The following is a 57,671-nucleotide window of genomic DNA, read 5'->3' as shown; positions in this document are numbered from 1 at the left end:
CGGCAAGGGCTCGGTGCGCATGCGCGCGGTGTACCACGTCGAAGATGGCGACATCATCGTCACCGCCTTGCCGCACCAGGTCTCCGGCGCCAAGGTGCTGGAACAGATTGCCGCGCTGATGCAGGCCAAGCCGTCGAAGCTGCCGCAAGTCGCGGACTTGCGTGACGAGTCCGACCACGAGAACCCTTGCCGCATCGTGATCATCCCGACCAATAGCCGGGTCGATCACGAAGTGTTGATGCAGCATCTGTTTGCCAGTACCGAGCTGGAGTCCAGCTACCGGGTCAACGTCAACATCATCGGCCTGGACGGCAAGCCGCAGCTGAAAAACCTGCGCAACCTGCTGGTGGAGTGGCTGGAGTTCCGGGTCAATACCGTGCGCCGCCGCCTGCAGTTCCGCCTGGACAAGGTCGAGCGCCGCCTGCATCTGTTGGACGGCTTGCTGATTGCCTACCTCAACCTGGATGAAGTGATCCACATCATCCGCACCGCCGAGCACCCGAAGGCCGAGTTGATCGCGCGTTTCGAACTGAGCGAGATCCAGGCCGACTACATCCTCGATACCCGTCTGCGTCAGTTGGCGCGCCTGGAAGAGATGAAGCTGCGCGACGAGCAGGACGCGTTGCTCAAGGAACAAGCCAAGCTGCAAGCGCTGCTGGGTAGCGAAGCCAAGCTCAAGAAGCTGGTGCGCAGCGAACTGATCAAAGATGCCGAAACCTATGGCGACGACCGCCGCTCGCCGATTGTCGAGCGCGCCGAAGCCAAGGCCCTGACTGAAACCGAGCTGTTGCCCAACGAGAAAATTACCGTCGTTCTGTCGGAAAAGGGTTGGGTTCGTTCTGCCAAGGGGCATGATATTGATGCCACTGGCTTGTCGTACAAGGCGGGCGATGGGTTCAAGACCGCCGCAGCCGGGCGTTCCAACCAGTTCGCCGTGTTTATCGACTCCACCGGGCGCAGTTATTCGGTGCCGGCCCATACTTTGCCGTCTGCACGGGGCCAGGGCGAACCGCTGACCGGTCGCCTGACGCCGCCGCCAGGGGCAAGTTTTGAATGTGTATTGCTGCCCGATGATGACTCGCTGTACGTGATCGCCTCCGACGCCGGCTACGGTTTTGTGGTCAAGGGTGAGGACTTGCAGGCCAAGAACAAGGCGGGCAAGGCCCTGCTGAGCCTGCCGAACAACGCCAAGGTGATCCTGCCGCGCCCGGTCGAGGACCGCGAGGGCAATTGGCTGGCATCGGTGACCACCGAAGGGCGCTTGCTGGTGTTCAAGATCAGCGACCTGCCGCAACTGGGCAAGGGCAAGGGCAACAAGATCATTGGTATCCCAGGGGAGCGGGTGGCCAGTCGCGAAGAGTACGTGACCGACATCGCGGTGATCCCGGAAGGCTCGACCCTGGTGCTGCAGGCCGGTAAACGCACGTTGTCCCTGCGTCCTGACGACCTTGAGCACTACAAGGGCGAACGTGGACGCCGCGGGAACAAATTGCCCCGTGGCTTCCAGCGGGTAGATGCATTGCTGGTAGAAACACCCGCTTAAAGCGATATAGAGCGCCCGATCTACGATTTAACGCGTAGATCGGCGCTTTCGCGCTGGAGTCATGGCGCATATTCACGGATGATATGGCCTTTCCAGCGCCGGCGTGGCTGAGCGCGTATAGGTTATTTTTAGTATTACATTGTGGTTTGCCTTGTGGCAGCCACCTGGATGGGATGATGACTGCTCCACGCCTTCCTTTATTTTTGATGCTCGCCGGCCTTTTGGGGTTGGCGGGTTGCACTACGCACCAACCGGTGTCGCTGTACCAGCTGGATAGCGGAAATCCGGCGCAGCCAGCGCAAAGTGCTGGCATGGCGGTCTTGCTCGGGCCGGTAGTGGTTGCCGATTACCTGCAACGTGAAACCCTGCTGCAACGCCAGGACGATGGCAGCCTGCAAGGCTCCATCGACGGCCGTTGGGCCGGTAGCCTGTCGTCGGATATCAACCAGTTGATGTTGCGTCAGGTGGCTGGCCACTTGGACAGCCAGCGTGTGGTGCTGTCGCCGTCGCCTACAAGCTTCTCCCCCGATGTGCAGGTATTGCTGACCATCACGCGCCTGGACTCCGGGGCTTCCCAGCCGGCGATCCTTGACGCGCAATGGCGCCTGATCGACCGCCGTGGCCAGGTACGGGACAACCGCATCGTGCATCTGCAGGAGCAACATGCCGGCAGCACCGCTTCACAGGTCCAGGCCCAGGGCGTGTTGTTGCAGCGTTTGGCTGAGCAGTTGTCGGTAGCCCTCAAGCCGCTGGCCAACCAGCCACCGATTGCCGAAGCCCCACGCAAACAGGCCCCGGCCCCGGCCAAGCCGGCAGCTCCGGAAAAGCCAAAGATCCCGATGGCTTCGCCGATTCGTACGGATATGGAAGTGTTCAGGTTCTGACCTGGATCGCAGCCAAATAAAAGGCCCGCTGAGTAAGCGGGCCTTTTTGTTTGGTGCAGATCAAATGTGGGAGCGGGCTTGCCCGTGATAGCGCAGTGTCAGTTGACACTTGATTGACTGATCCAGCGCCATCGCGGGCAAGCCCGCTCCTACACAAGCCCGCAGTGTTGTTTAGGGCTTGTTCCGAGTCTCATGCATCCGCGCCAGCTGGCGCTCCAGCATCGACGGGTAAGGCTCCATCAAGCGCTCTACACAGCACGCGCCTTCCGGGCTGGCAATCGGGCGGATACGCGCGCGTTGGCGGATCAAGGCGTCGTCGCTGATCTTGCGCTCCACCAGCAGCAGGTTGCGGCTGTGTTGCGACAAGGCCAGGGCATCCTGGGCGTTTTCGGTCAGCAACAGGTCGATCTGGCTCATGCCATATAGATCGTCGCCCAAGGTCAGGCCCAGTTGCAGTTGCAGGGTGATGCCGCTGTCAGCGACTTCGATCTGCAAGGCATGGCCCAGGGCGCGCAGCAGCTCACCGCAGCAGATGGCGTTGGTCAAATAATCTTCGCCGCTGTCTTCGCTGTGGAACAGCATCAGCGTGCTGCCATCGTTGAGGGTGTGCAGCTCGCTCTGGTACAGCGACGCCGCCTGGTCAAGGCAGTCGCGGTAGCGTTCCAGCAACTCGGTCAGGCGTGCCCGTGGCAGGCGGCGCAATTGCTCCTGGGCGCCCAGTTGCACGGCCAATACCGCGCTGTGCTGGGGCTGGCTGTTCGCAGGTTTGGGCGCGACCACCGGGCTTGGTGCCGACTCGTCACGCAGGTCGGCAAACGGGTCGTCTTCGTCCAGGCTGTCTTCGTCGGCCTTGATGAGGGTGCGCGGTAGCGGCTTGAGGCCTGCCACCGGCGCCGACTCGTCGAAGCTCGGGTCGCGCAGGTTGCGCACCTCGAACTCGGGCTCGTCGTCATAGTCGGCGTCGTCGAACTCTGGCTCAGACTCAGGCTTGGCTTCGGGCACGGCCGGCTCCGGGGCAAAGCTTGTGTGCAACTGGCGGGCAAGGTCGCCGATCTCATCCTGGCGGTCGGTGGCCGGGGTGTGTTCGTCGATGTCGCGCAACCAGATGCGCAGTTGCATCAGGGGCGTGGAGATATGCCGGCCCAGACGCAGGCTCAAGGCCAGGGCCAGGGCCAGCAGGATCGCGCTGAGGATGCCCATGCTTTGCAGGCTGATGGTCATCGGCTGCTGGAACTGTTGCATGTCCAGGCTGATGCGCAATTGGCCGGCTTTCACATCCTGAAACGTGATATTGCTCTGGTACAAGCCTTCGGCTTCACCCAACAGGCCGTTTTTCGGGCGTTGCCCGGCTTCGGCCATGATCCGGTTGTCCACGCTGTAGATGGCGGCGTGGGCCACCAGCGGGTTCTTGGTCAGGTTGTTGAGCAGCACGTTGAGGCTGAGGATGTCATTGGACACCAACAGCTCGGTCGCCGAGGTGGCGGTCTGGGTCGTCAAGCTCTCGCCCAGGGCGTCGGCTTGCTCGTGCATGGCCTGTTTGAACTGCAAACCCATCACGCACGCGTAGATCACCAGGGCCAGGGCGACCAGGATCACGTTATGGCTGGCAATGCGTAATGCGATCGGTACACGGCGGTGGCGCAGTGCCCGGAAGATCAGCAGGAAGAAGTTATCGGTTTTTACTGGCGTGGGCCGGTTCACTTGCGCTCGGCTCTTGGTCCGTGAAGTTGACGCGCAGTATAGCGACAGGCCCAAGACCGGCAAAGCGCTGGCTGTGCCCGATGGTCACTGAAAGTGGGTAGAATGCGGTTTTTTTCCAGCTCGGGGGTGCGCTTTGCGCGAAATTGTCCTGATTAACATCACAGGTGAGGACCGTCCGGGTCTTACCGCAGCCATCACCGGTGTCCTGGCCCAGGGTGGCGTGACCATTCTGGACATCGGCCAGGCCGTGATCCACGACACCCTGTCGTTCGGCATTCTGGTGGAGATTCCAGATACCGAGCAGGCTTCGTCCGTGCTCAAGGACATCCTGTTTACGGCCTATAAGCTGGATCAGCAGGTGCGGTTCACTCCGGTATCCGAAGAGGATTACCAGCACTGGGTGGCCGGCCAAGGCAAGAAACGCCACATCGTCACGCTGCTGACGCGCAAGGTCACCGCCGAACAGTTGCAGCGGGTCAGCTCGATCACCGCGCAATACGGCTTGAACATCGACCATATCGACCGTCTGTCGGGTCGTATGCCGCTGGACATGCCGGCGGACCAGGGCAAGGGTTGTATCGAGTTCTCTGTGCGCGGTGAGCCGGCCGATCCACAGGCCTTGCGCGCCGAGTTCCTTAGCGTCGCCCAGGAACTGAACGTGGATATCGCCTTCCAGGAAGACTCGCTGTTCCGTCGCAATCGCCGCCTGGCGGTGTTCGACATGGACTCGACCCTGATCGAAGCCGAAGTCATCGACGAGTTGGCCAAGGCTGCGGGCGTTGGCGAGCAAGTTTCCCAGATCACTGAACGCGCGATGGCGGGTGAGCTGGACTTTCGCGCCAGCTTCAAGGAGCGCCTGGCGCTGCTCAAGGGCCTGGACGTCAGCGTCCTCGACTCTATCGGCGCCTCCCTGCGCTTGACCGAAGGTGCCGAAACCCTGTTCGCCGAACTCAAGCGCCTGGGTTACAAGACAGCGATCCTTTCGGGCGGCTTTACCTACTTCGCCAAGCAATTGCAGGCCAAGCTGGGCATCGACTATGTGTTCGCCAACGAGCTGGAAGTGGTGGATGGCAAGGTGACGGGCGTGGCGGTCGAGCCGATTGTCGACGCGCAGCGCAAAGCTGATCTGCTACGGGAGCTGGCACACAAGGAAGGTTTACGTCTGGAGCAGACCATTGCGGTCGGCGACGGCGCCAATGACCTGCCGATGCTGGCTATCGCCGGGTTGGGCGTGGCGTTCCGTGCCAAGCCGTTGGTCAAGCAGTCGGCCAAGCAGGCGATTTCGACGTTGGGGTTGGACGGTGTGCTGTATCTGTTGGGCCTGCGCGACCGCGACGGGCAGCTGTAAGCCGAGATCAAAATGTAGGAGCTGGCTTGCCAGCGATAGCGGTGTTGGATTCACCACCGTCATCGCCGGCAAGCCGGCTCCTACAATGAAGGCTGCATCAGGCTTTTGGCAGCGCGATACCCTGGCCCATCTGCACCGGCGTTCCCGCCACCAGTTCTTCAGCCCACTGCACCTGATCCGGCCCAAACAGCACGATAGCGGTCGAACCCAGCTTGAAGCGCCCCAGTTCCGCACCTTTTTCCAGGTGGATCGGTGCACGGGCGGCTTCGTCGTAGCGCACGGTTTTCAGCTCGCGCTTGGGCGGCGTCACCAGCCCGGCCCATACGGTTTCAATCGACGCCACAATCATCGCGCCCACCAATACCACGGCCATCGGGCCGCGTTCGGTATCGAACAGGCAGACAACACGCTCGTTACGCGCAAACAGTTCCGGCACGTTTTCGGCGGTGGTCTGGTTGACCGAGAAAATCCGCCCAGGCACGTAGACCATTTCCCGCAGGGTGCCGGCCAGTGGCATGTGCACGCGGTGGTAGTCCTTCGGCGACAGGTAGATGGTGGCAAAGTCGCCGCCCATGAACGGTGCGGCAACGGCGGCGTCGCCACCGAGCAACTCCAGCACGCTGAAACTGTGGCCCTTGGCCTGGAACACACGACCGTGCTCGATCGGGCCGAGCTGGCTGACGGCGCCATCTGCCGGGCTCAACACCGCGCCCGGGGTTGGGTCCAGTGGGCGCGCGCCGTCCTTCAGGGCACGGGTGAAGAAGGCGTTGAAGTGCTCGTAGGCGGTCACGTCTTCCACCAGCGCCTGGGACATATCCACCTGGTAGCGCTTGGCGAACCAGGTGGTGAAGGCATTCTTGAACCAGCGCACACGGCATTCGGCGATGCAGCCGGCCAGGCGCGATAGCAGGTGGTGGGGCAGCAGGTACTGGCTGAGGATAAACAAACGCTTTTTCATGAACTGTCCTTAAACCTTAAATCTCGACGGGGGTGTCGGGGTGGTTGCCCCATTCGCCCCAGGAACCGGCATAACCTTTGACTCGCGGATAACCGAGCGCCTTGGCCACCAGGTAGGTGAAGCCAGAACGGTGGTGAGTCTGGCAGTGGGTAATGATTTCTTTGTCTTTGCTCAGGCCCAGGCCTTCGAGGATCTGCGGCATGTCGCGGCGGATTCGCAGGTTGCGCGCCTTGTCCATGCCCGCCGTCCATTCGAAGTTGACCGCGCCGGGAATATGTCCGCCCTTGGCGGCGAGGACTTTCTCTCCCGAGTATTCCAGCGGCCCGCGTGCATCCCAGATGCCCAGGTCGGCAGCGCCGAGGCGGCTTTGCAGGTATTCGCGGGTGGCGGTGGGCTCGTCGTGCAGGGTCAGGCTGACCGGCCCACCCACGGCGGTGGTTGCCTCGGTGGACACCGGGTGCTGCTCATCCAGCCACGCCAGCAGGCCGCCATCGAGGTAGTGATACTTTTTGTGGCCGATCACGTCGAGCAGCCAGATAAAGCGCCCGGCCCAGCCGCCGCCTTCGTCGTCGTACACCACGTAGGTGGCGTCCGGAGTGTGGCCCAGTTCGCCGAACAGCTTCTCCAGGTCGGCCTTGGCCGGCAGCAGCCCCGGTGCCGGAGGCTGGCCCAGTTGGGTGCGTTTGGGATCAACAAAGTGCGCGCCGGGGATATGCCCCTGGGCATAACGGGCGGCGCTGGTGAGGTCCACCAGAATCAACGGCTCGGCGGCGAGGCGGCCAAGCAGGTCGCTGGGCTCGATCACCAGCGGCAAGCCAGAAAAGTCAGGCATGTGAGGTCTCCCGGGCACTAGGTTGGGCGATAAAAGAGGGCGATTGTAACGCAAGCATCAGGTGGTGCGGTTGGTAAAGCAGTGCAGGGCTTTCTCGATGCATTGGGCGGTTTTACCGAAGGCCTGTACGGTGGTTTCGGAGAACGGCCCGCCACCCTGGTCGGCCACCATCAGCATCACCACCCGGCCGTTACAGCTCAGGGAGCGCAACAGCAGGTGCTCGCCGACAAACAGGCGACGCAATGAGGCCGGCAGCAGTGCCGCGAATTGCGCGTGATTGTCTGGGTTAAGGCGCACCTGCGCAGACTTCTCCAGCAGGCGTTGCAGCAGCGTGCTTTGTGCGGTTTCAAGGCTCAGGTTGGCGGCGTCCTTGGGCAGGCCATCGACCTGATGCACGCGCAGCGTGGTCAAGGCCTTGTCGGCCATCAGCAACATGACGCGCTGCATGCCACTGGCCACCAGGGCCTCCTTGGCGCAGGTGGTCAGGTGCATGGCGTTGGCGAAGCGGCTGGGCTCCACCAACAGTTCGCTGCAGCGCTTGCGCCAGACCGCCAGGGATTCGGCGGTGGGCGGCGGTGCTGGCAGCAGGCCGCGATGCACCCGCTGCACATGCCACGGCCAGATCAGTGCCAACGCTGGGTGCCAGAGACCGGCGGTCAAGGTATGGCGGGCGCTGATGGCTGCCTGCTGGTGCACCTGTTGCTGCACATCGGCCAGCGGTTGTTGCAGGTACAGTGCGGTGAGGTACTGCCAGCGCTGGGTGTGCGGGCAGGTCCAGGACTCCTGCGCTGCCAGCGCCATGCCATTGGCCAGCAGCACGGTGTTGGCCGGCTGGTTCAGCCAGCGCCGCAGCGCTGGGTCGTCATCGAGTTTTTGCTGCTGGCTCAAGGGCGCTTCATCGCGGGCGATGTGCAGGGCCTTGACCAGCAAGCGTTGTTCCTTGAGCAGCAGTTGGTAGCCCTGGGATACCCAGATCGGCAAGCGCCAGGCCTCGGTCAGCCCCAGGCACAGTTCCAGCAGGCGCACGCCGAACAGTTCCTGCTCGACCTTGCGTGCCGATTGGCCCTTGTGGATCACCCGCAGTTCCCATTCTTCCAAAAGCTTTGGGTAGGCCACGGCCATCGGCCACAGCGGCGAGAGAAACAGCAGGCTGCCCCAATGAATGTCCTGCCACAGGCGCGCCAGGCGGCTGGCGAACAGGCCATTGGCTTGTTGCGAGGCGTGCTGGCTGATCAGTTGCAGTTGACGCAGGGCCACGGGGATTTCATTGAGCGGCACCGACGGCAGGCGCACGAGCAGTTCTTCGGTGCGCTTGAGGCCGAGGCGGTTGATTGCCACTTCAAGGTTTTCTGCCGGCTCTGCCAGGCTGCCGTGGGCCTGGTTGTTGGCTTCGCGCATGACGCTCAGGACCAGCGCCGGGCTGTCTTGCATCAGCTCCGCAATATCTCGCAACGAACGGCGGCTGTCGCCGATGGCTTTGCACACCGCAACGTGGCTCGCTTGCGGGACGGGCAGGTGCACCTCGTCCAGACGCTTGATCCAGCCAGCCAGGGAGTTGGGTTTTGCAGTTGGGACTGTCGTTTCGTTTGCCATGATTGGGGCGCGATCATCACTTGCGGTCAACACGCCCGGAGTGGGCCGAACTGGCTTTTCGCCTTAACGGGCTATAGTCTGGCGCAGTTTTGCCGATAAGTAGAAGAAGAGTTTTTAGATCTTCCGAATATGTCCATGAACCCGACGGCGCAAGTACTCATCCCCTATGGCTAAAATTATCGGCATCATCGTCGTCATCGCAAGCGTGCTCGGCGGATACGTTCTGTCCCACGGTAAAATTGCTGCGCTGATCCAGCCCTTCGAAGTGCTGATCATCGGCGGTGCGGCGTTTGGCGCTTTCCTGCAGGCTAACCCAGGCTACATGACCATGCACGTGGTCAAAAAGTCGCTGGGCATGTTCAGCTCGCGCTTTTCCCACACGTTCTATCTGGAAGTGCTGGGCCTGGTCTACGAGATCCTCAACAAGAGCCGCCGCGAAGGCATGATGGCCATTGAGGCGGATATCGAGGACGCTGCAGCGAGCCCGATCTTCGCCAAGTACCCGGCCGTGCTCAAGGACGAGCGCATGACCGCCTACATCTGCGACTACCTGCGCATCATGTCCTCCGGCAACATGGCCCCGCACGAGCTGGAAGGCCTGTTCGACATGGAGCTGTTCAGCTTGAAAGAAGAGCTGGAGCACCCGTCCCATGCCGTGACCGGCATCGCCGACGGCATGCCCGGTTTCGGTATTGTCGCGGCGGTACTGGGTATCGTGGTGACCATGGCGTCCCTGGGCGAGGGCGACCAGGCGGCCATCGGTATGCACGTAGGCGCGGCGCTGGTGGGGACCTTCTTCGGTATTCTCGCGGCTTATGGTTTCTTTGGCCCGCTGGCCACCTCCCTGGCCCACGATGCCAAGGAAGAGCTGAATATCTACGAAGCGATCAAGGCGTCGCTGGTGGCTTCGGCTTCCGGTATGCCGCCGTCCCTGGCCGTGGAATTCGGGCGCAAGGTGCTGTATCCGAAGCACCGCCCGAGCTTTGCCGAGCTGGAACAAGCAGTTCGCGGTCGCTAAGCCATGGAAAACAACCAGCCAATCATCATCAAACGCGTCAAGCGCTTCGCTGCCGGGCACCACGGCGGCGCCTGGAAAATTGCCTTCGCCGACTTTGCGACGGCGATGATGGCGTTCTTCCTGGTGCTGTGGCTGATGTCCACTGCGACGCCGGAACAGAAGATCGCCATCGCCGGTTATTTCAAGGATCCCATCGGCTTCTCCGAGAGTGGCACGCCGTTTGTGATCGACCTGGGTGGTTCGCCAGAATTGGCTCCCGAGCGCACCATCAACCCGGAAGTCCAGACCGAAGCGCCCCAGAAAAACATCCCGATCGAACGCCAGACCGTCGAGAGCATGGCCGAACAGGTCGAGCAGGAACGCCTGGAGTTGTTGCTGCAAGAGCTGCAGAACAAGGTCGACGAGAACCCGCAACTGCAAAAGTTCAAGGATCAGATCCACTTCGAGATCACCCCGGACGGCCTGCGTATCCAGATCATGGATGACGCCAATCGACCGATGTTCGACTCTGGCAGTGCGCGCCTCAAGCCCTACTTCGAAGACATCCTGCTGGCCATGGCCGACACCATCAAGGCGGTGCCGAACAAGATCAGCGTCAGCGGCCATACCGATGCCAAGCCGTATTCGGGCCTGGGTGATTTCGGTAACTGGGAGCTGTCCGCCAACCGCGCCAATGCCGCCCGCCGCGCCCTGGTGGCTGGCAGTTACCCAGACACCCAGGTGGCGCGGGTGGTGGGCTTTGCTTCATCGCAGTTGTTTGATACCCAGGACCCATTCAACCCGATCAACCGGCGCATCGACATCGTGGTGCTGACCAAAAAAGCCCAGCGCGCCATCGAAGGCGAGCAGGGCACTCCACCGCCAGTGCCGACCCAGGGCGAGGGCGCTCCGGGTGAAGTCCCGGTGGACCCGAACGCCCTGCCACCCGAGCAGCAGCCGTTGCCGGCCCACGAGCTGCGCCAGAAGCTGAATTTGTTTGACGAGGGTGGGGTGAAGGCTCCCGGAGAAGCCCCGGCCGGTAGCTGATGCGGCTTAGGTGGGAGTGGGCTTGCTCGCGATAGCATCACCTCGGTGCATCAGTTGCACCGAGTTATCTGCATCGCGGGCAAGCCCGGTCCCACACAAGCGTGCATCTACAACTTAATAGCTGCTTTCGGGCAAGCTGGCGATGATCGAGCGATAGCTGTTCATCCGTTGTTGCTGCACGCGCCCATCTTCCAGGGCCTTGAGCAAGGCGCAGCCTGGCTCGCGGTCGTGCTTGCAGTCGCGAAAGCGACAAGTGCCGATCAGGTCGTTGAACTCGATGAAACCCGCTTCGACATCAGCACGGCTGACGTGGCCCAGGCCGAACTCACGGATGCCGGGGGAGTCGATCAACTCGCCACCGCCCGGGAAGTGGAACAGGCGCGCGGTGGTGGTGGTGTGCGTGCCCTGGCCGGACAGTTCCGACAGCGGGCCGACGCGGGTCTCGACTTCCGGCAGCAGGCTGTTGACCAAAGACGACTTGCCCACGCCCGACTGGCCGACGAACACGCTGATGCGCCCGTCCAACTGCTGTTGCAGCTGTTCCATGCCGTTGCCATGGTGCGCCGAGACTTCCAGCACCGGGTAGCCCAACTGCCGATACACCGCGAGCAATGCATTGAGCGCCGGGGCGTTCTGTTCGTCGATCAGGTCGAATTTGTTCAGCAGCAACAGCGGGCGGATGCCGGCGTGTTCGGCCGCCACCAGGTAGCGGTCGATCAGGTTGGCGTGGGGCTCGGGCAGCGGGGCGAAGACGATGACAATCATGTCGACGTTGGCCGCCACCGGCTTGAGTTGGCCACGGCTGTCGGGGCGACGCAGTTCGGTGGTGCGCGGCAGTTGCGCGACGATCACCCCGATACCCTGGTTGCCGGCACGCCATACCACTTTGTCGCCAGTGACCAGCGCCGGCAGGTTGGCGCGCAGGTGGCAGCGGAACACTGCGCCGGCCAGTTCGCCTTCCAGGGCCTCGACTTCGACCTGCACCCCAAAGTGCGCGATTACCAGGCCCGTTTGCTCGGGGCCGAGGTCGCCACCCTCCAGCGCTTCTACGGCAGAGGATTCACGTTTGGCGGCGCGGGCAGCGCGTTCACCCTGGATCTTTTCGATGCGCCAGTTTTGGCGGCGGTTGAGCTGGCGTTTGGCCATTGGTGTTCCGTGTCGATAATGCAAAGGTTGGATAAAACGGTCGCGAGTCTAGCACGCCCCGCCTGCTAAACTGCGCAGCTACGCCAAGGTGCCAAGGAACCACGACATGCAAAACCCACAGAACCTGATTTGGATCGATCTGGAAATGACCGGTCTGAACCCTGACACCGACGTCATCATCGAGATGGCGACCATTGTCACCGACAGCAACCTCAACACCTTGGCCGAAGGTCCGGTGATCGCCATCCACCACAGCGACGCGGTGCTGGCCACCATGGACGAGTGGAACACCCGCACCCATGGCAACTCGGGCCTGACCCAGCGCGTGCGCGACAGCCGCGTGAGCATGGCTGAGGCTGAGGCCGAGACGATTGCGTTCCTGGAAAAGTGGGTGCCCAAAGGCAAGTCGCCGATCTGTGGCAACAGCATCTGCCAGGACCGTCGCTTCCTTTATACCCACATGAAGGGGCTGGAAAGCTACTTCCACTACCGCAACCTTGATGTGTCGACCTTGAAAGAACTGGCCGCGCGCTGGGCGCCAGAGGTCAAGGACAGCTTCCACAAGGGCAGCACCCACCTGGCCCTGGATGATATCCGCGAGTCGATTGCCGAATTGCAGCACTATCGCAAGCATTTCATCAAGGCCTGACTTGCAGCAGGGCTGTGCCCTCTGTAGGAGTCCGGCTTGCCGGCGATGGCGTCCTCAAGGGCCCCATCGCCGGCAAGCGGGGCTCCTACACGGATGTTCGCGTGGGTTTTCTGGCCGCCCCCTTTTGGTGCCCCTGCCAAATGATTAGACTGCGCGCCTCTTTGCAAGGATCGCCATCATGCTGCTGATGCTCTACCTCATCGCCATCACCGCCGAAGCCATGACTGGTGCCTTGTCGGCTGGCCGTCGTGGCATGGATTGGTTCGGCGTGGTGCTGATTGCGTGCGTCACAGCCCTTGGCGGCGGTTCGGTACGCGATGTGTTGCTTGGCCACTACCCGCTCACCTGGGTCAAACACCCGGAATACCTGGTGCTGACCTCGGTAGCGGCATTGGTGACGATCTTTATCGCCCCATTGATGCGTCATTTGCGTTCACTGTTTTTGGCGCTGGACGCCGTGGGCCTGGTGGCGTTCACCCTGATCGGCTGCATGACGGCCCTGGAAATGGGCCACGGCATGCTGGTGGCCTCGGTCAGCGGGGTGATCACCGGGGTCTTCGGCGGGATCCTGCGGGATATCTTCTGTAACGATATCCCATTGATCTTCCGCCGCGAGCTGTACGCCAGCGTGTCGTTCCTCGCCGCCTGGTGCTACATGCTGTGCATCTACCTCGAACTGCCCAGCGAGCAGGCGATCCTGCTGACCTTGTTCAGCGGTTTTCTATTGCGTCTGCTGGCGATCCGCTTTCACTGGGAAATGCCCAAGTTCGTCTACAACGACGAACATTGACGGAGCGCGTGCTGGTTCAGCGCCCATTCCACATGTTCGCGAACCAGTTCGCTGGGGTAGTCCAGGCGTGCCTTCAAGGCTTCCAGCACCGGAATGCTCGAGGGCGCATTGCCCAGGCCCACGGCCAGGTTGCGCAGCCAGCGCTCATAGCCGGCGCGGCGCAGCGGCGAGCCTTCGGTGCTGCTGAGGAATTTATCCTCATCCCACATAAATAACTCAGCCAGTTCGGCGTTATCCAGATTGTGGCGCGGCTTGAAATCGCTTTCTCCTGAGGGGCGGGCGAAACGATTCCATGGGCAAACGATCTGACAGTCATCGCAGCCGAAAACCCGGTTGCCAATCAACGGCCGCAGCTCTTCGGGGATCGCGCTCTTGAGTTCGATGGTCAGGTACGAAATGCAGCGCCGGGCGTCCAGCACATAGGGGCCGACGAAGGCATTGGTCGGGCAGATATCCAGGCAGGCGGTGCAGCGACCGCAGTGTTCGGTGCTGTGGGGCGGATCGATGGGCAGCGGCAGGTCGACAAACAGCTCACTGAGGAAGAAGTAGCTACCGGCCTTGCGGTTGAGGACCAGGGTGTTTTTGCCAATCCAGCCTAAACCTGCCTGTTCGGCGATGGCTTTTTCCAGCACCGGGGCGCTGTCGACAAAGGCGCGAAAGCCAAACGGGCCGATCTGTGCCTGGATCCGGTCGGCCAGTTGCTGCACGCGCTTGCGGATCAGCTTGTGGTAGTCGCGGCCCAGGGCGTAGCGGGAGATGTAGGCTTTTTCGGGTTGGGCCAGCAGTTGCGCCATCTGCGTGTCGCCGGGCAGGTAATCCATGCGCAGGGACACCACGCGCAAGGTGCCGGGTACCAGCTCGTCAGGGTGCGAGCGCTTGCTGCCATGGGCGCCCATGTAGTCCATCTCGCCGTGATAGCCCGCGTCGAGCCAGCGCTGCAGGTGCTGTTCATGCTCGGCCAGGTCCAGGCCGCTGATGCCGACTTGTTGAAAGCCCAACTCGCGGCCCCAGTCTTTGATCGATTGGGCGAGGGCGGGCAGATCGGTGGTAATAGCAGGCATGAGACGAGAGAAACCGCAGGTTAGATGCGTATAATTCTGCCAGACATCGGAGCTTGAAGACGCATGCCGCAGACAAAACACGAAATAACTGACGTTCAGCCCCTGTTGCCCGGCCATTTGCCGCAACTGGCTGCGCGTTCCCCAGAGGCCCACAAGGGCCAGTTTGGCCATGTCCTGGTGATTGGCGGCGACCATGGCTTTGGCGGGGCGGGGTTGCTGAGTGCCGAAAGCGCGCTGCGCAGCGGTGCTGGCCTGGTGTCCCTGGCGACCCGCAGCGAACACGTCCCGGCGGCCTTGACCCGCTTGCCGGAAATCATGGCGCGGGGCGTGCATTCGGCCAACCAATTGATGGGCCTGCTGGAAAAAGTCTCGGTGATTGTTATCGGCCCTGGCCTGGGCGACATGGCGTGGGGCAAGAGCCTGCTGTCGGTGGCGGCCAATGCCCGGCAACCCCAGGTCTGGGATGCTGACGCGCTGAACCTGCTGGCCGCAGGCCATGTAACCTTGCCGGCCGATTGTGTGATCACCCCGCACCCGGGGGAAGCGGCGCGGCTGATGGGTATTTCGACAGCCGAGGTTCAGGCCGACCGACTTAAGGTGGCGCGCGCGCTGAGCCAGAAATTCAATGCCGTCACGGTACTCAAGGGCGCTGGCAGCCTGATCGCCAGCCCGGATGGGCGGGTATCGCGTTGTGACCAGGGGCATCCGGCCATGGCGTCGGCGGGCCTGGGGGATGTGCTCGCCGGCCTGACCGGCGCGCTGCTGGCCCAGGGCATGCCGGCGTTCGAGGCCGCCAGCCTGGCGGTGTGGTTGCACGCCACGGCGGGCGATCGCCAGGGCACCTTTGGTCGCGGCCTGGTAGCCAGCGACCTGATTCCTGCCATTCGTCAGTTGCTGGAGGAGCAGTCACCGTGTCTGAAGTAACCCTGTTTATTGCCGATGAAGAGGCCATGGTGGCGTTTGGTAAACGCATTGCCGAGATCACCCAGGGCGTGGGCCTGATTTTTCTGCAGGGTGACCTGGGTGCCGGCAAAACCACGCTGTCGCGCGGCATCATTCGCGGGCTTGGGCACGCTGGCGCGGTGAAAAGTCCGACGTTTACCCTGGTAGAACCTTACGAGATCGGTGACCTGCGCGCGTTCCATTTCGACCTGTACCGCCTGGTGGATCCTGAGGAATTGGAGTACATGGGCATTCGCGATTACTTTGATGGCGATGCTTTATGTCTGATCGAGTGGCCGGACAAGGGCACAGGCTTTTTGCCAAAGCCTGACCTGACCATTACCATTACCCCGCATAACCATGGGCGTCAGTTGAAATTGTTGTCCCAGAGCGCGCGCAGTGAGTCTTGGTGCGCCGCTTTGGCTTTGGAATTCTAATAATGGGTGGGTTAGGTATGCGCTTTCGCGCGTTGGTTGCTGTCGTGGGGGTGTTGCTTGCGGCAATGACTGTCAATGCTCTGGCCGCTTCACAGGTAAAAAGTGTGCGCCTGTGGCGAGCACCGGATAACACGCGACTGGTGTTCGACCTGTCTGGCCCGGTCCAGCACAGCGTCTTTACCCTGACGGCGCCTGATCGCCTGGTGATCGACATCAACGGTGCAACCCTGGCTGCGCCCTTGAAGGTTTCCACCGCCAACACGCCGATTACCGCGATGCGCTCGGCCCAGCGCACTCCGACCGACCTGCGGGTGGTCATCGACCTGAAGAAAGTCGTCACGCCCAAGAGTTTTTCCCTCGCGCCGAACGCCCAGTATGGCAACCGCCTGGTGGTCGACCTCTTTGACAATCCTGCCGACGCCGCGCCCACCCCGGCGCCGACCCCTGCGGTTGCCACCACCCCGGCGGTGCCGGTCAATCCTGCGCAGCCCCAGGTCAAGTTGCCACCGCTGCCACCCGCGCCGGCCGGCAAGCGCGACATTATCGTAGTGATCGACGCCGGGCACGGCGGTGAAGACCCGGGTGCCTCGGGCTCCCGTGGCCAGCACGAAAAAGATGTGGTCCTGGCCATCGCCCGTGAACTGCAGCGCCAGATCAACGGGATGAAGGGTTATCGCGCCGAATTGACCCGTACTGGCGACTACTTCATCCCATTGCGTGGGCGTACTGAAATCGCCCGCAAAAAGGGCGCGGACCTGTTCGTTTCGATCCACGCCGACGCCGCACCGTCGAAGGCAGCCTTCGGCGCCTCGGTGTTTGCCCTGTCGGATCGTGGCGCCACATCCGAGACCGCGCGCTGGCTGGCTGACAGCGAAAACCGTTCCGACTTGATCGGCGGTGCCGGCAACGTGTCCCTGGATGACAAGGACCGCATGCTCGCAGGTGTGTTGCTGGACCTGTCGATGACCGCCTCGCTGACCTCCAGCCTGAACGTCGGGCAGAAGGTGTTGAGCAACATGGGCCGGGTCACGCCGCTGCACAAACAGCGGGTGGAGCAAGCCGGGTTCATGGTGCTCAAGTCGCCGGATATCCCGTCGATCCTGGTCGAAACCGGCTTTATCTCCAACGCCAACGAAGCCAACAAGCTCGCCTCCGCCAGCCACCAGCAGGCGCTGGCGCGCTCCATCAGCGCCGGCGTGCGCCAGTTCTTCCAGCAGAACCCGCCACCGGGCACTTATATCGCCTGGCTGCGGGACTCCGGGAAAATTGCCCAGGGCCCGCGTGACCATCGGGTGCAGCCCGGCGACACCCTGGCCATGCTGGCCGTACGCTTCCAGGTCTCGGCTGCCACCTTGCGCAGCGCCAATAGCCTGAAAACCGATGAACTGAAAGTCGGCCAGGTATTGACCATCCCCGGCACTGAATTGGCAGCCCAGTAATGAGCGAATCGGTATTGAACAGCGCTTCGCGCATCGAACTGCTCAGCCCACGGCTGGCCAACCAGATCGCTGCGGGCGAAGTAGTTGAGCGTCCGGCCTCGGTGATCAAGGAGTTGCTGGAAAACAGCCTCGACTCCGGCGCCAAGCGCATTGACGTGGACGTGGAGCAGGGCGGAGTCAAGTTGCTGCGGGTGCGTGACGACGGCAGCGGGATCTCCTCCGACGACCTGCCGCTGGCGCTGGCACGCCATGCCACCAGCAAGATCCGTGACCTGGAAGACCTTGAGCGGGTGATGAGCCTGGGCTTTCGCGGTGAGGCCCTGGCGTCGATCAGCTCCGTGGCGCGCCTGACCCTGACTTCCCGCACCCGTGGCGCCGAACAGGCCTGGCAGGTAGAAACCGAAGGCCGCGACATGGCCCCTCGGGTCCAGCCGGCGGCCCACCCGGTAGGCACCTCGGTGGAAGTGCGCGACCTGTTCTTCAATACTCCGGCACGGCGCAAATTCCTCAAGGCCGAAAAAACCGAATTCGATCACCTGCAAGAAGTCATCAAGCGCCTGGCCCTGGCCCGTTTCGACGTGGCTTTCCATCTGCGCCACAACGGCAAGACCATCCTTAGCCTGCACGAGGCCAACGACGATGCCGCCCGCGCCCGGCGCGTGTCGGCGATCTGCGGTGCTGGGTTCCTGGAGCAGGCGCTGCCGATTGAAATCGAGCGCAATGGCCTGCATTTGTGGGGTTGGGTCGGCCTGCCGACGTTCTCCCGCAGCCAGGCCGACTTGCAGTATTTTTTTGTGAATGGCCGTGCAGTGCGCGACAAACTGGTGGCCCACGCGGTGCGCCAGGCCTATCGCGACGTGCTGTTCAATGGCCGGCATCCGACCTTCGTACTGTTTTTTGAAGTGGACCCGGCAGTAGTCGACGTCAACGTGCACCCGACCAAGCATGAGGTGCGCTTCCGTGACGGGCGCATGGTCCACGATTTCCTCTATGGCACCTTGCACCGTGCTTTGGGCGATGTGCGTCCGGATGATCAACTGGCGGCACCGATAGTCACCGCCATCGTCCGCCCGACGGGTCCTGAGGCCGGTGAATTCGGGCCCCAGGGCGAAATGAGCCTGGCGGCCAACCTGCTGCAAGCGCCGCAATCCCAGCCAAGCTACCCGGCGGCGGGTTCCGGCGCGGGGGCGGGCTATCAGTATCAATACACCCCGCGTCCGCAGTCGGCGGTGCCAGTGGCCGAGGCACAGGCGGCCTATCGCGAATTTTTCGCGCCGCTGCCCGGTGCCGAGCCGGGCGCGGTGGCCCTGCCGGAAGGTGGCGGTGATATCCCGCCGCTCGGTTATGCCCTGGCTCAGCTCAAGGGCATCTATATCCTCGCCGAAAACGCCCACGGCCTGGTGCTGGTGGACATGCACGCAGCCCACGAGCGAATCATGTACGAGCGCCTGAAGATCGCCATGGCCAGCGAAGGCCTGAGCGGCCAGCCATTGCTGGTGCCAGAGTCCCTGGCCGTCAGCCAGCGTGAAGCCGATTGCGCCGAGGAGCACCTCGCGGTGTTCCAGAAACTGGGCTTTGAATTGCAGCGACTGGGCCCGGAAACCCTGGCTATCCGGCAGATTCCCGCCTTGCTCAAGCAGGCTGAGGCTAACCGGCTGGTGGCTGACGTGCTGGCGGACCTGATGGAGTACGGCACCAGTGACCGGATCCAGGCACATATCAACGAACTGCTCGGCACCATGGCCTGCCACGGCGCGATCCGCGCCAACCGGCGCCTGGCCCTGCCGGAAATGAACGGCCTGCTGCGGGACATGGAAAACACCGAGCGCAGTGGCCAGTGCAACCACGGCCGACCGACCTGGACCCAGATGGGCCTGGATGATCTGGACAAACTATTCCTGCGCGGTCGCTGATGAGCGCCCTACCTCCCGCCATCTTCCTGATGGGCCCGACAGCGGCCGGCAAGACCGACTTGGCGATCGAGCTGACCAAGGTCCTGCCCTGTGAGCTGATCAGCGTCGATTCGGCCCTGGTTTATCGAGGCATGGATATCGGCACCGCCAAACCGTCCAAAGAGCTATTGGCTGCCCATCCCCATCGTCTGATCGACATTATCGATCCGTCGCAAAGCTACTCGGCGGCGGATTTTCGTACCGATGCCCTCGCCGCCATGGCTGAGATCACCGCGCGGGGCAATATCCCGCTGCTGGTGGGCGGCACGATGCTCTATTACAAGGCTCTGCAGGAAGGCCTGGCAGACATGCCGCCCGCCGATCCACAGGTGCGCGCCGAGATCGAAGAAGAGGCTGCGCGCCTTGGCTGGCAGGCCCTGCACGAGCAATTGGCGGCGATTGACCCGGTGTCTGCCGCGCGCATTCACCCCAATGACCCCCAGCGCCTGAGCCGGGCCCTGGAAGTCTGGCGCGTGACTGGCCAGACAATGACGGCCCATCGCCTCAGACAATCTGCGCAAAGTACTGACGCAGGCACCTCTGGACCGGGACAATTGCCCTATACTGTCGCCAATCTGGCCATCGCTCCGGCGAATCGCCAGGTGCTGCATGAGCGAATTGCACAAAGATTCACAATTATGTTGGAACAGGGGTTCGTGGAAGAGGTCGTAGCACTGCGTTCAAGAGGTGATCTGCATCCGGGATTGCCTTCGATACGTGCTGTAGGCTACCGCCAAGTCTGGGATCATCTGGATGGCAAGCTGACGTCAGCCGAAATGCAGGAGCGCGGCATTATTGCCACGCGCCAATTGGCAAAGCGCCAGTTCACTTGGCTGCGCAGCTGGACTGACTTGCATTGGCTGGACAGTCTGGATTGCGACAATCTGTCACGCGCCTTGAAATACTTGGGAACGGTCTCCATATTGAGCTGAGTCCTTGCAATTGCCGTCTATCCTTGGGGGTGTGACGGCTACAAACTATCTATTTTTCCGATTTTTTATTATTGATCCTTAAAGGAGTGCGGCACATGTCAAAAGGGCATTCGCTACAAGACCCTTACTTGAATACTTTACGTAAAGAGAAAGTTGGGGTTTCCATCTATCTGGTCAACGGCATCAAGCTGCAAGGTACGATCGAGTCTTTCGACCAGTTCGTGATCCTGCTGAAAAACACCGTAAGCCAGATGGTCTACAAACACGCTATCTCGACAGTAGTGCCGGTTCGTCCAATTCGTCTGCCTAGCGCAACCGAATCCGAACAGGGTGACGCTGAGCCAGGTAACGCCTGATAGGAGTCTCCTTTGTTCTTTGAGCGCCACGGTGGTGGTGAGCGAGTAATCCTCGTTCACTTGGATGGACAGGACCCTGAGGCGCGCGAAGATCCGCAGGAGTTTCAGGAGCTGGCAAATTCGGCCGGCGCCGAGACCGTCGCGTTTTTTAACGTGCCGCGTCATCGGCCAACCGCCAAATTTCTGATTGGCAGCGGCAAGGTCGAGGAAGTACGCGACCTGGTCCATGCCGAAGAAGCCGATCTGGTGATCTTCAATCACATCCTCACGCCCAGTCAGGAGCGTAACCTCGAACGTGTCTTCGAGTGTCGCGTGATTGACCGCACCGGTCTGATTCTCGATATTTTCGCCCAGCGCGCCCGTACCCATGAAGGCAAGCTCCAGGTTGAACTGGCCCAGCTTGACCACATGAGCACCCGCCTGGTTCGCGGCTGGACTCACCTTGAGCGTCAGGGTGGTGGTATCGGCATGCGTGGCCCGGGTGAAACCCAACTTGAAACCGACCGGCGTCTGCTGCGGGTGCGCCTGCGCCAGATCAAGGGCCGCCTGGAAAAAGTACGCAGCCAGCGCGAGCAATCACGCCGTGGGCGTACCCGTGCGGATATCCCTACCGTGTCCCTGGTGGGCTACACCAACGCCGGTAAATCCACGTTGTTCAACAACGTGACCAAGTCGGACGTGTACGCGGCAGACCAGTTGTTCGCCACCCTCGACCCGACCTTGCGCCGTCTGGAACTCGACGACCTGGGGCCGATTGTGCTGGCCGACACCGTGGGCTTCATCCGCCACTTGCCGCACAAGCTGGTCGAGGCATTCCGGTCTACGCTCGAAGAGTCGAGCAACTCCGACCTGCTGCTGCACGTCATCGATGCGGCCGAGCCTGACCGGATGTTGCAGATCGAGCAGGTCATGGTAGTACTGGGTGAGATTGGTGCCCAAGACTTGCCGATCCTCGAGGTCTATAACAAACTCGATTTGCTCGAGGGTGTAGAGCCGCAGATCCAGCGCGACGAAAACGGCAGGCCCCAGCGGGTCTGGCTCTCGGCGCGGGACGGTAGCGGCCTGGAACTGCTTGAACAGGCGATCGCAGAGTTGCTGGGCGGCGATTTGTTCGTCGGCACCTTGCGCTTGCCGCAGCGTTTTGCTCGACTGCGTGCTCAATTTTTCGAGTTGGGCGCCGTACAGAAAGAAGAACACGACGAAGAAGGTGTCAGCCTGCTGGCTGTTCGTTTGCCCCGTTCGGAGCTCAATCGACTGGTGAGTCGTGAGGGCGTTGTACCGACGGAGTTCCTCGAACAACACACTTTGCAATAAAAGCCTGAGAAAGCGGTTGTGCCGCTGTGGCAGGCATTCTGTAGCATTGGTCGGCGCGCCGTGGGTGCGTCTTTGCTTTATCAGATGGAGAGCGCTATGGCTTGGAATGAGCCGGGTGGCAACTCGAATAATCAGGATCCTTGGGGTGGTAAACGCCGCAATAATGGCGACCGCAAGGGGCCACCAGATCTCGACGAGGCCTTCCGAAAGCTGCAGGAAAGCCTGAATGGGTTGTTCGGTGGTGGAAAAAAACGTGGTGGTGACGACGGCGGTCGCACAGGCAAGGGCGGCGGCTACGGCCTGCTTGGCCTCGGCCTCGTGGCGCTGGCGGCTGTCTGGCTGTACAGCGCGGTTTATGTAGTCGACGAGCAGGAGCAAGCCGTGGTGCTGCGCTTTGGCAAGTACTACGAGACTGTCGGCCCCGGCCTGAACATCTACTTCCCGCCGATCGACAAGAAGTACATGGAGAACGTCACGCGTGAGCGTGCCTACACCAAGCAGGGCCAGATGCTGACCGAAGACGAGAACATCGTCGAAGTGCCGCTGACCGTGCAGTACAAGATCAGCAACCTGCAGGACTTCGTGCTTAACGTCGACCAGCCGGAAATCAGCTTGCAGCACGCGACCGAAAGCGCCCTGCGCCACGTAGTGGGTTCCACTGCGATGGACCAGGTGCTGACCGAAGGCCGTGAACTGATGGCCAGCGAGATCAAGGAGCGCCTGCAACGGTTCCTCGATACCTATCGCACCGGTATCACCGTTACCCAGGTCAACGTACAGAGCGCAGCTGCACCGCGTGAAGTGCAGGAAGCCTTCGATGACGTGATCCGTGCCCGTGAAGACGAGCAGCGTTCGCGCAACCAGGCTGAAACCTACGCCAACGGCGTCGTGCCGGAAGCCCGTGGTCAGGCCCAGCGCATCCTTGAAGATGCCAACGGTTACCGCGACGAAGTCGTGTCCCGCGCCAAGGGTGAGGCCGACCGCTTCACCAAGCTGGTGGCCGAGTACCGCAAGGCACCGGAAGTCACCCGCGAGCGTCTGTACCTGGACACCATGCAGGAAGTCTTCACCAACACCAGCAAGGTTCTCGTGACCGGCAACAAAGGTGGGCAGAACAACCTGCTGTACCTGCCGCTGGACAAGATGATCGAAGGTGGTCGTAGTGCCGGCAGTACTTCGTCTTCCGCCAGTTCGACTGCCGCTGCCAACGAAGCGAGCGCCCGTGCGGCCGCTGACCTGCAGCAACAGCAAACACGTTCCAGGGAGAGTCGTTGATGAGCAATAAATCGCTGACCGCCCTGATTGTGGGCGTCGTCGTGGTCATCGCTGCCTGGAACTGCTTCTACATCGTGGCTCAGACCGAGCGCGCGGTGCTGCTGCAATTCGGGCGTGTGGTCCAGGCGGATGTCCAGCCGGGCCTGCATGTGAAAGTCCCCTACGTCAACCAGGTGCGCAAGTTCGACGCCCGCCTGATGACCCTGGATGCACCGACACAGCGTTTCCTGACCCTGGAAAAGAAAGCCGTGATGGTTGACGCCTACGCCAAGTGGCGCGTCAAGGATGCCGAGCGTTTCTACACCGCGACTTCCGGCCTCAAGCAGATTGCCGACGAGCGTTTGTCCCGTCGTCTGGAATCGGGCCTGCGCGACCAGTTTGGTAAGCGCACCCTGCACGAGGTGGTATCCGGTGAACGTGATGCGCTGATGGCTGACATCACGCGTTCGTTGAACACCATGGCTGAAAAAGAGCTGGGCATCGAAGTTGTCGATGTTCGGGTCAAGGCCATTGACCTGCCCAAGGAAGTGAACCGCAGCGTGTTCGAGCGGATGAGCACCGAGCGTGAGCGTGAGGCTCGTGAGCACCGCGCCAAGGGTAACGAACTGGCTGAAGGTATCCGTGCGGATGCCGACCGTCAGCGTCGCGTACTGTTGGCAGAAGCCTATCGTGAGTCTGAAGAGGCTCGCGGTGATGGTGATGCTCAAGCCGCATCGATCTACGCCAAGGCTTATGGCCAGGACCAGGAGTTCTACGCGTTCTACCGTAGCCTGCGTGCCTACCGTGAAAGCTTTGCGAACAAAACCGACGTCATGGTGCTGGACCCAAGTAGCGATTTCTTCCGCTACCTGGAAAAGTCCAAGTAACCCGCTGACTGTCTGGACCCACTCCGTCGGGCGGCTAAAACGCTTGGCGGGGTGATCCTTTCGGAAAACGGGTGTATGATGCGGCAGCCGGGAAATTCCCGGCTTTTTTGCGTCTGCATGTTTGATTGCTGTTTTACGCTGCAGGCGTGACAGGTTTTTCGAGGAAAGTGCCCGACGAGGCCGTTTACAGGCCATTCGTCACGTCGCTCTTGCGCGTGGTTTATGCAGGGGCCGGGTATTTTCTGCTTCACTCAAGGCTCGCCCAAGGGCAGGCCGGGTCATAGGGGAATGGCGTAATGGCAACGGTAGACCGCTGGCTGCTGCCAGATGGCATCGAAGAAGTACTGCCACCAGAGGCTGCGCGTATTGAAGTCGCGCGTCGCCAGGTGTTGGATCTGTTCCAGAGCTGGGGTTACGAGTTTGTCGTGACTCCCCATATCGAGTACCTGGAATCCCTGCTGACCGGCGCGGGCCAGGACCTGGATCTGCGCACCTTCAAGGTCATCGACCCGCAATCGGGCCGGCAAATGGGCTTTCGCGCCGACATCACGCCGCAAGTGGCGCGCATCGATGCGCATACCCTGCGCCGTGAAGGGCCGAGCCGCCTGTGCTATGCCGGCAGCGTGCTGCACGCGCAACCGCGCGCCCTGTCATCGTCCCGTAGCCCGATCCAGCTGGGCGCCGAGTTGTACGGCGATGCGAGCCCGAGCAGCGACGTCGAAGTCATCAGCCTGATGCTGGCGATGCTGCAACTGGCTGACGTGCCGGATGTGCACATGGACCTGGGGCATGTCGGTATCTACCGTGGCCTGGCTCGTGCGGCCGGTTTGTCTGGCGAAGTTGAGCAACAGTTGTTCGATGCCCTGCAACGCAAGGCCATCGACGAAGTGATCGCCCTGACCGAAGGCGTGCCTGAGGATCTGGCCGGCATGCTGCGTGCGCTGGTGGGCCTGTGTGGTGGTCGCGAAGTGCTGACCGCTGCCCGTGATCGCCTCGCCAACGCACCGGCCCCGGTGTTGGCGGCCCTGGACGACGTGCTGGCGATTGCCGAGCAGTTGTCGGCGCGCTTCCCGCAACTGCCGCTGTATTTTGACCTGGGTGAGCTGCGCGGCTACCACTACCACACCGGTGTGGTGTTCGCCGTGTTTGTTCCGGGTGTTGGCCAGGCCATCGCCCAGGGCGGTCGTTATGACGATATCGGCGCCGACTTCGGTCGTGCCCGTCCGGCGACTGGCTTTTCTACCGATTTGAAAACCCTGGTGACCCTGGGGCGTGCTGAAGTCGAGCTACCGTCTGGCGGTATCTGGATGCCAGACAGTACGGACGCGGCACTCTGGCAGCAGGTCTGCCAGTTGCGCAGTGAGGGTCAGCGTGTCGTCCAGGCCTTGCCTGGGCAGCCATTGGCCGCCGCCCGTGAAGCGGACTGCGACCGGCAATTGATTCAGCAGAACGGGCTTTGGCAAGTATCGCCACTGGCTTCTTGAGTTTTCCTGCCGGCCAATGCCGGCACCAAGTTTGCGCGAATGAGGACAAGTGTTATGGGTAAGAATGTCGTAGTCCTGGGCACCCAATGGGGTGATGAGGGCAAAGGCAAGATCGTTGATCTGCTGACCGAACATGCTGCCGCCGTAGTGCGCTACCAAGGTGGTCACAACGCTGGCCACACCCTGGTCATCGATGGCGAAAAAACCGTCTTGCACCTGATCCCGTCGGGCGTCCTGCGCGAAGGCGTGCAGTGCCTGATCGGCAACGGCGTCGTGGTTGCACCTGACGCCCTGCTGCGCGAGATCACCAAGCTGGAAGAGAAAGGCGTACCGGTGCGCGAGCGCCTGCGTATCAGCCCGTCCTGCCCGCTGATCCTGTCCTTCCACGTTGCGCTGGACCAGGCCCGTGAAAAGGCCCGTGGCGAGCTGAAGATCGGTACTACCGGTCGCGGCATCGGCCCGGCCTACGAAGACAAGGTTGCACGTCGTGGCCTGCGTGTGGGCGACCTGCTCAACATGCCGCGCTTTGAAGACAAGCTGCGTGAGCTGGTGGATTACCACAACTTCATGCTGGTTGGTTACTACAAAGAGCCCGCCATTGAATTCGACAAGACCCTGGCTGAGTGCAAAGAGTACGCTGAACTGCTCAAGCCGCTGATGCTGGACGTGACTGCCGAGCTGCACGACCTGCGTCGCGCCGGCAAAGACATCATGTTCGAAGGCGCCCAGGGTTCGTTGCTGGATATCGACCACGGTACCTACCCGTACGTGACCAGCTCCAACACCACCGCTGGCGGCGTTGCGACGGGTTCGGGCGTCGGTCCGATGTTCCTGGACTACATCCTGGGCATCACCAAGGCCTACACCACACGCGTAGGTTCGGGCCCATTCCCGACTGAGCTGTTTGACGACGTCGGTGCGCACCTGGCCAAGCAAGGCCACGAGTTCGGCGCCACTACCGGCCGTGCCCGTCGTTGTGGCTGGTTTGACGCCGTTATCCTGCGTCGCGCTATCGATGTGAACAGCATCTCGGGCATCTGCCTGACCAAGCTGGACGTACTCGATGGCCTGGAAACCATCAACATCTGCATCGGCTACAAAGACGCAGAAGGTAATGATGTGGCCCCGACCGACGCTGACAGCTACGTCGGCCTGCAGCCTGTGTACGAAGAAGTACCAGGCTGGACCGAATCGACCGTGGGTGCCAAGACCCTGGAAGAACTGCCCGCTAACGCCCGTGCGTACATCAAGCGCGTTGAAGAGCTGATTGGCGCGCCGATCGACATTATTTCGACCGGCCCGGACCGCAACGAGACCATCGTTCTGCGTCATCCGTTCGCTTAATAAGCTGTTGATGTAAAAAGCAAAGGGTCCCTTCGGGGGCCCTTTGTCGTTTCTGCCTTGCGCACGGCACGACCCTTGCTATGTTTCTCTCTTTCGCGGTGCTATCAATTTAATGGCACCCGTGGTGGAGGGATTCCCGATGTCTGCCGTTCTCTCATTGTTACAAAGCCGGCTGCTGCGGCCGGTGTTCGTTACCCTTGGTATCGCTCTTTTGGTGCAAGTGCTGGTGGCGGTCGCCCTGACCCGGAGCACAGTCACGGCCCTGGAAGCCGATTTGGGCAAGCGTCTGGGTGTGGACAGCCAGAAACTGTCGGGCGAATTGACCCAGGCGGGCAAGGAAGTGACATCCAGCCTGGACAGCCTGTCGACCAGCACCAGCGACCGCCTGACGGCCGGGCTTTCTGCGCGCCTCAAGCAAGAGCAGCAGCAACTGCGTGCGACCCTGGAAAAGGACCTGAAGGACTCTGCCAATGACATGGCGCAGTTGCTGGCCTCGGTTGCGCCGCGTGCCATGTGGGACAGTGATGTCCCGGCGCTGTCCGAGTTCGCCCGACGCGCCCAGCGCAACCCCAACGTGCTGTTTGTGGTGTACGACGATGCCACGGGCCAGCACCTGACCCGTTATCTGAACCGGGAAAACCCGATCAATAAGGCGCTGTTGGAGAAAGGCGAAGGCGACCGCGCGCTGGATAAAGTGTTGAATGCCGCGAAAAACGACCCGTCGGTGTATTACGTTGAGGCATCGATCAGCCCCAATGGCGTGGAGATCGGCAAGGTGCTCATGGGGGTTTCCACCGTTGCGGTCGAGGCGGATCTGGCGGCGCTGGACCAGCGTTTCATTGCGCTGATCGCCAGTGGCGGTCAATTGGTGGGCGATAGCCTCAAGGGCGCGGCGGCTGACAGCGCAGCGGCCATGGGCGCACGCTTGCAGTCGGCGCAGGCCACGGCCACGCAAATGACGGCTAACACCTCAAGCGCCGTACAAGAGGCCGCGCAGGCCCTGCGCTGGCGGATTGGTCTGGGCCTGGCGGTGGTTGGCCTGGGCGTGCTGTTGCTGATTGCCGTGGTGCTGGGGCGGCGGGTGGTCAATCGCCTGAAGCTGCTGATTGCCGCCATGGATGACTTGGCCGCTGGCGAGGGCGACCTGACCAAGCGTGTGCAGATCAACAGCCAGGACGAAATCGGCGCCATGGCTTCGGCGGTCAATCGGTTTGTGGATAAGTTGCAGCCCATCGTGCGCGAGGCGGGCGATGTGGCCCAGCGTACTGGTGTGGAAATCGGCGCGATGACCCTACGCAATGCTGGTGCTGATGCGGCGGCGGGCTTGCAGCGCGACGAAGTGGCCGAAAGCCTGCGGGCGCTGTCGCAAATGGCCGACGAGGCCCAGGCCGAAAGTCACGCCATGCAGGCCGCGTTGCAGCAGGTGGTGGATATCCGCCAGGCCACCGATGAAAATTCGCGGACCTCGGCGGAGGTCGGCAGTTTGATCGAAGCACTGGCAGGCCAGGTGCAGGCCGGCTCCAAGGTGATCGAGCGCCTGGCCCAGCAAAGCGAGCAGATTGAAGTGGTGCTGACGGTGATCCACGGGATTGCCGAGCAGACCAACCTGCTGGCCCTGAATGCGGCCATCGAAGCGGCGCGTGCCGGCGAGACCGGGCGCGGTTTTGCGGTGGTGGCGGACGAAGTGCGGGCGCTGGCGAGTAAAACCCAAAGCTCCACCGGTGATATCCAGGCGCACATCGTGGCGTTGCAGCAAGGCGCGCGCGAGGCAGTCGAAACCATCGGCAAGGCCGGGCGCCAGGCCAGCGAAGGTCTGCTGGTGCTGCGTGACAGCGTGCGCCTGCAGCAAACGGTGCAGGCCTCGGTAGAGCAGGTGCACGCGGCGATTGGCCTGGCGACCCGGGCTGCCGAGCACCAGGCCCAGGGCGCGCATGCGGTGCGTGGCCGGGTCGAGGTGATCCACGCCCAGGCCGAGCGTGCGGCGCAGGCGGTGGTGGAAACCACGGCCAGTGGCAAGGTGCTGGATGGGTTGGCGGCGCAGTTGAAGGCCAGCCTGGGGCAGTTTCGGGCCTAGCGTCGCCTGAGCGGGCGCCATCGCGGGCAAGCCCGCTCCCACAGGTGTGGGAGCGGGCTTGCCCGCGATAGCGATCTCAGCGACTCAGATACATCCGCGTCGTCAGCAGATACACCGGCAACCCCGACACCAGAATCAACAACGCCGCATAAGGCGCCGCCGCCGCAAACTCCACATTCGAGGTGTGTGCCCATACTGCCGTGGCCAGGGTATTCAGTCCCGTCGGGCTGAGCAGCAAGGTTGCGGTCAATTCCTTCATCGCGTCGAGGAACACCAGCGCAAACGCCGCACCCAATGCCGGAAAGATAATCGGCAGGGTCACCCGGCAGAACGCGCTGAACGACGATGCGCCCAGCGTGCGTGCCGCCTCTTCCAACTGCGGCGCAGCCTTGTTCAGCGCAGTGCGGATGGGGGCCTGGGCCAGTGGCAGGAACAACAGCGCATAGGCGATCAGCAGCAGCGCCGAGGTCTGGTACAGCGCCGGCACGTAATGCAGGGCGAAATACACCAGGGTCAGGGCAATCACCAGGCCGGGCAGGGCGTGCAGCAGGTACGGCAGGCGTTCGGCCCATAGCGCCAGTTGACCCTTGTAGCGCACCACCAAAAGGCCTACCGGCACAGCCAGCGCCAGGCACAGTGCGGCGCCGCCGAGGGAAAGGGCCAGGGACGACAGCAGTGCCTCGCTGATTTGCGCAACCGGGAAGGCGGCCGAAGAGCCCACGGCCAGCCAGTAACCGAGCATCCCTAACGGAATGCCACTGCCAATGATCGCCAGCATCACGCAATACAACTGGCCCAGTGGCGCCCATCTGCCCAATCGAACCTGTTCGGCATGCCGCGCCGCGCCTTGTCCAGTGCGCACATGCCGGCCCTTGCCGCGCACGCGCAACTCCAGCCACAGCAGGGTCAGGCACATCAATAGCAGTACCGCAGACAGCATCGCCGCATTGGCGTTGCTAAATTCCAGCTCGAACTGTTGGTAGATCGCCGTGGTGAAGGTTTGCAGGCCGATGATCGACAGGGCGCCGAATTCCACCAGCATGTGCAGGGCAATCAGCAGCGCGCCGGCCAACAGTGATGGCCACAGCAGCGGCAGGGTGATGCGAAAGAATACGCCCCAGCGATTCAGGCCCAGGGTGCGGGCCGACTCTTCCAGGGACGGGTCCAGGTTGCGCAGGGTGGCCGCCACCGGCAGGAACACCAATGGGTACTTGGACAGGGTCATGACCAGGATCGCACCGCCCAGGCCTTCGAACTGGGCGCTCAGCGACACCCAGGTAAAGCTGCTGACAAACGCCGGCACGGCAAACGGCAGGCACAGGATCACTCCCCAGATCCGCCGGCCCGGCAGGTTGCTGCGCTCCAGCAGCCAGGCCAGGGACAGGCCGATCACCGCGCAGGCCATGGTCACGCCAACCATCAGTGCCAACGTGTTGCGCAGCAACCCGAACACATACGGGCGCCACAGCAGATGCACCGCTTCGGTCCAGCCCGCTTGCCAGGCCTTGAGGCCCACATACACCAATGGCAGCAGGCTCAGGCCCACCAGGAGCAAGACCGGCAGCAGCAACCAGATTGAAGGGCGCTTGCGCCGTGGACTAAAACCCCCGCGCAAGGCGGGGGTCGGTAGCGATGGGTTCATCAGTTCAGGCCAACCTCACGTTCCAGCTCCAGGGCTTCTTCGGCATTGCCCAGGTCGGCGGGAGTGACTTTTGGCGGTTGCAGCTCGCTGAAAGGCTTGAGGCCGCGATTGGACTCCATGCCCTTGCGCAACGGGTATTCAGCCGAGGTATTGGTGATAACCCGCTGGCCTTCTTCGCTGGCCATGAAAGCCAGCAGTTGCTGGGCTTCCTTGGGGTGCTTGCTGGATTTGAGTGCCGCCGCTGCCGAGACGGTGATCAGGCCGCCGGCATCGCCATCGGTGAAATAGTGCAGTTGCGAATCCAGGTTGGTTTTTTCCTTTTTCAGGGCAAACCAGTAGTAGTTGTTCACCAATACCGTCGCGACTTCGCCGTTTTCCACGGCTTTGAGGGCCACCATATTGTTGCTGTAGACCTTGCCGAACGCGCGCAGGCCGGTCAGCCATTCCTCGGCGGCTTCACGACCATGCAGCTTGATGATGGCCACGGCCTGTTCCTGGAAGGCGCCGCTGGTGGGGACGAAACCAACCTTGCCTTGCCACTCGGGGCCGGCAAAATCCAGGACCGACTTGGGCAGTTCTTCTTCCTTGATCAACTTCGGGTTGAAGGCCACGACCCGGGTGCGTGCGGTCACGCCCATCCAGGCGCCGTTGGCAGCTACGTATTCCTTGGGCAAGACATCCAGGGTGCTGGCGTCGATAGTGGCCAGCAGGCCTTGTTCGCCGAGCTTGTTGAGCGGCGGGGATTCTTCGGTGTAGATCACGTCGGCGGGGGAGCGCTCACCCTCTTCGACGACCTGGCTGGCCAATTGGTTACTGCTGCCCTTGCGCACATTCACATGAATGCCGGTCTTGGCTTCGAAGGCCTTGGCGAGTTCATCGCCGACTTCCTTGTGCTGGCCGTTGTACAGGGTCAGTTCAACCTTGTCGGCGGCGTAGGCGGCGGGAGAGAGCAGGGTCAGGCCGAGCAGAGTGATGGTCAGGCCACGCAGAAGGGATGTCTTGAGACGGGTATCGCGGATCATCATCCGGGGTTTTCCTCACTTGAGTGCAACAAATCATTGCAAGGATAAACGATAAAACTTCTCAAGTGCGGACAGGGGAGCAATGCAGTGGGAGTTTTTAAACCCCAGAAACGAAAAAACCCGCTTTCGCGGGTTTGATCTGAATTTGGTGCCCAGGAGAAGACTCGAACTTCCACGACCTTGCGATCACCAGCACCTGAAGCTGGCGTGTCTACCAATTTCACCACCTGGGCATTATCAAACAACGTTGCCGCTGTTGATGGGGCGAACTATACGGCGGGCTTTTTGATCTGTAAACCCCTGATTTGATTTTATAAATCAATTTTTCGGTTAAAAATCAAAGGCCTGTAACGCAAAAACCCGCTTTCGCGGGTTTTTGTGAGACTCAAGGCGCAAACCTCAAGTTTTGAATTGGTGCCCAGAAGAAGACTCGAACTTCCACGACCTTGCGGTCACCAGCACCTGAAGCTGGCGTGTCTACCAATTTCACCATCTGGGCAGTATCTTCAACGTTGCCGTCGTCGATGGCGCGCACTATACGGAGTGACTTTTGAGCTGTAAACCCCCGTCATCAAAAAAGCCTGGAAAATTTCGCGGGCGGTCGCGCAAGGTGGTTTTGCGGGGCTATAAAACGCATTTCCCGGCTAGTTATTGCTGGAAATTTCCCGTTTCAATACGCGTATGCCAAACTAACCCACATATAGACAAGGTGAAAACTCTCTAATGGCCGATTGGCAGTCCCTCGATCCCGAGGCCGCTCGTGAAGCGGAAAAATATGAAAACCCTATTCCTAGCCGCGAACTGATCCTGGCGCATCTCGCCGATCGGGGTTCGCCTGCTAGCCGCGAGCAGCTGGTTGAAGAATTCGGTCTGACCACCGAAGACCAACTCGAAGCGCTGCGCCGCCGCCTGCGCGCCATGGAGCGCGATGCACAGTTGATCTACACCCGCCGCGGCACTTACGCACCGGTGGACAAGCTCGACCTGATCCTTGGCCGCATTGCCGGTCACCGTGACGGCTTCGGCTTCCTGATCCCTGATGATGGCAGCGATGACCTGTTCATGAGCCCGGCGCAAATGCGCCTGGTGTTCGATGGCGACCGTGCCCTGGCGCGTGTGTCGGGCCTGGATCGTCGCGGTCGGCGCGAAGGCGTGATCGTCGAAGTAGTGTCCCGTGCCCACGAGTCCATCGTCGGCCGTTACTTCGAAGAAGGCGGCATCGGCTTCGTGATTCCGGACAACCCCAAGGTCCAGCAGGAAGTGCTGGTGACCCCGGGCCGCAATGGCGCTGCCAAGGTCGGTCAGTTCGTCGAGGTGAAAATCACCCACTGGCCAACCCCGCGCTTCCAACCACAGGGCGATATCGTCGAAGTGGTCGGCAACTACATGGCGCCGGGCATGGAAATCGACGTTGCGCTGCGCACCTACGATATTCCTCACGTCTGGCCTGAGGCAGTGCTCAAAGAAGCCGCCAAGCTCAAGCCGGAAGTCGAAGAAAAAGACAAAGAGAAACGCATCGACCTGCGCCATCTGCCGTTCGTCACCATTGACGGCGAAGATGCCCGCGACTTCGACGATGCGGTCTACTGCGAAGCCAAGCCCGGCAAGCTGCGCCTGTTCTCCGGCGGCTGGAAGTTGTTTGTCGCGATTGCCGACGTATCCAGCTACGTGAAGATCGGTTCGGCCCTGGATAACGAAGCCCAGGTGCGCGGCAACTCCGTGTACTTCCCTGAGCGCGTGATCCCGATGCTGCCTGAGCAGCTGTCCAACGGCCTGTGCTCCCTGAACCCGAAAGTCGATCGTTTGGCAATGGTGTGCGAGATGACCATCTCGAAAACCGGCGAAATGACCGATTACCAGTTCTATGAAGCGGTGATCCACTCCCAGGCGCGCCTGACCTACAACAAGGTCAGCACCATCCTGGAAACACCGAAGACCAGCGAAGCCAAGGCTTTGCGCAGCCAGTACGCCGACGTAGTCCCGCACCTCAAGCAGCTCTACTCGCTGTACAAGGTGTTGCTGGGCGCACGTCATGTGCGTGGCGCGATCGATTTTGAAACCCAGGAAACCCGGATCATTTTCGGTTCCGAGCGCAAAATCGCCGAAATCACGCCAACCACCCGTAATGACGCGCACAAGCTGATCGAGGAATGCATGCTGGCGGCCAACGTGGCCACCGCCGAATTCCTGAAAAAGCACGAGATTCCTGCGCTGTACCGAGTGCACGATGGTCCGCCGCCGGAGCGCCTGGAAAAACTGCGCGCCTTCCTCGGTGAGCTTGGCCTGTCCCTGCACAAAGGCAAGGACGGCCCGTCGCCCAAGGACTACCAGGCTCTGCTGGCCAGCATCAAGGACCGTCCGGATTTCCACCTGATCCAGACCGTCATGCTGCGCTCCCTCAGCCAGGCGGTGTACAGCGCCGACAACCAGGGCCACTTCGGCCTGAATTACGAGGCGTATACCCACTTCACCTCGCCGATCCGCCGCTACCCGGACCTGCTCACGCACCGTGCTATCCGCAGCGTGATCCATTCCAAGCAGAACACCCCGCACGTCAAGCGTGCCGGTGCCATGACCATTCCGAAGGCACGGATCTATCCGTACGACGAAGCGGCCCTGGAACAGTTGGGCGAGCAGTGCTCCATGAGCGAACGCCGTGCCGACGAAGCCACCCGTGACGTGGTGAACTGGCTCAAGTGCGAGTTCATGAAGGATCGCGTAGGCGAGTCGTTCCCGGGCGTGATCACTGCGGTGACTGGCTTTGGCCTGTTCGTCGAGCTGACCGATATCTACGTCGAAGGCCTGGTGCACGTCACTGCCTTGCCGGGTGACTACTACCACTTCGACCCTGTGCATCACCGCCTGGCGGGCGAGCGCACCGGTCGCAGCTTCCGCTTGGGCGATACCGTGGAAGTGCGGGTCATGCGCGTCGATCTCGACGAGCGCAAGATCGACTTCGAGATGGCCGAAAAAACCATCGATGCACCGATTGGTCGCAAGAAGCGTGGTGCTGAAACTGCAGCGCCGGCGAAAAAAGGCGTTCCGGCCAAAGCTGCCGCGGCCGTTGCCGCCGAGCCAGCCGCCAAGCCTGCTCGCCGTTCGTCGAGCAAGGAAAAGGTCAGTGACGCTTACCGCCCTAGCGATGCGGCGGCGAAAAACGCCGAGCTGCGCAAGAGTCGCGAGTTGAAGCAGCAGCTGCTCAATGAAGCCAAAAGCGGTGGTAAAGCGGCGTCTGGGGGAAAGTCCCAGGCCGCCGACAAGCCGTCGAGCAAACCGAGTAAACACCGTAAAGGCCCGCCAAAAGCGGGTTCGGCCCCTGCCAAGAGCGGCGGGTCGCGCAAACCTAAGGCCAAGTCATGAGTCTGGAAAAAATCTACGGCGTACACGCCGTAGAAGCGTTGCTGCGTCACCATCCCAAGCGCGTCAAGCAAGTGTGGTTGGCCGAAGGTCGTAGCGAGCCGCGCGTGCAAGCGCTGGTGGAGCTGGCCAACCAGAACAAGGTTGCCATCGGCCAGGCCGAGCGTCGCGAAATGGATGTGTGGGTCGAAGGCGTGCACCAGGGCGTGGTAGCGGACGTGAGTCCGAGCCAGGTCTGGGGCGAGGCGATGCTCGACGAGCTGCTGGACCGTACCGAAGGCGCGCCGCTGTTGCTGGTGCTGGACGGCGTGACCGACCCGCATAACCTCGGCGCCTGCCTGCGTTCGGCGGATGCTGCCGGTGCGCTGGCGGTGATCGTGCCTAAAGACAAGTCGGCCACGTTGACGCCGGTTGTGCGTAAAGTCGCCTGCGGCGCGGCGGAAGTGATTCCGCTGGTGGCCGTGACCAACCTGGCGCGCACCCTGGAAAAACTCCAGCAGCGCGGCTTGTGGGTCGTGGGCACGGCGGGGGAGGCCGAGGTCAGCATTTATGACCAGGACCTCACTGGCCCGACCATCCTGATCATGGGTGCCGAAGGCAAGGGCATGCGTCGCCTGACCCGTGAACATTGCGATTATCTGGTGCACTTGCCGATGGCGGGTAGCGTCAGCAGCTTGAACGTATCGGTTGCGACCGGCGTATGCCTGTTCGAGGCGCAGCGTCAGCGCGGTGCCAAGGCCAAGGCCAAGAAGTAATCAGGTCTGGCGCAGGTCCAAATGTGGGAGCGGGCTTGTGTGGGAGCTGGCTTGCCTGCGATAGCATCAGCTCAGTACACCTGATGTGCCGAGGTGTCTGCATCGCAGGCAAGCCAGCTCCCACATAAGCCTGTTCCCACATTGGTTTTTGGTCAAATAATCACCAATTGCCTTGCGCCCTTTCTCCCCCTTCTCTACAATTGCGCCCCTTGCCTTCCTGGCGGGCACCGATGTGCCTCCCTTCGGCAAGATTCCTAAGTGTCATTCACTCCTTGTCTGACCGTTTTTGAGCGGCAGGCTACAACCCGTAAGGAGCATTCATGCGTCATTACGAAATCATCTTTTTGGTCCACCCGGATCAAAGCGAGCAAGTCGGCGGCATGGTTGAGCGTTACACCAAGCTGATCGAAGAAGACGGCGGCAAAATCCACCGTCTGGAAGATTGGGGCCGTCGTCAACTGGCCTACGCAATCAACAATGTTCACAAGGCTCACTACGTGATGCTGAACGTTGAGTGCACTGGCAAGGCCCTGGCCGAGCTGGAAGACAACTTCCGCTACAACGATGCAGTGATCCGTAACCTGGTCATCCGTCGCGAAGAAGCCGTTACCGGCCAATCCGAGATGCTCAAGGCTGAAGAAAACCGCAGTGAGCGCCGTGAGCGTCGCGACCGTCCTGAGCACGAAGGCGCTGAAAGCGCTGATAGTGATGACAGCGACAACAGCGATAACGCTGACGAGTAATCCACGGACCTTATTAAGGAGCCTATCAAATGGCACGTTTCTTCCGTCGTCGTAAGTTTTGCCGCTTCACCGCTGAAGAAGTGAAGGAGATCGATTACAAAGATCTCAACACTCTGAAAGCCTACGTATCCGAGACCGGCAAAATTGTTCCAAGCCGTATCACCGGTACCAAAGCTCGTTATCAGCGTCAGCTGGCCACCGCTATCAAGCGCGCCCGCTTCCTGGCCCTGCTGGCCTACACCGACAGCCACGGCCGCTGAGACCGGGCAGTCGACAAGTAGTAAGGGATTGAATGCATGCGCGCCTTAGCTGAGTTCATCATGCGCGGTCGTGTGCAGGCCACTCTGGTAGTGGCTGGATGTGCTGCATTGCCGTTGTTGTATTGGTTGGGTGCTGCCGCAGGAAGCCTTGTGCTGCTGCGGCGCGGTTTGAAGGACGCCCTGGGCGTTCTTGCCCTGGGGTTGCTGCCGGCCTTGATCTGGTGGCTGCAATTCGACGATCCGCGGGTACTTCTGGTACTGCTGGGGTCTTCGAGCCTTGCGTTGGTTCTGCGCGCAAGTGAGTCCTGGGTCCGTACGCTGCTGGTCAGCGTGGCATTGGGAGTGGTGTATTCAGTGGTGCTTGGCGCGGCTTTCCGCCCGCAAATCGAGGCGCTGTCGCAGGAGTTGGTAAAAATCCTGCCACTGGCCCTCGGGGATCTCTACCAGCAATTGTCGGTAGATGAGCGAGCGCGCATGGCCACACTGATTGCTCCGGTCCTTACCGGCCTGATAGCGGCACTGTTGCAGATCGTCAGTGTGCTGAGCCTGATTCTTGGGCGCTACTGGCAGGCGTTGTTGTATAACCCAGGTGGTTTTGGTCGCGAGTTTCGCAGTATCAGAATCCCCGCAGGACCAGCGATGTTGCTGCTGGCGTGCATGCTTGTAGGGCCGAACTTCGGTCCGCAAATGGCCATGTTGACGCCGTTGTGCAGCGTACCGCTGGTGATTGCCGGGCTGGCCCTGATTCACGGGCTGGTGGCGCAAAAGCGCCTGGCCAGGTTCTGGCTGGTGGGGTTGTACGTGACGCTGTTGCTGTTTATGCAACTGATCTATCCGTTACTCGTGGTCTTGGCCATTGTCGACGGCCTGATTGATTTTCGCGGTCGTCTGGCGCCGAAAGACGCCGATAACGCGAACGGTGAAGGTTAAAAGTTAGAGGATTTTCACATGCAACTGATCCTTCTGGAAAAAGTCGCCAACCTGGGCAACCTGGGCGACAAAGTAAACGTTAAGGCCGGCTACGGTCGTAACTACCTGCTGCCATACGGCAAAGCCACCGCTGCAACCGCTGCCAACCTGGCCGCGTTTGAAGAGCGTCGCGCTGAGCTGGAAAAAGCTGCAGCAGACAAGAAAGCTTCGGCTGAAACCCGTGCCGCCCAACTGGCTGAGCTGGAAGTGACTATCACTGCCACCGCCGGTGACGAAGGCAAGCTGTTCGGTTCGATCGGCACCCACGACATCGCTGATGCACTGACCGCCTCCGGCGTTGAAGTGCAGAAGAGCGAAGTTCGTCTGCCGAACGGCACCATCCGCAACGTAGGCGAATTCGACGTAGCCGTGCACCTGCACGCTGAAGTTGAAGCCACCGTACGCGTTGTAGTGGTAGCAGCTTAAAGCAAGCTAACTGACTGGCACCCCCGGTGCCAGGCGGTTAACATCGGGCACGATCCTGTTTACAGGTCGTGCCTTTTGTTTTTTCAGACCCCCTAATTTCAAGTGGCCATGAACGATATCTCCGCTCCTGAGCAATACGATCTGCAAACCGCTGCCCTGAAGGTGCCGCCGCATTCCATCGAGGCCGAACAGGCCGTGCTCGGTGGCTTGATGCTGGACAACAACGCCTGGGAACGCGTGCTCGATCAAGTCTCGGACGGTGATTTCTATCGCCATGACCACCGCCTGATTTTCCGCGCCATCGCCAAACTGGCCGACCTCAACTCCCCCATCGATGTCGTGACCCTTGCCGAGCAATTGGACAAGGAAGGTCAGACCTCGCAGGTGGGCGGCCTCGGTTACCTGGGCGAATTGGCGAAAAACACGCCATCTGTCGCCAACATCAAGGCCTACGCGCAGATCGTCCGCGCACGAGCCACCTTGCGACAGCTGATTGGCATCGCCACGGAAATCGCCGACAGCGCCTTCAACCCCGAAGGCCGCACGGCAGAAGAAATCCTTGATGAAGCCGAACGGCAGATCTTCCAGATCGCCGAAGCGCGGCCCAAGACCGGCGGCCCGGTCAGCGTCAACGACCTGTTGACCAAGGCCATCGACCGCATCGATACGCTGTTTAACACCGACAATGCCATCACCGGCCTGTCCACTGGCTACACCGACCTCGACGGCATGACCAGCGGCCTGCAACCGGCTGACTTGATCATCGTCGCCGGTCGTCCGTCCATGGGTAAGACCACGTTTGCCATGAACCTGGTGGAGAACGCGGTACTGCGCAGCGAGAAGGCCGTACTGGTGTACTCCCTGGAGATGCCAGGTGAATCGCTGATCATGCGGATGCTCTCGTCCCTGGGCCGCATCGACCAGACCAAGGTGCGTGCCGGTCGCCTCGAAGACGACGATTGGCCGCGCCTGACCTCGGCGGTCAACCTGCTCAACGACCGTAAGCTGTTCATCGACGACACCGCGGGCATCAGCCCGTCGGAAATGCGCGCACGCACCCGGCGCCTGGTGCGTGAGCACGGCGATGTCGGCCTGATCATGATCGACTACCTGCAATTGATGCAGATCCCTGGTTCCGGCGGCGACAACCGGACCAACGAGATTTCCGAAATCTCGCGCTCCCTCAAGGCCCTGGCCAAGGAGTTCAACTGCCCGGTGGTTGCGCTCTCGCAGCTCAACCGCTCCCTGGAGCAGCGGCCGAACAAACGCCCGATCAACTCCGACTTGCGTGAATCCGGAGCGATCGAGCAGGATGCCGACGTGATCATGTTCGTGTACCGGGACGAGGTTTATCACCCGGAGACCGAACACAAAGGCATCGCCGAGATCATTATCGGTAAGCAGCGGAACGGGCCGATCGGCACCACGCGCCTGGCGTTTATCGGTAAATACACACGTTTCGAAAACCTCGCGCCGGGCAGCTACAACTTCGAGGACGAGTAAAAGACGGTCTCGCCAATTCCGACTGCAAAGGTCGGAATTGGTCAAAATTTGTGCTATATTCCGCGCCCGCGATTTTTCATCTCAACACCGGTCACCGTCATGCAAACAGCCAAGCCGTTATTTGACTATCCCAAGTATTGGGCCGAATGTTTCGGTCCAGCGCCATTCCTGCCCATGAGCAGGGAGGAGATGGATCAGCTTGGCTGGGATTCATGCGACATCATCATCGTCACCGGCGATGCCTACGTTGACCATCCGTCGTTTGGCATGGCGATCATCGGCCGGCTGCTGGAGTCCCAGGGCTTTCGCGTCGGGATCATTGCCCAGCCCAACTGGCAGTCCAAAGACGACTTCATGAAGCTCGGCGAGCCGAACCTGTTCTTCGGCGTCGCGGCCGGCAACATGGACTCGATGATCAACCGCTACACCGCCGACAAGAAAATCCGCTCCGACGACGCCTACACCCCAGGCGGCATGGCCGGCAAACGCCCGGACCGGGCGAGCCTGGTGTACAGCCAGCGCTGCAAGGAAGCCTATAAGAACGTGCCGATCGTGCTCGGTGGCATCGAGGCTTCGCTGCGCCGCATCGCCCACTACGACTACTGGCAGGACCGGGTGCGCAACTCGATCCTGATCGACGCCACCGCCGATATCCTGCTGTACGGCAACGCCGAGCGAGCGATTGTCGAAGTTGCCCAGCGCCTGTCGTGGGGCCACAAGATCGAAGACATCACCGACGTGCGCGGCACCGCGTTCATTCGCCGTGACACGCCGGAAGGCTGGTACGAAGTGGACTCCACCCGTATCGACCGTCCGGGCAAGATCGACAAGATCATCAACCCGTACGTGAATACCCAGGACACCCAGGCCTGCGCCATCGAGCAGGAAAAGGGCCCGGTTGAAGACCCGGAAGAGGCCAAGGTCGTACAGATCCTGGCCAGCCCGCGTATGACCCGTGACAAGACGGTCATTCGTCTGCCGTCCGTGGAAAAAGTCCGGGGCGACTCGGTGCTGTATGCCCACGCCAACCGCGTGCTCCATCTGGAAACCAACCCAGGCAACGCCCGCGCGCTGGTACAGAAACATGGCGAAGTGGACGTGTGGTTCAACCCGCCGCCCATTCCCATGACCACCGAAGAAATGGACTACGTGTTCGGCATGCCTTACGCCCGTGTCCCACACCCGGTGTATGGCAAAGAGAAGATCCCCGCCTACGACATGATCCGCTTCTCGGTGAACATCATGCGTGGCTGCTTCGGCGGCTGCACCTTCTGCTCGATCACCGAGCACGAAGGCCGGATCATCCAGAACCGTTCCGAAGAGTCGATCATTCGCGAGATCGAAGAAATCCGCGACAAAGTCCCGGGCTTTACCGGGGTGATTTCCGACCTCGGCGGGCCGACCGCGAACATGTACCGCATCGCCTGCAAGAGCCCGGAAATCGAATCCGCGTGCCGCAAGCCGTCCTGCGTATTCCCAGGCATCTGCCCGAACCTGAACACCGACCACTCGTCGTTGATCCAGCTGTACCGCAGCGCCCGTGCGTTGCCGGGTGTGAAGAAGATTCTGATCGCTTCCGGCCTGCGCTACGACCTGGCCGTGGAGTCGCCGGAATATGTCAAAGAGCTGGTGACCCACCACGTCGGTGGTTACCTGAAGATCGCCCCGGAACACACCGAGGAAGGTCCGCTCAACCAGATGATGAAACCGGGCATCGGCAGCTATGACAAGTTCAAGCGTATGTTCGAGAAGTACACTAAGGAAGCGGGCAAGGAGCAGTACCTGATCCCGTACTTCATCGCCGCCCACCCCGGCACCACCGATGAAGACATGATGAACCTGGCCCTGTGGCTCAAGGGCAATGGCTTCCGTGCCGACCAGGTGCAGGCGTTCTACCCCTCGCCAATGGCCACCGCCACCGCGATGTACCACTCGGGCAAGAACCCGCTGCGCAAGGTCACCTACAAGAGCGACGCGGTGACCATCGTCAAGAGCGAAGACCAGCGCCGTCTGCACAAGGCGTTCCTGCGCTACCACGACCCCAAAGGCTGGCCGATGCTGCGTGAAGCGCTGACGCGCATGGGCCGCGCCGACCTGATCGGGCCGGGCAAGGAGCAGTTGATCCCGCTGCACCAGCCGTCCACCGACAGCTACCAGAGTGCTCGTCGCAAGAACTCGACGCCGGTGGGCAGCCATAAGGTCGCCAAGGAAACCACCACCAAGATCCTCACCCAGCACACCGGCCTGCCGCCCCGTGGCAGCGACGGCAGCAACCCGTGGGACAAGCGCGAACAAGCCAAGGCCGCGGCCATGGCGCGCAACAAGCAGGCAGCTAAAGAACGCACCGACGCGGCCAAGGGCAAAGGCAAGAAGCCTGCGCGCAAGCCGGTCGTGCCGCGCTGATCACCGCGACAAAGCAAAACGCCAGCCTTCGTGCTGGCGTTTTGCTTTGTCGCGGGTGGGAAACCTGCTTGTTAAGGTGGCGCCCGTCAGGCCGTCATCGCAGGCAAGCCAGCTCCCACATCTGATCAGGTTCACAATTTAAAATTGTGGGGGCTGGCTTGCCTGCGATGACGCCAGACCAGCCACCCTCGACCTCGAGGGAGAAAACCAGCTCAACATCAAGCACCAGCGCCACATACTCCATGCGCCAAGCCGTCATCGCCGCGCGCAAAACGCGCTGATTGGGTAGATTCACCACTGCGCCCCGCACTTGCGCCACAAATATGTGCAACCCTCGCACCACGGCGGTCACTCTCGCGCCGTTTTGGTGCTGTACTGCACCGGGTCCCTCGATAAAGCGCAATGACCGCCGCACTGGCATAAGTCTTGCGCGCTTTGTTTCCATGCCCTGGCTCGCAGGAGGCCGCCGTGTCGATTCATGTCGCGTTGCACCACGTTACGCATTACCGCTACGACCGCGCTGTGGAGCTTGGCCCGCAGATTGTACGCCTGCGCCCGGCAGCCCATAGCCGCACGCGGATCCTGTCCTACGCGCTGAAGGTGCTGCCCGAGCAGCATTTCATCAATTGGCAGCAAGACCCCCAGGGCAATTACCTGGCGCGCCTGGTGTTCCCGGAAAAGACCGACGAGCTGCGCATCGAGGTCGATCTGGTGGCCGAGATGGCGGTGTTCAATCCGTTCGACTTTTTCCTTGAGCCCTACGCCGAACACATCCCCTTCAGCTACGCCGCCGATGAGCAGCGCGAGCTGGCACCGTATCTGGAAACCCTGCCGCTGACCCCCAAGTTTGCCGCGTACTTGGCCGGTATCGACCGCACGCCGCTGCCGGCCGTGGATTTTCTGGTCGGCCTCAACCAGCGCCTGGCCGCCGATATCGGCTACCTGATCCGCATGGAGCCTGGCGTACAAACCCCCGAATTCACCCTGGAAAACGCCTCCGGCTCCTGCCGTGACTCGGCCTGGCTGCTGGTGCAATTGCTGCGCAACCTGGGCTTGGCGGCGCGGTTTGTCTCCGGCTACCTGATCCAGTTGACCGCCGACGTCAAGGCCCTCGACGGGCCCTCCGGTACCGAGGTGGACTTCACCGACCTGCATGCCTGGTGCGAGGTGTACTTGCCCGGTGCCGGCTGGATCGGCCTGGATGCCACCTCCGGCCTGTTCGCTGGTGAAGGGCATATCCCGTTGGCGTGTAGTCCTGATCCATCGTCTGCCGCCCCGATCAGTGGGCTGGTGGAACCGTGCGAGTGCGAATTTACCCACGAAATGTCGGTAGAGCGCATCTGGGAAGCGCCGCGCGTCACCAAGCCCTACACCGAAGAGCAATGGCTGGCGATCCAGGCCCTCGGGCGGCAGATCGATGGCGACCTGCTCAGGGACGATGTGCGCCTGACCATGGGCGGCGAGCCGACCTTTGTTTCCATCGACGACCCCGACGGCGCCGAGTGGAACACCGCCGCCCTCGGCCCGGACAAGCGCCGGCTGTCTGCCGAGCTGTTCCAGCGCATGCGCAAGCACTACGCGCCCAAGGGCCTGGTGCACTTCGGCCAGGGCAAGTGGTACCCCGGCGAGCAACTGCCGCGCTGGTCGCTCAATTGCCATTGGCGTCGGGACGGCGTGCCGGTCTGGCACAACGACGCGTTGATTGCCGACGAGCAGCAGGACTACGGTGCGGATGACGTGATGGCCGGGCGCTTCCTGGCGAGCATTGCCGAGCGCCTGAAGCTCCCCGCACGCTTTGTATTCCCGGCCTTCGAGGACAATTTTTACTACCTGTGGCGCGAAGGAGCCTTGCCGCAGAACGTCAGCCCCCAGGATTCGCGCCTGGACGATGAGCTGGAGCGCGAACGCCTGCGCAAGGTGTTCAGCCAGGGCCTGGATAAAGTCATCGGCCACGTACTGCCCCTGGCGCGCACGGCGGCCAACGACCGCTGGCAGAGTGGCCGTTGGTACCTGCGCGACACCCACTGCCGGCTGGTGCCGGGTGATTCGCCACTGGGCTATCGCCTGCCCCTGGCCTCGCAGCCCTGGGTGACGGCGGCAGATTACCCCTTTGTGCATCCGACCGATCCCAATCAGGATCTGCCGGCGCTGGCCATCACCACGCCAGGCCCTGGCGAGCCTGCGCCCAGCGATGAGCGTGTGCCCAAGATCGACGAGTCTGCCGACTGGCTGACCCGTACCGCCTTGTGCGCCGAAGCGCGGGGCGGGCGGCTCTACCTGTTCATGCCGCCCCTGGAGCGGGTCGAGGATTACCTGGAGTTGGTGAGTGCCATCGAGGCCACCGCCCAGGAACTGCATTGCCCGGTGCTGCTGGAAGGTTACGAGCCGCCGAGTGACCCACGCCTGAGCAACTTCCGTGTGACGCCAGACCCTGGCGTGATCGAAGTCAACGTGCAGCCGTCCGCCACCTGGGACGAACTGGTGGAGCGCACCGAGTTCCTCTATGAAGAGGCCCGGCAGACCCGCCTGACCACCGAAAAATTCATGATCGACGGGCGCCACACCGGCACCGGCGGCGGTAACCACTTTGTGCTGGGTGGGGCCACGCCCAAGGATTCGCCGTTCCTGCGCCGCCCGGACCTGTTGCGCAGCCTGATCAGCTACTGGCATAACCACCCGTCGTTGTCGTACCTGTTTTCCGGGCTGTTTATCGGCCCGACCTCCCAGGCACCACGGGTGGATGAGGCGCGCAACGACGCGCTGTATGAACTGGAAATCGCCTTCGCGCAAATGCCCGCGCCAGGCGAGGAATGCCCGCCGTGGCGGGTGGACCGCTTGCTGCGCAACCTGTTGATCGACGTCACCGGCAATACCCACCGCGCCGAATTCTGCATCGACAAGCTCTACTCGCCGGATGGCGCCACCGGGCGCCTGGGCCTGCTGGAGTTGCGCGCTTTTGAAATGCCGCCCCATGCGCGCATGAGCCTGACCCAACAGTTGCTGCTGCGCGCCCTGGTGGCGCGCTTCTGGCGTGAACCCTACGCGCCGCCGAAGCTGGCGCGCTGGGGCACGGAGCTGCACGATCGCTTCCTGCTGCCGCACTTTATCGAGCAGGACTTTGCCGACGTGATTGTCGAGCTCAACGCCGCCGGTTATCCGCTGCGTGCCGAGTGGTTCGCGGCACACCTGGAGTTTCGCTTTCCCAAGGTCGGCGACTATGCCGTCAGCGGTATCGAGCTGGAACTGCGCCAGGCCCTGGAGCCCTGGCATGTACTGGGCGAAGAGGGCGCGGCGGGCGGTACGGTGCGCTATGTGGATTCATCCCTTGAGCGCTTGCAGGTAAAACTCAGCGGCCTGGCGCCGCAGCGCTATGTGTTGACCTGCAACGGGGTGGCCGTGCCACTGCACGCTACCGGCCGGGTTGGCGAGTTCGTTGCGGGCGTGCGTTATCGCGCCTGGCAACCGGCCAATTGCCTGCAGCCGACCATCGCCGTGCATGCGCCGTTGGTATTCGACTTGCTGGATACCTGGATGCAACGCTCCCTGGGTGGTTGCCAATACCACGTGGCCCATCCGGGCGGGCGCAATTACGACAGCTTGCCGGTGAATGCCAACGAAGCGGAAAGCCGACGCATGGCGCGGTTCTTCCGTTTGGGCCACAGCCCGGGGAAATTGCCGGTGCCGACGGGGGTGATCAACGATGAACTGCCAATGACCCTGGATCTGCGGCGCTTCGCCAATAAAAATGACTAAACACAACTCCACCTATAGGAGCGGGCTTGTGTGGGAGCGGGCTTGCCCGCGATGACGGAGTACCAGCCAGTACATGCATTGGCCGACCCACCGCTATCGCGAGCAAACCCGCTCCCACGCAAGCCCAGTTTCCACAGAGGATTTGCAATGTTTGTTGGGTTAATCTGAGCCCCCTTGCCCCTGCCGAGCGTTCCATGTCCGACTTGCTCGACCGTTACCCGCTGACTGCGGGCACCTATCACGAACTGCTGGATGACAGCGGCGCCGTGCGCGCCCATTGGCAGCGCCTGCTCGACCATCTGCAACGCAGCACCCCGGCGCAACTGGCCCAGCGCCAGGCGTTGTTGACGCGGCAGATCCAGGAAAACGGCGTGACCTACAACGTCTATGCCGACCCCAAGGGCGCCGATCGCCCATGGGAACTGGACCTGCTGCCCCACGTATTGGCGGCGGATGAGTGGGCGCATTTGGCGGCAGGCATTGCCCAACGCGCGCGCTTGCTCAACGCGGTGCTGGCCGACCTGTACGGCCCGCAACGCCTGATTGCCGAAGGCTTGCTGCCGGCAGAGCTGGTGTTTGGGCATAACAACTTCCTGTGGCCGTGCCAGGGCATCCAGCCGCCTGATGGGGTGTTCCTGCATCTGTACGCGGTGGACCTGGCGCGCACCCCGGATGGCCGCTGGTGGGTCACGGCGGACCGTACCCAGGCACCGTCCGGTGCCGGCTACGCCCTGGAAAACCGCACCATCGTTTCCCGCGCATTCCCGGATTTGTATCGCGACTTGCAGGTGCAGCACCTCACCGGGTTCTTCCGCACCTTGCAGGAAACCCTGGCCCGCCAGGCCCCCGGCGATGACCAGCCGCCGCTGATCGTGCTGCTGACCCCAGGGCGCTTCAATGAAAGCTATTTCGAACACCTGTACCTGGCCCGCCAGCTTGGCTACCCCCTGGTAGAAGGCGGCGACCTGACCGTGCGCGACAGCACCGTGTACCTGAAAACCCTCAGCGGCCTGCGCCGCGTGCACGCGATCATGCGGCGGCTGGACGATGATTTTTGCGACCCCCTGGAGCTGCGCACCGACTCGGCCCTGGGCGTGCCCGGCCTGCTGGACGCGGTGCGCCAGGGCAATGTGCTGGTGGCCAACGCCCTGGGCGCCGGCGTGCTGGAGTCCCCTGGGCTGCTGGGTTTCCTGCCGAAGATCAATCAGTTTCTGTTTGGCGAAGAACTGATCCTGCCGTCCATCGCCACTTGGTGGTGCGGCGAAGCGCCGGTGCTGGCCGAAGCCCTGGAAAAACTGCCGGAGCTGCTGATCAAGCCAGCATTTCCCTCGCAGAGTTTTGCCCCGGTATTTGGCCGCGACTTGAATGCCGAACAACGCCAGGCCCTGGCCGAACGCATGCAGGCGCGCCCATACGCCTACGTGGCCCAGGAGCTGGCGCAGCTGTCTCAGGCGCCGGTCTGGCACACCGTGGATGACCATCTGCAACATCGCGCCATCGGCATGCGTGTGTACGCGGTGGCCGGTGAGGATGGCTATCGGGTGCTGCCGGGTGGCCTGACCCGCGTGGCAGCCCATGCGGACGCCGAAGTGGTGTCGATGCAGCGTGGCGGGGCGAGCAAGGACACCTGGGTGCTGGGCGAGCGTGCCCCCGGCGGCGAGCAATGGCGCGCGCAAAGGGTGATCGGCACCCATGACCTGGTGCGCCGCGATCCGTACCTGCCGTCGCGCGTGGTAGAAAACCTGTTCTGGTTCGGCCGCTACTGCGAGCGCTGCGATGACAGCGCGCGCTGGCTGCGCATCGTCCTCGCCCGCTATGTCGATGGTGACGACCCGTTGGCCTTGCAGGCCGCCGTGGAACTCGGCGAAAGCCTGCGCCTGCTGCCGGAGGAGGGCGAGTTGCCCGAGCGCCTGCTACAGGCCCTGCTCGGTGATGACTGGCCGTCGAGCCTGCGTGCCAACCTGCAGCGCTTGCAGTGGGCGGCGTCCCAGGTGCGCGGCAAGCTGTCCCGGGAGAACTGGCAGGCTCTGGTGGAGCTGCAGCGCGAAGCCATAGAGCTGGAGCGCGAAGCGCCGGACTTTGGCCAGTTGCTGGACTTCCTCAACCGCCTGGTGATGTCCCTGGCGGCGCTGTCCGGCTTTGCCCTCGACGACATGACCCGCGACGAAGGCTGGCGTTTTCTGATGATGGGCCGGCGCATCGAGCGCCTGCAATTTCTCAGCAGCAGCCTCGCGGCCTTCCTGCGCGGGGTGGCGGTGTTCGACCAGGCCGGGCTGGAGTGGTTGCTGGAGCTGGGCAACAGCAGCATCACCTACCGTTCGCGCTACCTGGCGGTGCCGCAATTGATTCCGGTGCTGGACCTGTTGTTGCTGGATGAACAGAACCCCCATGCGGTGCTGTTCCAGCTCAAGCTGGTGAGCCGCACCTTGCGTCGGCTCAACGATGACTTCGGCGTGCCCCGCGAGGCCGGACTGGCGCCGCTGGTGGAGCGCCTGGCGCGCTTTGACCTGGGCTGCCTGGAAAACCCGCTGTTTGGTGATGCCAGCGTGCGCGCGGCCCTCGATGGCCTGGCGGACCTGCTGCAGGCCGTCGCCGATGAAAGCGGGCAGGTCTCCGATCGCCTGGCCCTGCGCCATTTTGCCCATGTAGATGATGTCAGCCAGCAAACGGTGTCTGTGTGATGAGCGCGCGCTACCAGATTTTCCACGATACCCATTACCACTATGACAGCCCGGTGTCCCTGGCCCAGCAACTGGCGCACTTATGGCCGCGCCCGTGTGCCTGGCAGCGCTGTACCTCGCGGCAACTGGAGATCAGCCCCGAGCCGACAGCGCGTCGTGATGAGCTGGACGTGTTTGGCAACCCGATCACCCGGCTGGCGTTCGAGCGGCCCCATGATGAATTGCTGGTCAACGCTGGCTTGACCGTGGAAGTGCTGGCCCGGCCCGTGCTGGACTTCAGCCAGTCACCGCCCTGGGACCAGACCCGCAACCGCCTGACCTACAGCGGCCAGCCATTGTCGTTGGAGGCCATCGAGGCGTGCCGCTATCGTTTCGAGTCGCCCTACGTGCACTTGAAGAAAAACTTCGTCGAGTTCTCCGAGAGCTGCTTTGCGCCCGGCCGGCCGCTGTTGCTGGGGGTACAGGCGTTGATGGAGAAGATTTTTTGCGAGTTCACCTTCGATGCCGAAGCCACCCAGGTGGCCACGCCGCTGGTGGAGGTGCTGGAGCGTCGACGGGGGGTGTGCCAGGACTTTGCCCACCTGATGCTCGCCTGCCTGCGCTCACGGGGCCTGGCGGCGCGTTATATCAGTGGCTACCTGCTGACCCAGCCGCCGCCCGGCCAGCCACGGCTGATCGGCGCCGATGCGTCGCACGCATGGGTGTCGGTGTTTTGCCCGTTGTCGGGCTGGGTGGATTTTGATCCGACCAACAATGTGCAGCCGGCACTGGAACACATCACCCTGGCCTGGGGCCGGGATTTCTCCGATGTCTCGCCGTTGCGCGGGGTGATCCTGGGAGGGGGCAGCCATGACCCGGAAGTGCGGGTGACGGTGATGCCATTAGACCCACTGTAAGAGCCGGCTTGCCGGCGACAATGGTCTACCGGGCGCCGCCATCGCCGGCAAGCCGACTCCTACATAAGCCTGTGTGGTTACTCAGGCCTCGGGTGCCTGGTCTTTCGGTGTTTGGGTATCGTCAGCAGCCACTTCACCCTCGGCATCCGGGTTCAGTGCGCCTGCTTCTTCGTCGGCCGCAGCTTTCTTGCGTTGCAGCTTTTCCTCTTTCTTCTGTTCCTTGGCCAAGTCTCTCTGACGTTTGGCGAAGGAGTAATTAGGTTTTGCCATGGGCGATCCTCTGGGGTCGAAGGTGAGGTTGAGCGGCGGGTATTCTGCCTTTAAACGTGCCCCAAGGGTTAATCGGGTTTCAGAATCGCCTCTCTAGGTTAAACGTTAGTCGACATTAACCGTTTCGTAAGTACCGCTGGCGCCACAGGCATAAGCGGCAAGCAGGCTGCATAACAGGCTATTGAGGTGCATGGGGCGGACTCCAGGAAACAAAGATGAGCCGATCATAGGCCCCGTGCGGCACTTTGGCTGGTTGATTCTGTCGATCAGTCTGATAGCCTAAAGTTGTATACAATTTGTTGATTCAGATCATTGGAACATCTGCCTGCCTCAGGCACCCTTGTCGCATATGCGTTTTCTAAACCCTGCCTTGGAGATTCACATGTTTGCCAAAATCGTTGCTGTTTCCCTGCTGACTCTGGCTAGCGGCCAGTTGCTTGCTGCAGAGTGCAAGGTCACTGTCGACTCCACCGACCAAATGTCCTTTGACACCAAGGCCATTGAAATCGACAAGAGCTGCAAGACGTTCACCGTTGAGCTCAAGCACTCCGGTAACCTGCCAAAGAACGTCATGGGCCATAACTGGGTGCTGACCACTGAGGCTGATATGCAGCCGGTTGCAACCGAAGGCATGGCTGCCGGTATCGACAACAACTACCTGAAAAAAGACGACGCCCGCATCATCGCCCACACCAAGATCATCGGCGCTGGCGAGACTGATTCGGTGACTTTCGACGTGTCCAAGCTCAAGGCTGACGGCAAGTACATGTTCTTCTGCTCGTTCCCAGGCCACATCTCGATGATGAAAGGCACTGTGACCCTGAAGTAAGGCCACAGGCCGCGTTATCGTTCATCACCGGCAAGCCCGCCCCCACATTTTGATGTATGAATACATTCAACTGTGGGAGCGGGCTTGCCGGTGATAGCGGCCTGACAATCAATACACAACCCCCCGCCTCACCTCAAGGCGCAAACGGCATCACCCGCTTGTGCTCAGTCTTGCGATAGGTCTCGCAGATAATCCTGAACGCTTCCTCACGCACCGGCTGGCCGTGCAGGAACGCATCGATCTCGGTATAGGTCACGCCATGGGACGCTTCATCCGGCTTGCCCGGTGACAGGTCTTCCAGGTCGGCCGTCGGGATTTTCTCCACCAGCGACTCCGGCGCACCAAAGTGCCGCGCAATCGCGCGGACCTGGTTTTTCACCAGCCCGCTCAACGGTGCCAGGTCGCACGCGCCATCACCGAACTTGGTGAAAAACCCCATCACCGCTTCCGCCGCATGGTCGGTGCCGATCACCAGGCCACTTGCAGCGCCAGCGATGGTGTATTGCGCCACCATGCGCATCCGCGCCTTGGTATTGCCCAGCACAAAGTCACGAGACACCGCAGCCTTGCCTTCGAAGGCCGCTACTTCGTTGGCCAAGGCCTTGACCGCCGGGCCGATATTGACCGTGTGGCGTTCGTCGGGGTTGATAAAGTCCACGCTGGCCTGGGCATCGTGCTCGTCGAATTGGGTCTCGTAAGGCAGGCGCACCGCGATAAAGCGGTAAGCCTCATCACCTTTGAGCGCGCGCAGCTCTTTCATCGCCCGCTGGGCCAGCAGGCCTGCGGTCAGGGAGTCGACACCGCCGCTGATGCCCAGTACCAGGGTCTTGAGCCCCGAGTTGAGCAGGCAGTCCTGGATAAAGGTAATCCGCCGGGCCACTTCCGCTTCAAGGGCGGCGTGGTCCTGGAACGGTGGTTGGACCTTGAGCTGTTGGGCAATCTCACGCTGTACGGCTTGCATGATTCACTCCTCGCTAGAGATGGCAGGTACTTTGAAAACGTGGCGCAAATAGGCGACGAAGTTCGGATCCGTGCAGTGGGTCTTGCCCGCTTCATCGGAGATCTTCGCCACGGGCTGGCCATTGCAGGCGGTCATTTTAAGCACGATGCTCATCGGTTCCACACCTGGAATGTCACAGGTCAGGTTGGTGCCGATGCCAAAGCTGACATTGATCCGCCCGCGCAGCGCACGGAAAATCTCCAGGGCCTTGGGCAGCGTCAGGCTGTCGGAGAACACCAGGGTCTTGCTCATCGGCTCGATGCCCAGCTTGTGGTAATGGGCGATGGCTTTTTCGGCCCACTGCACCGGGTCGCCGGAGTCATGGCGCAGGCCGTCGAACAGCTTGGCGAAGTACAGATCGAAATCGCTGAGGAAGGCATCGGTGGTGATGCAGTCGGTCAGGGCGATACCCAGCAGGCCACGGTACTCGCGGACCCAGCAATCGAGGGCGGCGATCTGGCTGTCGATCAGGCGCGGGCCCAGTTGCTGGTGGGCCATGATCCATTCATGGGCCATGGTGCCCAGGGGCTTCATGTCCAGCTCGCGGGCCAGGTGCACGTTGCTGGTGCCGACGAAGCGGCCGGGGAAGTCGTGCTTGAGCACATTCACCACTTCCTCCTGCACGCGGTAGGAAAAGCGCCGGCGGGTACCGAAGTCCGCGACCTGCAACTCGGCCAGCTCATCGCTGCTGGCGTTGGCGGTCAGCCAGTCGAACTTGCGATACAACTGCTCTCGGGCCTGCTCCAGGATGATGGTCTGGTAGCGATAACGGTTGCGTACTTCGCTGACGATGGCCAGCAACGGCACTTCAAACAGAATCACATGCAGCCAGGGGCCGCGCAGGCGGATAAACAGCTCGCCGTTCTCAATGCCGGTCTGCACGTAGCGCAGGTTGAAGCGAAACAAGCCAAGGAAGCGCAGGAAGTCCGGCTTCATAAAGCTGATGCGTTCCAGGAAGCCCAACTGATCCGGGCTCAGGCTCAACTCGGCGAGGCGCTCGATCTGGTAGCGGATTTCTGCCAGGTAGGGGCGCAGGTCCTCGCTGTTACGGCAACGGAACTCCCATTCAACTTCCACATTGGGGTAGTTGTGCAGCACCGCCTGCATCATGGTCAGCTTGTAGAAGTCGGTGTCGAGCAGGTTCTGCACGATGCGATCGGCAAACACACTCTCGCTCATGGCGGGAATCTCCAAACGGGGCGGCGATGGCGCCGACCTTGTACGCGCAATTAAAGGAAGGGTGCTAGTGGCGCATAGATTTGTGCCGTTTTGCCAGCAGTTTTTTTGCTAGGGCCACCCAGGCCGATATTGGCCACTGTGAGCCTCAATGACGTCGTGCCGATCCCGGTGCTCAAGGTGAGAAAAAGGAATCGAGAAGTTCCCTTCTGGGAAAGACGAATGCTCCGACATTACTGGGTGATAAGGAGCCTTTACCCTCCTGGCTCTTTGTGAAGAGGCTTACCCAGGGACTGACATGAATGATATCCAGCACTGTATCAGCAGGTTCGAACCACACGTTTCAGCGAAGGGGCGACCCGGTGTCTTGTGTGCTGAATAGGGAGCGCCAATGAATTCGACTCCCTTTTTCGACCACAGCCGACACACCCTGAGGGTGCGCAACGTTGAGCCCCGCCTTGATGTCTTGAATTTCACCGGCGAAGAGCGGCTTAGCCTGCCCTTTGTCTATCGTGTTGAGTTCACCTGTATCGAGCGTGATCTTACTGCCGGTGCCATGATTGGGCAGAGTGCCAGTTTCAGCATGAATGGTGCGCCGCAAAATGTGCAGAGGCGCGGTTTCACCCCACTGGCGGCTAAACCACTGCGCACACTTCATGGCGTGGTCACCGGTTTCAAACGCCTGTCCGGCTCTCTGGACGAAGCCCGCTACGAAGTCATCCTGGAACCGCGTCTGGCGTTGCTGGGACGGGGCCAACAATTTCGTATCTATCAACACCAATCAGTACCGGACATTGTCGAAAGTATCCTGCGCAGCCGCCACGATTTTGAAGGCCAGGACTTTCTCTTCAGCCTGGTGCGCGAATACCCCAAGCGCGAACAGGTCATGCAATACGGCGAAAGCGACCTGGCTTTCATCTCGCGCCTGCTGGCCGACGTGGGCATCTGGTACCGCCTCACCCGCGACGAACGCCTGAACATCGACGTGGTGGAATTTCACGATGATCAGCGTCACTACCAGTTCGACGTCGAGCTGCCTTACCGTCCACAGTCCGGCACCAGCAGCAGCGGGCAAGACGGCGTGTGGGCCTTGCAATCGAGCTATCAGGTGGTGGAGCAGCACGTCAACATCCGCGCCTACTACCACCGTGTCGCCAACGCCCAACTCAACGGCGACGTCGACCAAAGCCGTGGCGCGAGTACCACCTACGGCGAGGCCTATCACTACGCTGAACCCTACACCGGCCTCGGCGATCCTCATGCCCAGGACGAAGACCTGCAAAGTGAAAGCGGTTTTTTCTACGCACGCCTGCGTCACGAACGCTACCTCAACGACCAGACTCACCTCAGCGGCACCAGCAGCAGCGCCACCCTGGCACCCGGCCAAGTCCTGAAAATCTCCGGCGGCGCCCCGCAAGCCTTTGGCCCCGGTGCGGTGATTACCCACCTGACCACCCGTGCTGCTCGTGATCGCAGTTTTGAGGTCAACTTTGAGGCGATTCCTTACTCGGAAACGGTGTGCTTCCGCCCCCCGCTGCAAAAAAAGCCACAAATCGCCGGCACCGTCCCGGCCCGCGTCACCAGCCCGCAGGAGCACGACCCGTACGGCCATATCGATATCGAAGGTCGATACAAAGTTAACTTCCTCTTCGACCGCGACAGCTGGAAACCCGGCGAAGAAAGCCTGTGGTTACGCCTGGCCCGCCCATACGCCGGCGACACCCACGGCCTGCACCTGCCGCTGATCCCCGGCACCGAAGTGGCCATCGCCTTCGAACAGGGCGACCCCGACCGGCCCTACATTGCCCACGCGCTGCACGACAGCCAGCACGTTGACCACGTGACCTTGCGCAACTACAAACGCAACGTGCTGCGTACGCCGGCGAATAACAAACTGCGTATGGATGACACGCGGGGGCAGGAGCACGTCAAGCTCAGTACCGAGCACAGTGGTAAGAGTCAACTCAACTTGGGGCATTTGGTGGATGCCGAGCGCAAAAAACGTGGCGAAGGGTTTGAACTGCGTACTGACGGTTGGGGCGCAATTCGTGGCGGGAAAGGGGTGTTTATCAGTGCTGATGAACAGGCCCAGGCCACCGGTGACGTACTGGCCATGGAACCTGCTTCCAGTCAGGTCCAGGGCGCGAAACAACAAATTGCCGACTGGCAGGAGATCGCTCAGGCGCACCATAGCCGCCAGCCCGCCATCGACGGCTTGCAACAGTTTCAGGACAGCGCCAAAGACCTGAACGCCTCGGCCATCCTGCTCAGCGCCCCCAAGGGCATCGGTGCAGTGACCCCTGCCAGCTTGCTGCTCAAAAGCGGCGACGCGCTGTACGTGCAAAGCAACGACGAGATCAACCTGGCCGCCGCCCAGCGTTTGTCTGCCCATGCCAATCAAGGCATCTCCCTGCTGGCCCAGCAGGAAGGCATGCGCCTGGTGTCCGGCAAGGGGCCGCTGGAAATTGAGTCCCACGGCGACGTGTTGAATCTGATTGCCCAGCAAGACATCACCATGCAGTCGGTACAAGGCCACCTGCAATTGACCGCCAAAAATGGCATCACCCTGGCTTGCGGCGGCGGTTACATCCGCATCACCCCAGCCGGGGCCATCGACATCCACACCCCTGGCAAGCTCAACCTTAAGGGCCAACACGTCTGGGAAACCGCGACCAGCCAGAGTTTTCCGATGCCTGAGTTGCCGCAGTCGGTGTGTAAAGAGTGCCTTGAAAGGGCTCGAAAAAATGCCATCGGTTTACTGAAGCGCGAAGGTTGATCGAAGGGGAATGCAGATGACAACACCTACTCAATGGCAAGAGCAGATCGAACAGGTATGTGCCAGCGTCGGCATCCAACAGGTTGATCTACTGCTCGACCAATCCGCTTGGAACAACTGCGCAGTACCTGCGCTGAAGATGTTGAGGCCAGAAGTTCCGTGGTTCTCACTGTTCAGCGGTACGCCCGAAGAAAACCTGCTGGATCAGGCCCCTCTGTTGATGCGTCTGGATCTGGCGCATTGGCAACATAAAGCCTGGTTGGAGGAGTTGATGACTCACTGCGCCGCCGATGCCCGGCTGGTGGTGGTGATCTCTCCATTACCCTTCGAGGCATTGAGCCACGCCCTGCAAGCCCTGTCGCAAATGCAGTGGGGTGGGCAGGCAGGCTTGTTGCGTTATTACGACCCGCGAATTTTTCCCTTGCTGATGTCGTCGATCCTGACCACTGACCAGCGTGGCGAATATCTGCAAATGGCCTGCTATTGGGGCTGGCTGGATCGGGATGATCAGTCGCAATGGTTGCAAGGTAATTGCCAGGTACATCAGGGCAGTATCGAAGTTAGCCCGTTCCTGGAGCTCAGCGATCAGCAATGCGATTTGATCGGTTGTATTGGAGATGCACAGAAACTGCTGGATGGCGGGAATTTTGATGGCTTGGAAGAGAGTCGGGAGCTGGTTTTCGCCTCTTTATATGCATTAGTCGTACAGACCAGCCAGGAAAACTACTTTGGTGATTTGACAGAATACGTGAGGCTAAAACTGTGAGCTTCAAACAAGCAGCATTGGATGGTCAGTTTGTTCGGAATACAGAAAATTCGTTCAGGCAAGAGTTCGGTGTGCTGAAGCGATTGCTTTTGATCGCGTTGTTTGGCCTCGTAGCCATTACTGCCGGCTGCGGAACATTAGTTGAGCGAGGCGAGTCATCGAAAGTCTACAGTAACTCAGGTCACTACTATGCAGGTGTTCGATATGACTGGAGATTGCTTTCGTTGGAAGGCCGCGGTAGCTACGACTACGTACCTATGTTTTGTTATCTAAGCATAGTGTGCCCTTTTGCCACTCTGCTCAGTATGCCCGTAGATTTCGTGGTCGATACAGTGATGTTGTATAGCGATCATCAAAAAAAGATAGTCGAAGAACGAAAATTCAGTGCGTATCTTAGAGATAAATACTGCCTCGCGGACGGCGGGCCGGATGAAGTGGCACTCAAAAATTTGGGCCTTGATATGGGCTTCTGTTTTGGTGCGCGCAATTAGTAGTTCTGAAGTGACTGTTTGGTTACGTGCGCGACATTTTTAGTTTGGCTGTGATCATGGAAGTTTAAGGCTGTGAAATTAATGATGAGAAAATTGCTGATGCAAGGATTGTGTGGCTTGCTGGCCTTAATGTTATTCGGATGTTCCTCGGCGGATAACGAAATGGTGGGCGGAAATATACAGGCCGTCAACCATACCTTGAGTGCAATCAATTGGTTATCGGTCAATGGTTATAGAGCTGACGGAGGGGGCGGGCGATCTTGCTGCATTATCATGCCGATTAAATGGCGTCCTGGTTTGAAAGCTAATATCGAATGGGAAGTCGATCCTGATCCTTTTGCTTACTCAAAATGGCCGTCGTTAGGAACTGATGGCTATCGAGCTGCACAAGCTAAACATAAAGCCAATTATCAGCACCACAGGGCCACAGTGGATATTCCGGAGTGGCCGGAAACTAAAAGATGTGGTCTGACTGTGCATTTTTTGGTCTGCAATAAGATAAAACTCACGAGTTCGTGCTGGGCACCTAGTTCACCCAATTATCCCATTAAAGACCCTATGGGAATGAAGGAGCCAGCCGTATGCCCGAAGTGAAAAATAACTCAGTGGCTAAAGCTTGGGCCCCTCCCAGGTTTCCTGTCAGTGGTCGTTTGCCTTCCGAGACGTCGGTGGTGACCGCCAATTACAAAAACAAACCTTGGAGTGACTATTTAGTTACGTGCGCAACATTTTTAGTTTGGTTGTGGTCAGGGAGGTTTAAGGCTATGAAATTAATGATGAGAAAATTGCTGATGCAAGGGTTGTGTGGCTTGTTGGCCTTAATGCTGTTCGGATGTTCCTCTGCGGATAACGAAATGGCGGCCGGAAATATACAGGCCGTCAACCATACCTTGAGTGCAATCAATTGGTTTTCGGTCAATGGTTACAGGGCCCATGGAGGAGGCGGGAGTTCGTGCTGCATCATCATGCCGACTAAGTGGCGACCTGGT

Annotated in this window: 48 protein-coding genes and 2 tRNA genes (1 of these 50 running past the window's edge); 36 read left to right on the top strand and 14 right to left on the bottom strand. The window is 61.1% G+C overall.

The genetic code is table 11. The features are described 5' to 3' along the window. Positions 1 to 1,543 carry the 3' portion of a DNA topoisomerase IV subunit A gene (parC, locus tag HBO19_RS19270; RefSeq protein ID WP_169952239.1) on the top strand. It extends 722 nt beyond the left edge of the window, so the window shows 1,543 of its 2,265 coding nt (coding positions 723-2,265); its start codon lies beyond the left edge, outside the window; the stop codon is at positions 1,541 to 1,543. Between the two features lie 176 nt (positions 1,544 to 1,719). Beyond that, positions 1,720 to 2,427: an ABC-type transport auxiliary lipoprotein family protein gene (locus HBO19_RS19265; protein ID WP_170058096.1), complete on the top strand. Its 708-nt coding sequence runs from the start codon at positions 1,720 to 1,722 to the stop codon at positions 2,425 to 2,427. Positions 2,428 to 2,598: 171 nt separating this feature from the next. Here the strand turns inward: HBO19_RS19265 and HBO19_RS19260 are convergent, their stop codons facing one another. After that, positions 2,599 to 4,128, bottom strand: a complete 1,530-nt coding sequence (locus HBO19_RS19260) for an AhpA/YtjB family protein (protein ID WP_170058095.1) — start codon at positions 4,126 to 4,128, stop codon at positions 2,599 to 2,601. 133 nt (positions 4,129 to 4,261) lie between these two features. Between HBO19_RS19260 and serB the strand changes: the two genes are divergently transcribed. Then, positions 4,262 to 5,476 carry a phosphoserine phosphatase SerB gene (gene serB / locus HBO19_RS19255; RefSeq protein ID WP_169952235.1) on the top strand — a complete coding sequence of 405 codons (1,215 nt, stop codon included), beginning with the start codon at positions 4,262 to 4,264 and terminating at the stop codon, positions 5,474 to 5,476. 97 nt (positions 5,477 to 5,573) lie between these two features. Here the strand turns inward: serB and asd are convergent, their stop codons facing one another. From asd to HBO19_RS19240, 3 genes are read right to left on the bottom strand one after another with little or no spacing between them, the layout of a single operon-like run. Beyond that, the gene (gene asd, locus HBO19_RS19250; RefSeq protein WP_169952233.1) at positions 5,574 to 6,434 is read right to left on the bottom strand and encodes an archaetidylserine decarboxylase; all 861 of its coding nucleotides are present in this window, start codon (positions 6,432 to 6,434) and stop codon (positions 5,574 to 5,576) included. A gap of 16 nt (positions 6,435 to 6,450) precedes the next feature. Continuing rightward, entirely contained in the window at positions 6,451 to 7,266 is an 816-nt protein-coding gene (locus HBO19_RS19245) for a rhodanese-like domain-containing protein (protein ID WP_170058094.1), read from the bottom strand. Positions 7,267 to 7,323: 57 nt separating this feature from the next. Beyond that, entirely contained in the window at positions 7,324 to 8,859 is a 1,536-nt protein-coding gene (locus tag HBO19_RS19240; RefSeq protein ID WP_170058093.1) for an HDOD domain-containing protein, read from the bottom strand. Positions 8,860 to 9,025: 166 nt separating this feature from the next. Here HBO19_RS19240 and motA point away from each other — a divergent pair, with 166 nt between their 5' ends. Then, complete coding sequence (motA, locus tag HBO19_RS19235) at positions 9,026 to 9,877, top strand: flagellar motor stator protein MotA (protein WP_169952227.1); 852 nt, start codon at positions 9,026 to 9,028, stop codon at positions 9,875 to 9,877. Positions 9,878 to 9,880: 3 nt separating this feature from the next. Continuing rightward, positions 9,881 to 10,903 carry a flagellar motor protein MotB gene (gene motB, locus HBO19_RS19230; RefSeq protein ID WP_169952225.1) on the top strand — a complete coding sequence of 341 codons (1,023 nt, stop codon included), beginning with the start codon at positions 9,881 to 9,883 and terminating at the stop codon, positions 10,901 to 10,903. A gap of 114 nt (positions 10,904 to 11,017) precedes the next feature. Here motB and rsgA read toward each other — a convergent pair whose 3' ends face one another. Continuing rightward, positions 11,018 to 12,049: a small ribosomal subunit biogenesis GTPase RsgA gene (rsgA, locus tag HBO19_RS19225; RefSeq protein ID WP_099170122.1), complete on the bottom strand. Its 1,032-nt coding sequence runs from the start codon at positions 12,047 to 12,049 to the stop codon at positions 11,018 to 11,020. Positions 12,050 to 12,155: 106 nt separating this feature from the next. Here rsgA and orn point away from each other — a divergent pair, with 106 nt between their 5' ends. Next, positions 12,156 to 12,698 (top strand): oligoribonuclease, encoded by a 543-nt coding sequence (gene orn, locus HBO19_RS19220; RefSeq protein ID WP_169952222.1) that lies wholly within the window; start codon positions 12,156 to 12,158, stop codon positions 12,696 to 12,698. A gap of 175 nt (positions 12,699 to 12,873) precedes the next feature. Next, positions 12,874 to 13,488, top strand: coding sequence for a trimeric intracellular cation channel family protein (locus HBO19_RS19215; RefSeq protein ID WP_169851492.1), 615 nt, complete (start codon positions 12,874 to 12,876; stop codon positions 13,486 to 13,488). On the opposite strand, the gene queG is transcribed toward HBO19_RS19215, so the two are convergent. After that, a complete protein-coding gene (gene queG, locus HBO19_RS19210) occupies positions 13,470 to 14,549 on the bottom strand; it encodes a tRNA epoxyqueuosine(34) reductase QueG (RefSeq protein ID WP_169952220.1) in 1,080 nt (359 codons plus the stop codon). The genes HBO19_RS19215 and queG overlap by 19 nt on opposite strands. Before the next feature lie 63 nt (positions 14,550 to 14,612). On the opposite strand from queG, the gene HBO19_RS19205 reads away from it, so the two are divergent. From HBO19_RS19205 to HBO19_RS19150, 12 genes are all read left to right on the top strand, one after another. After that, entirely contained in the window at positions 14,613 to 15,473 is an 861-nt protein-coding gene (locus tag HBO19_RS19205) for an NAD(P)H-hydrate dehydratase (RefSeq protein WP_169952218.1), read from the top strand. Further along, positions 15,461 to 15,928 (top strand): tRNA (adenosine(37)-N6)-threonylcarbamoyltransferase complex ATPase subunit type 1 TsaE, encoded by a 468-nt coding sequence (gene tsaE / locus HBO19_RS19200; RefSeq protein ID WP_169952216.1) that lies wholly within the window; start codon positions 15,461 to 15,463, stop codon positions 15,926 to 15,928. The genes HBO19_RS19205 and tsaE overlap by 13 nt, the downstream gene beginning before the upstream one ends. A gap of 17 nt (positions 15,929 to 15,945) precedes the next feature. Further along, a complete protein-coding gene (locus HBO19_RS19195; RefSeq protein WP_169952436.1) occupies positions 15,946 to 17,367 on the top strand; it encodes an N-acetylmuramoyl-L-alanine amidase in 1,422 nt (473 codons plus the stop codon). A gap of 14 nt (positions 17,368 to 17,381) precedes the next feature. Continuing rightward, positions 17,382 to 19,280, top strand: coding sequence for a DNA mismatch repair endonuclease MutL (gene mutL, locus HBO19_RS19190; RefSeq protein WP_170058222.1), 1,899 nt, complete (start codon positions 17,382 to 17,384; stop codon positions 19,278 to 19,280). After that, positions 19,280 to 20,251 (top strand): tRNA (adenosine(37)-N6)-dimethylallyltransferase MiaA, encoded by a 972-nt coding sequence (miaA, locus tag HBO19_RS19185; protein WP_170058092.1) that lies wholly within the window; start codon positions 19,280 to 19,282, stop codon positions 20,249 to 20,251. Before mutL ends, miaA begins: the two co-directional genes overlap by 1 nt. Positions 20,252 to 20,346: 95 nt before the next feature. Continuing rightward, the gene (hfq, locus tag HBO19_RS19180; protein WP_010221594.1) at positions 20,347 to 20,607 is read left to right on the top strand and encodes an RNA chaperone Hfq; all 261 of its coding nucleotides are present in this window, start codon (positions 20,347 to 20,349) and stop codon (positions 20,605 to 20,607) included. 12 nt (positions 20,608 to 20,619) lie between these two features. After that, a complete protein-coding gene (hflX, locus tag HBO19_RS19175) occupies positions 20,620 to 21,921 on the top strand; it encodes a ribosome rescue GTPase HflX (protein ID WP_170058091.1) in 1,302 nt (433 codons plus the stop codon). A 96-nt stretch (positions 21,922 to 22,017) separates the two neighbouring features. Further along, entirely contained in the window at positions 22,018 to 23,196 is a 1,179-nt protein-coding gene (gene hflK / locus HBO19_RS19170) for an FtsH protease activity modulator HflK (RefSeq protein ID WP_115127254.1), read from the top strand. Further along, complete coding sequence (gene hflC / locus HBO19_RS19165) at positions 23,196 to 24,062, top strand: protease modulator HflC (protein ID WP_017849753.1); 867 nt, start codon at positions 23,196 to 23,198, stop codon at positions 24,060 to 24,062. The genes hflK and hflC overlap by 1 nt, the downstream gene beginning before the upstream one ends. Positions 24,063 to 24,358: 296 nt before the next feature. Continuing rightward, a complete protein-coding gene (locus HBO19_RS19160) occupies positions 24,359 to 25,546 on the top strand; it encodes an ATP phosphoribosyltransferase regulatory subunit (protein ID WP_169952212.1) in 1,188 nt (395 codons plus the stop codon). A 54-nt stretch (positions 25,547 to 25,600) separates the two neighbouring features. Next, a complete protein-coding gene (locus tag HBO19_RS19155; RefSeq protein ID WP_169952210.1) occupies positions 25,601 to 26,890 on the top strand; it encodes an adenylosuccinate synthase in 1,290 nt (429 codons plus the stop codon). A 139-nt stretch (positions 26,891 to 27,029) separates the two neighbouring features. Then, positions 27,030 to 28,964: a methyl-accepting chemotaxis protein gene (locus tag HBO19_RS19150; RefSeq protein WP_170042455.1), complete on the top strand. Its 1,935-nt coding sequence runs from the start codon at positions 27,030 to 27,032 to the stop codon at positions 28,962 to 28,964. Between the two features lie 76 nt (positions 28,965 to 29,040). Here the strand turns inward: HBO19_RS19150 and HBO19_RS19145 are convergent, their stop codons facing one another. From HBO19_RS19145 to HBO19_RS19130, 4 genes are all read right to left on the bottom strand, one after another. Next, entirely contained in the window at positions 29,041 to 30,606 is a 1,566-nt protein-coding gene (locus HBO19_RS19145; protein WP_170042457.1) for an iron ABC transporter permease, read from the bottom strand. Further along, positions 30,606 to 31,631, bottom strand: a complete 1,026-nt coding sequence (locus HBO19_RS19140; RefSeq protein WP_169952203.1) for an extracellular solute-binding protein — start codon at positions 31,629 to 31,631, stop codon at positions 30,606 to 30,608. Before HBO19_RS19140 ends, HBO19_RS19145 begins: the two co-directional genes overlap by 1 nt. A gap of 143 nt (positions 31,632 to 31,774) precedes the next feature. Continuing rightward, positions 31,775 to 31,861 (bottom strand) — tRNA-Leu (locus HBO19_RS19135). Positions 31,862 to 32,040: 179 nt separating this feature from the next. Beyond that, positions 32,041 to 32,127 (bottom strand) — tRNA-Leu (locus HBO19_RS19130). 224 nt (positions 32,128 to 32,351) lie between these two features. Here HBO19_RS19130 and rnr point away from each other — a divergent pair. The 8 genes from rnr (at position 32,352) to HBO19_RS19090 (ending at position 42,044) form a co-directional block, all read left to right on the top strand. After that, positions 32,352 to 34,988, top strand: coding sequence for a ribonuclease R (gene rnr, locus HBO19_RS19125; RefSeq protein WP_170058090.1), 2,637 nt, complete (start codon positions 32,352 to 32,354; stop codon positions 34,986 to 34,988). Continuing rightward, complete coding sequence (rlmB, locus tag HBO19_RS19120; protein ID WP_003217493.1) at positions 34,985 to 35,740, top strand: 23S rRNA (guanosine(2251)-2'-O)-methyltransferase RlmB; 756 nt, start codon at positions 34,985 to 34,987, stop codon at positions 35,738 to 35,740. Before rnr ends, rlmB begins: the two co-directional genes overlap by 4 nt. Before the next feature lie 320 nt (positions 35,741 to 36,060). Beyond that, positions 36,061 to 36,483 (top strand): 30S ribosomal protein S6, encoded by a 423-nt coding sequence (rpsF, locus tag HBO19_RS19115; protein WP_003217491.1) that lies wholly within the window; start codon positions 36,061 to 36,063, stop codon positions 36,481 to 36,483. Between the two features lie 29 nt (positions 36,484 to 36,512). Continuing rightward, complete coding sequence (gene rpsR, locus HBO19_RS19110) at positions 36,513 to 36,743, top strand: 30S ribosomal protein S18 (protein WP_003171373.1); 231 nt, start codon at positions 36,513 to 36,515, stop codon at positions 36,741 to 36,743. A gap of 36 nt (positions 36,744 to 36,779) precedes the next feature. After that, a complete protein-coding gene (locus tag HBO19_RS19105) occupies positions 36,780 to 37,673 on the top strand; it encodes a hypothetical protein (protein WP_170042461.1) in 894 nt (297 codons plus the stop codon). Positions 37,674 to 37,691: 18 nt separating this feature from the next. Next, on the top strand, positions 37,692 to 38,138 hold the full coding sequence (gene rplI / locus HBO19_RS19100) for a 50S ribosomal protein L9 (RefSeq protein ID WP_003171376.1): 447 nt from the start codon (positions 37,692 to 37,694) through the stop codon (positions 38,136 to 38,138). A 108-nt stretch (positions 38,139 to 38,246) separates the two neighbouring features. Beyond that, positions 38,247 to 39,641 carry a replicative DNA helicase gene (dnaB, locus tag HBO19_RS19095; protein ID WP_038445597.1) on the top strand — a complete coding sequence of 465 codons (1,395 nt, stop codon included), beginning with the start codon at positions 38,247 to 38,249 and terminating at the stop codon, positions 39,639 to 39,641. Positions 39,642 to 39,740: 99 nt separating this feature from the next. Next, complete coding sequence (locus HBO19_RS19090) at positions 39,741 to 42,044, top strand: YgiQ family radical SAM protein (RefSeq protein ID WP_169952196.1); 2,304 nt, start codon at positions 39,741 to 39,743, stop codon at positions 42,042 to 42,044. Positions 42,045 to 42,138: 94 nt separating this feature from the next. Here the strand turns inward: HBO19_RS19090 and HBO19_RS19085 are convergent, their stop codons facing one another. Then, entirely contained in the window at positions 42,139 to 42,489 is a 351-nt protein-coding gene (locus HBO19_RS19085) for a hypothetical protein (RefSeq protein WP_169952194.1), read from the bottom strand. A gap of 23 nt (positions 42,490 to 42,512) precedes the next feature. On the opposite strand from HBO19_RS19085, the gene HBO19_RS19080 reads away from it, so the two are divergent. The 3 genes from HBO19_RS19080 (at position 42,513) to HBO19_RS19070 (ending at position 49,374) form a co-directional block, all read left to right on the top strand. Then, a complete protein-coding gene (locus HBO19_RS19080; protein ID WP_170058089.1) occupies positions 42,513 to 45,797 on the top strand; it encodes a transglutaminase family protein in 3,285 nt (1,094 codons plus the stop codon). A gap of 194 nt (positions 45,798 to 45,991) precedes the next feature. Continuing rightward, a complete protein-coding gene (locus tag HBO19_RS19075; protein ID WP_170058088.1) occupies positions 45,992 to 48,478 on the top strand; it encodes a circularly permuted type 2 ATP-grasp protein in 2,487 nt (828 codons plus the stop codon). Continuing rightward, entirely contained in the window at positions 48,478 to 49,374 is an 897-nt protein-coding gene (locus HBO19_RS19070) for a transglutaminase family protein (protein WP_169952188.1), read from the top strand. The genes HBO19_RS19075 and HBO19_RS19070 overlap by 1 nt, the downstream gene beginning before the upstream one ends. Positions 49,375 to 49,455: 81 nt before the next feature. Here HBO19_RS19070 and HBO19_RS19065 read toward each other — a convergent pair whose 3' ends face one another. Continuing rightward, positions 49,456 to 49,644 (bottom strand): hypothetical protein, encoded by a 189-nt coding sequence (locus HBO19_RS19065; protein ID WP_169952186.1) that lies wholly within the window; start codon positions 49,642 to 49,644, stop codon positions 49,456 to 49,458. A gap of 382 nt (positions 49,645 to 50,026) precedes the next feature. Here HBO19_RS19065 and azu point away from each other — a divergent pair, with 382 nt between their 5' ends. After that, complete coding sequence (gene azu / locus HBO19_RS19060) at positions 50,027 to 50,473, top strand: azurin (protein WP_169952184.1); 447 nt, start codon at positions 50,027 to 50,029, stop codon at positions 50,471 to 50,473. Positions 50,474 to 50,606: 133 nt separating this feature from the next. On the opposite strand, the gene nadE is transcribed toward azu, so the two are convergent. Continuing rightward, positions 50,607 to 51,434 carry an ammonia-dependent NAD(+) synthetase gene (gene nadE / locus HBO19_RS19055; protein WP_169952181.1) on the bottom strand — a complete coding sequence of 276 codons (828 nt, stop codon included), beginning with the start codon at positions 51,432 to 51,434 and terminating at the stop codon, positions 50,607 to 50,609. A 3-nt stretch (positions 51,435 to 51,437) separates the two neighbouring features. Continuing rightward, on the bottom strand, positions 51,438 to 52,652 hold the full coding sequence (pncB, locus tag HBO19_RS19050) for a nicotinate phosphoribosyltransferase (RefSeq protein ID WP_169952179.1): 1,215 nt from the start codon (positions 52,650 to 52,652) through the stop codon (positions 51,438 to 51,440). A gap of 388 nt (positions 52,653 to 53,040) precedes the next feature. Between pncB and vgrG the strand changes: the two genes are divergently transcribed. The 5 genes from vgrG to HBO19_RS28575 form a co-directional block, all read left to right on the top strand. After that, positions 53,041 to 55,425, top strand: coding sequence for a type VI secretion system Vgr family protein (gene vgrG / locus HBO19_RS19045; RefSeq protein WP_170058087.1), 2,385 nt, complete (start codon positions 53,041 to 53,043; stop codon positions 55,423 to 55,425). A 10-nt stretch (positions 55,426 to 55,435) separates the two neighbouring features. Beyond that, positions 55,436 to 56,191 (top strand): DUF4123 domain-containing protein, encoded by a 756-nt coding sequence (locus tag HBO19_RS19040; RefSeq protein ID WP_170058086.1) that lies wholly within the window; start codon positions 55,436 to 55,438, stop codon positions 56,189 to 56,191. After that, positions 56,188 to 56,682 carry a YceK/YidQ family lipoprotein gene (locus tag HBO19_RS19035; RefSeq protein ID WP_170058085.1) on the top strand — a complete coding sequence of 165 codons (495 nt, stop codon included), beginning with the start codon at positions 56,188 to 56,190 and terminating at the stop codon, positions 56,680 to 56,682. Before HBO19_RS19040 ends, HBO19_RS19035 begins: the two co-directional genes overlap by 4 nt. Positions 56,683 to 56,763: 81 nt before the next feature. Further along, entirely contained in the window at positions 56,764 to 57,276 is a 513-nt protein-coding gene (locus HBO19_RS19030; protein ID WP_169899463.1) for a DUF3304 domain-containing protein, read from the top strand. Beyond that, positions 57,264 to 57,671: DUF3304 domain-containing protein (locus HBO19_RS28575; protein ID WP_262386289.1), on the top strand; the 408-nt coding region annotated here is incomplete at its 3' end. The genes HBO19_RS19030 and HBO19_RS28575, both read left to right, overlap by 13 nt.

The organism is Pseudomonas sp. WS 5021 (assembly GCF_012985535.1).
GTDB lineage: Bacteria > Pseudomonadota > Gammaproteobacteria > Pseudomonadales > Pseudomonadaceae > Aquipseudomonas.
The sequence above is the reverse complement of the archived record's forward strand: the minus strand, read 5'-3'. Positions and strand labels throughout refer to the sequence as shown.

Bases quoted from the DNA above. Each gene is read 5' to 3' on its own strand.
- HBO19_RS19090 (WP_169952196.1), top strand. From the start codon at position 39,741: ATGCAAACAGCCAAGCCGTTATTTGACTATCCCAAGTATTGGGCCGAA.
- HBO19_RS19040 (WP_170058086.1), top strand. From the start codon at position 55,436: ATGCAGATGACAACACCTACTCAATGGCAAGAGCAGATCGAACAGGTA.
- HBO19_RS19075 (WP_170058088.1), top strand. From the start codon at position 45,992: ATGTCCGACTTGCTCGACCGTTACCCGCTGACTGCGGGCACCTATCAC.
- rsgA (WP_099170122.1), bottom strand. From the start codon at position 12,049: ATGGCCAAACGCCAGCTCAACCGCCGCCAAAACTGGCGCATCGAAAAG.
- rlmB (WP_003217493.1), top strand. From the start codon at position 34,985: ATGAGTCTGGAAAAAATCTACGGCGTACACGCCGTAGAAGCGTTGCTG.
- hflK (WP_115127254.1), top strand. From the start codon at position 22,018: ATGGCTTGGAATGAGCCGGGTGGCAACTCGAATAATCAGGATCCTTGG.
- pncB (WP_169952179.1), bottom strand. From the start codon at position 52,652: ATGAGCGAGAGTGTGTTTGCCGATCGCATCGTGCAGAACCTGCTCGAC.
- rnr (WP_170058090.1), top strand. From the start codon at position 32,352: ATGGCCGATTGGCAGTCCCTCGATCCCGAGGCCGCTCGTGAAGCGGAA.
- HBO19_RS19240 (WP_170058093.1), bottom strand. From the start codon at position 8,859: ATGGCAAACGAAACGACAGTCCCAACTGCAAAACCCAACTCCCTGGCT.
- HBO19_RS19070 (WP_169952188.1), top strand. From the start codon at position 48,478: ATGAGCGCGCGCTACCAGATTTTCCACGATACCCATTACCACTATGAC.
- rpsR (WP_003171373.1), top strand. From the start codon at position 36,513: ATGGCACGTTTCTTCCGTCGTCGTAAGTTTTGCCGCTTCACCGCTGAA.
- asd (WP_169952233.1), bottom strand. From the start codon at position 6,434: ATGAAAAAGCGTTTGTTTATCCTCAGCCAGTACCTGCTGCCCCACCAC.
- rpsF (WP_003217491.1), top strand. From the start codon at position 36,061: ATGCGTCATTACGAAATCATCTTTTTGGTCCACCCGGATCAAAGCGAG.
- azu (WP_169952184.1), top strand. From the start codon at position 50,027: ATGTTTGCCAAAATCGTTGCTGTTTCCCTGCTGACTCTGGCTAGCGGC.
- HBO19_RS19140 (WP_169952203.1), bottom strand. From the start codon at position 31,631: ATGATGATCCGCGATACCCGTCTCAAGACATCCCTTCTGCGTGGCCTG.
- HBO19_RS19150 (WP_170042455.1), top strand. From the start codon at position 27,030: ATGTCTGCCGTTCTCTCATTGTTACAAAGCCGGCTGCTGCGGCCGGTG.
- HBO19_RS19065 (WP_169952186.1), bottom strand. From the start codon at position 49,644: ATGGCAAAACCTAATTACTCCTTCGCCAAACGTCAGAGAGACTTGGCC.
- rplI (WP_003171376.1), top strand. From the start codon at position 37,692: ATGCAACTGATCCTTCTGGAAAAAGTCGCCAACCTGGGCAACCTGGGC.
- HBO19_RS19085 (WP_169952194.1), bottom strand. From the start codon at position 42,489: ATGGAAACAAAGCGCGCAAGACTTATGCCAGTGCGGCGGTCATTGCGC.
- hflC (WP_017849753.1), top strand. From the start codon at position 23,196: ATGAGCAATAAATCGCTGACCGCCCTGATTGTGGGCGTCGTCGTGGTC.
- queG (WP_169952220.1), bottom strand. From the start codon at position 14,549: ATGCCTGCTATTACCACCGATCTGCCCGCCCTCGCCCAATCGATCAAA.
- HBO19_RS19105 (WP_170042461.1), top strand. From the start codon at position 36,780: ATGCGCGCCTTAGCTGAGTTCATCATGCGCGGTCGTGTGCAGGCCACT.
- nadE (WP_169952181.1), bottom strand. From the start codon at position 51,434: ATGCAAGCCGTACAGCGTGAGATTGCCCAACAGCTCAAGGTCCAACCA.
- HBO19_RS19195 (WP_169952436.1), top strand. From the start codon at position 15,946: ATGCGCTTTCGCGCGTTGGTTGCTGTCGTGGGGGTGTTGCTTGCGGCA.
- HBO19_RS19205 (WP_169952218.1), top strand. From the start codon at position 14,613: ATGCCGCAGACAAAACACGAAATAACTGACGTTCAGCCCCTGTTGCCC.
- HBO19_RS19265 (WP_170058096.1), top strand. From the start codon at position 1,720: ATGACTGCTCCACGCCTTCCTTTATTTTTGATGCTCGCCGGCCTTTTG.
- HBO19_RS19145 (WP_170042457.1), bottom strand. From the start codon at position 30,606: ATGAACCCATCGCTACCGACCCCCGCCTTGCGCGGGGGTTTTAGTCCA.
- orn (WP_169952222.1), top strand. From the start codon at position 12,156: ATGCAAAACCCACAGAACCTGATTTGGATCGATCTGGAAATGACCGGT.
- miaA (WP_170058092.1), top strand. From the start codon at position 19,280: ATGAGCGCCCTACCTCCCGCCATCTTCCTGATGGGCCCGACAGCGGCC.
- hfq (WP_010221594.1), top strand. From the start codon at position 20,347: ATGTCAAAAGGGCATTCGCTACAAGACCCTTACTTGAATACTTTACGT.
- HBO19_RS19245 (WP_170058094.1), bottom strand. From the start codon at position 7,266: ATGCCTGACTTTTCTGGCTTGCCGCTGGTGATCGAGCCCAGCGACCTG.
- HBO19_RS19155 (WP_169952210.1), top strand. From the start codon at position 25,601: ATGGGTAAGAATGTCGTAGTCCTGGGCACCCAATGGGGTGATGAGGGC.
- vgrG (WP_170058087.1), top strand. From the start codon at position 53,041: ATGAATTCGACTCCCTTTTTCGACCACAGCCGACACACCCTGAGGGTG.
- HBO19_RS19160 (WP_169952212.1), top strand. From the start codon at position 24,359: ATGGCAACGGTAGACCGCTGGCTGCTGCCAGATGGCATCGAAGAAGTA.
- motA (WP_169952227.1), top strand. From the start codon at position 9,026: ATGGCTAAAATTATCGGCATCATCGTCGTCATCGCAAGCGTGCTCGGC.
- dnaB (WP_038445597.1), top strand. From the start codon at position 38,247: ATGAACGATATCTCCGCTCCTGAGCAATACGATCTGCAAACCGCTGCC.
- motB (WP_169952225.1), top strand. From the start codon at position 9,881: ATGGAAAACAACCAGCCAATCATCATCAAACGCGTCAAGCGCTTCGCT.
- HBO19_RS19030 (WP_169899463.1), top strand. From the start codon at position 56,764: ATGATGAGAAAATTGCTGATGCAAGGATTGTGTGGCTTGCTGGCCTTA.